The following is a 55,403-nucleotide window of genomic DNA, read 5'->3' as shown; positions in this document are numbered from 1 at the left end:
TATGTTGACGTCGGTATGACTTACTACTTCAACAAAAATATGTCCACCTACGTTGATTATAAAATCAACCTGCTGGACGAAGATGATGACTTCTACGCAAACAACGGTATTGCAACCGATGATATCGTAGGTGTTGGTCTGGTCTACCAGTTCTAAGACGCTTTATGTTATTCAAGCCCGTGCTTAGCGCGGGCTTGTTATTATAGGGCAAGAATTAAATAACGGATAACGGCGCAAAGACAGGTGACCTGGCTTCATCGGATAGATGAAGACAACGTCGCTTTTTTCAGGCGCTGTCTGCAAGAGAAATAACACCTTTGGGGAAAGGTAAATGCCACTATAGATGATGGATGTCAGCGTCTATAGATGATAATCATCGGGCATAAAAAAGCTCCGGTACGGAGCTAATATGAATTATTTTCTAAAATCTGGCGGAACCTGTCCTGAGCGAATGTATAATCCAACATTATCAAAAGTGATCATGGTTGACTTACAAAAAATACATTTCGCGCCAAACGGGTTTTGCTCAGTAACATCGAATGTCGATGTTCTGTATTGTGAACCATGGCAACATGGACACCGGAAGTGAATTTTATTAGTAATATCAGTTGCCTTAAAGCGCCACAACGTTAACCGCTGATGGACCTTTTGGTCCCTGCTCTACTGAAAACTCCACTTCCTGATTTTCATTCAGAGTGCGGAATTCATTACTTTGAATGGCGGAAAAATGCACAAACACATCTTTGCTGCCATCTTTAGGCGTAATGAAACCAAAGCCCTTTTCAGGGTTAAACCATTTTACTAAACCAGTGATTTTCGTCGTCATAATATTGTTACCTTTTGAATGAGCCCTTGGGCAAAATGGCCTGAAGAAAATTATCAGAGAGAAAAAAACCTAAAGGAGATCTCAAGAGGAACAAATGATGAGAAATATTACAATCACTACTTCAGATAAGTTTGTATCAAACCGCACAACCATTAACGCATGGTTAACTGCACATAGCAAGCTTTAGTTTTGTTAAAAAAATATTAATTGTTTTTTAGCATTATCACGCTGATTGTCATACTCTTTTTATCCATGCCCATCGCTACGGCTGAAACCTGGCGTAAATAAGTGACGTCTCACAACGCCTACCTGGCAATAAACGCGCCACATTTACTTATGTCGTAAACCAGGATACATGCGCCTCATCGTGAGAGGTTCCTGTGATCTTGTGCGACCAAAAGAACGGGGATGATTTGGCAACCATCTCAGGCATTGATCCCACAAGTTACTTAACACGCAGTAGATCAGAGTATCTTGTGGTGTACCGAGGCGAAAGCATTTCTCGCTTCATAGCCCACTGTTGCGACATCCCCTGCCCGGCGAAGTACAGCGTCCCCTTCCCGTCTTTTGCGTTAAGATGGTCCAGTACTTCCATCAACTTCGCACTACCGGCGCGCGGCGCGTTATCGTCGAAAAGGTTGAGTTGCGCTACGCCCTGACTGAAGAAGTCACCCAGCATCACCCCCGCTTTCTGGTAGCGATGGCCGTCGCGCCAGATTTTATCCAGACATTTCACAGCCGCATTGATAATGTCGCGTGAATCCTGCGTGGGGGTGAGAAGCGTCACCGCGGCGCTGTTACCGTAGTAGGGCTCGTTCAGGGCAAAGGGGGATGTTTTGACGAATGTTGAGATGAAACGGCAGTACTGGTGCTCGCCGCGGAGTTTTTCTGCCGCGCGCGCAGCGTAGCTGTAAATAGCCTGGCGCATTTCCTCATAGTCTGTGACCCGCTCGCCGAAAGAGCGGCTACAAACGATTTCCTGCTTTGCCGGCGCAAACTCTTCAAGCTCCAGACATGGCTCTCCGCGAAGCTCTCTCACGGTACGCTCCAGCACGACATTGAAGTGTTTCCTGATGATCCAGGTACTTTGTTCAGAGAGATCGAGAGCAGTCTTGATGCCCAGGGCATTGAGCTTCTTACTGATGCGCCTGCCGACACCCCAGACATCCTCTACGGGTATCAGGGCCAGCAGCCGACGCTGGCGATCGATGTTCGATAGGTCAACCACCCCGCCGGTCTGGCGCTGCCACTTTTTCGCAGCATGATTAGCCAGCTTGGCAAGGGTTTTCGTCTGGGCAATGCCTACACCGACAGTCAGGTGCGTGCGCTTCAGGACCGTCGCTCTTATCTCGCGCCCGAAATCTGTCAGATCCCGGCAGTTTCGTACCCCCATCAGATCACAAAAAGCCTCATCAATGCTGTAAATTTCTACCCGCGGCACCATCTCCTCGAGTGTGGTCATTACCCGGTTCGACATATCAGCGTAAAGCTCGTAATTACTGCTGAAGCAAACAACACCGGATCGCCGGAAGCGTTCTTTCTGTTTGAAGTATGGCTCACCTGGTGCGATACCGAGCTGTTTCGCCTCGGCGCTACACGCGATAACGCAGCCATCATTGTTTGATAACACCACCACCGGTCGGCCACATAAATCAGGACGAAAGACCGTTTCGCAGGAGGCGTAAAAGCTATTAACATCGCAGAGCGCGAACATAATCAACTGACCGCTTTAATGATAAAGGTCACCACCCCGAATATGTCGAGCGTGTCTTCACTGCCGACAGGTATAGGTCGATAGGCGCCGTTCATGGGGATTAACTGCACTGTCGGGCGCAACTGCAACCGTTTTACGGTGAACTCTCCTTCAATTGCCGCAATTACAATGTCACCGTGGTCAGCGTTCCGTGAGCTATCCACCACCAGCAGGTCGCCGTCGCTGATGCCTGCTTCAATCATTGAATCACCCGTGGCTTTGACAAAATATGTTGAGCTGGGATGAGAAACGAGCAACTCATTAAGATCGATACGCTGCTCAATGTAGTCCGCCGCGGGGCTGGGGAATCCACACGGCACTAAGTAACTGAAAAATGGGAGAGGAATAATTTCGCGCAACTCTGTAGGTCTGAAAAATTCCATAATCCATACCTCGAATACTGTTTTTATATACAGTAGTATTATTTGAACATGCGCGCAAGATACCGGAGTCGCTACGGCTGTTTAAATCTTCGTCGCTTCGTTTGTAAGTTTCTCTCTCAGTTCAAATTATGGGTTTTGTAAATTTTCCGGTTGTATTGTCATGTGCGCATATTTAAGCCAGCCTGGAGGCCACCTTTTCTGTACAGCGTTGACAGCCCCGCAGCGTAAGTTATCGCCACGCGCCAACGCGTTTCCCTGACAGCAATTAATCTTCTGCCCGGCGCCCATGTCTACAGGGGAACATTTCGGGCAACAGGCCGGGTGCGATGATTACCGAGGACGACGGCGTTAAGTCGCCGCGAGTGACATCACTGTGAATCCCGATGGAGTACAGCGAGCTTCATGAATTTACTAAAAATATAACAGACACAAAAAATAGTTTTATTTTTCATTATGATTAATATCAGTTTGCATATTGGAAATAAGGATAACTGACCAGAACACCATGATAAACACTGACAACAAATTAAAAGCGTAGTTTTTTTGATTTGCGGCAACAAAATTAATAAGAGTCATGGTAGCTAAAAAACTCTTTTTCTTTTCCTGTACAAATAAGATAAAAATCGCTTCATCCACCACCACAAGAATATGTATATATTCTGTTATTACTATTTCGATAACACAATATCAAATTAAATATATCTCTATTACCTATCCATTAGTGTAATTTTCTTAAACTGAAAATTTATCATTTACAGCCCAAACTCTTACGCATTTTTTCTTTTAATGGCTCGGCTACTTCTGGACGTAATTTTGAATATAAATTTTGTACATTTTCACAGCCAGTAGGTTGGCCTGATGATAAAGGCTCTATTTTTGTCAGGATATTCCACAAAATATAAATTGCAAATGCGATTAGCATTATACTTAAAAAACAAATACGGATACCCCGAGCATTAAACAACGCTGGGACATTTGATGCTTCTTGTTTAACGGATGGCACATAATTTACGACTGGAGCAGTAACCTCAGGAATAACAAGTTGTTTTCCATACGGAACGAAGTATGCAGAAATATGCTCTGGACTATAATGCTGTTCAACACGTTTCCACTCATCTGACGGAATGAGTAAGAACGATAATGTATCACTAAAAGTGCTGTTCTGATATACCCGCAAACTATATCCACTATTAGCCAATATATGCTCAATGCGCACCAGCTCTGTATCAAAACCATCACTTCCCATTGGGTAGTGATGAAACACATACTGCGCATCAACCAAATTTATCGTTGCTGTTTCAATCTCACTGTCATAATCGAATTTGACCGTGACAGGCTTCTCTTTCTGATTATCTGAAAGTGCCTCAAGCAGGCTAAAAGTTCCCTCTTTCCAGTCAATAATAATTCCGTAGATACTCATAAACAGCGCCTGGTAGTCCTCTAATGCAGACTCAGACAGCCACGGTTCTTTATGTTTCTCCAAAAAAAACTTACGCCTTAAAGAGGCTTGTTCATCATCATTGGCAGCAAAAAAATCAAAAAACTCATCCTGTTCTGGTAATTGCATTATGGTTCCATCCAGTATTTTATTAATCAAAAATCGATCCCAGCAGCTAATTTCCCCTGCTGTCTATGATAGAATAGAATATGTGATCTCAAAGCGTCAAGATGACAAGACCAAACGAGCACGCATCCATTCAATAAATGAATAAACCCTGTTAATACAAATAGTTTTAAAAATGATTTATCTGGACAACTGAAATTATCTTTATACTGATAGCAGTACAGCCATTTCTGTAAGTTTAAATGACAGATAAAAAACACGGACAAATCGTTTTACGTTATTTCCAATATTTTTCAATGTCTGCCCTCTGTTTTTTACGTAATCTCTATGTTGTCGCGACGGGAACAATAATAGCGAATTCGCGTATGACGTTTTAGGGGCATTCATAAAAGGTTTTTTTGAAAAACATGAAGGGAGATGAACGGAAAAAGGTTCGTTAAGGCTGGATGCGATCACGTTCGCTTACGGCGAACGTAACCCTTTTTACCTGGCTGCATTTTTCTTCTTCTTTTCGTCCTCAACATGCTTATCAACAGGTGAGTCTTTTAAGCGATTGTTTTGCATGATGTCATCTTCAAGCGATTTTAGATAGCTTGCATCAGTCAGCAAGGCTATTGCCAGCGTTTTCGCATAAAATTGCGCGTGGCTTCGTGTCGTAGGATTTACCGCGTAGGTTCTGGCAAGCTCATGTCCAGGGGAGGCGGTATCACCACTGAAAAAGATTTCGCCTCTTTTCCTCCATCCTCCAGCAATCCATTTCCTTTAAGATACCCTTACAAGATCCGTGTGAAGCAACGGCAGTTAAACTGTTTTGTCACCAGAGATGTGAGATGGGCGTTGCAAAAGAGTGTGAGCTTGTGAGCTAAAGAAGATAAAAGTGGATGCCCGACGCGCAGCAAAATGGTAAAAAACAGCATCAGTAGTAAGAAAAATCGAGCGAGTGAAAGAAATTTTAATGCAGGGATTTATGTATGACGAAATCAAAAACGCTTTGTCAGTGATTGATTTTGTTGAATGATTGGCGGAGAGAGGGGGATTTGAACCCCCGGTAGAGTTGCCCCTACTCCGGTTTTCGAGACCGGTCCGTTCAGCCGCTCCGGCATCTCTCCGTATATTGCAATGATGCCAGGTAATTTGGCATTTTAACAGACCCTATTCGGGTAATTTTGTTCAAGTGACGAGTTTACGAGCAAAACGATGATTAAGTGGCCCTGGAAAGCACAAGAAATAACCCAGAACGAAGACTGGCCGTGGGATGATGCGCTAGCTATACCTCTTCTGGTAAACCTCACCGCGCAAGAACAGGCTCGGCTTATTGCGCTAGCCGAACGTTTTTTGCAGCAGAAAAGACTGGTAGCGCTACAGGGATTTGAGCTCGACTCGTTAAAAAGTGCACGTATTGCGTTAATTTTTTGCTTACCGATCCTGGAGCTCGGTATTGAGTGGCTTGATGGTTTTCATGAAGTGCTCATTTATCCCGCGCCCTTTGTGGTAGATGATGAATGGGAAGATGACATAGGTCTGGTGCACAGCCAGCGTGTCGTACAGTCGGGGCAAAGCTGGCAACAAGGGCCCATCATTCTGAACTGGCTGGATATCCAGGACTCGTTCGATGCTTCGGGTTTCAACCTCATTATTCATGAAGTCGCGCACAAACTGGATATGCGTAATGGCGATCGCGCCAGCGGCATCCCTTTCATCCCGTTGCGCGATGTGGCTGGCTGGGAACACGATCTCCACGCGGCAATGAATAATATTCAGGATGAAATCGATCTTGTTGGCGAAAGCGCTGCCAGTATAGATGCCTATGCCGCCACCGACCCTGCAGAATGTTTTGCCGTGTTGTCAGAGTATTTTTTCAGCGCGCCAGAACTGTTTGCTCCACGTTTCCCGGCGCTATGGCAGCGTTTTTGCCAGTTCTATCGCCAGGATCCTTCTCAGCGCTTACGGGTAAGCGCTGCCGAAGGCGACTACGGCGAGGAATCCGAACATTAATTCCTCACTTTGTGGGTTAATTAACCAATTGAATTGGCGCGTTAATTTTACTGTTGACACGTTATAGCCGGCCCAGTATTATGCGCCTCGTTGAAACAATTCCTCTGTAGTTCAGTCGGTAGAACGGCGGACTGTTAATCCGTATGTCACTGGTTCGAGTCCAGTCAGAGGAGCCAAATTTAGGAAAGCAGACGTTCACTGACGTCTGCTTTATGCATTTATATCAACTGGTTATCCCCTTCTTCAGGTTCACTCTCGTTTACTAAAAACCACTCGAAGCCATACCCTTTTGCTGGTAAAGCTGGTTCGATTTGCGTTTTACCAGCACGCGGAGGGAACCGTCATGTCACTGACTGATACTAAAGTAAAAAATGCCAGACCAGCGGAAAAGGCCGTCAAGCTCGCTGACGGGTTTGGCCTCTATCGATTCAAAATACTGGCAGTCAGGCTATCGCTTCAATGACAAACAGAAGGTGTTTTCTATTGGGGGTTACCTTGCTGTATCGCTTGCTGATGCCAGACAACGCCGTGACGAGGCTAAAAGGCTGCTGGCTCAGGGGATTGATCCGAACGCAAAAAACAGGCTGATGAAAAAATCCTTCAGGAAAAGCGCGATAAAACCCGCTCGTCCCGTGTCGTCGCCAAAAGCTGATGCGCCATAATTCTGCCTATGATATTGACGGAAATCTTTTCGCCTGCACCAGAAATTTATCTGCCATTTCCGCTACCGGCGTCAGACTGCCTGTATCAACCATTTTCACAAAATATCTCACGTCTAAAGTTCATTCTGCCCCCTGCCCTTAATCTCTACGGCGTTATGTCTCAGAAGTATTTGCCAAGTGCCTGCCAGTTTTTCACGTTTCATCAGACGCTGGTACATAGCCATTGCGGTAAGGTCACAGCATTTGACTTGTGCAATTACAGACAAAGTTGCGCCATGCCGGGGCAAAGTAGGAATTAGATCAAAACTTCAACGTTTTGTTGTTTTTGTCAGCAAACAAACGCGCAACCTTATTTCCCCCTTTGACAAGCCGATCGCACATCGTTACTATGCGCCCCGTTCACACGATTCCTCTGTAGTTCAGTCGGTAGAACGGCGGACTGTTAATCCGTATGTCACTGGTTCGAGTCCAGTCAGAGGAGCCAGATTTTAGTTTCGGGACATCCTGGTGAGTCCGGAGACGTTTAAAAAAAACAAGAACTTATCTTTACCCGGTTGACCTGATAAGGTTTGCCGGGTTTTTTGACATCCATAGTTTTTGGGGCTTAATCGGGGCCTCACGGTTCGTTGAGTAAATAGAGCCCCCTCCTATGGCATTAACCGATACCGCTGGCGGCACGCAGACCGATCCGGGTACAGGAAAACCGTCAGAAAATCCACCCGCCGATCCACCGTCAGATGGTCCCGCTTCTGAAAAACCACACGACCCACCCGCCGATCCCAATAAGCCCACTCCACCGAAAGAAGAAACGCCGCCCGGCGCGCCGGAGAAATACGCGTTCACCGCCCCTGAAGGTCAGGAACTCGATACCAGCGCGCTGGCGCAGTTCGAACCAGTGGCGCGTGAACTGAACCTGACGCAAGAGCAGGCGCAGAAGCTGGTGGACGTCTATCCGAAAGTGCTGGCGGGAGTGCAACAACAGCAAGCGGAGTCATGGCAGAAGCAAACAGAAGACTGGGCTGCGGCAGTTAAAGCCGATAAAGACATTGGCGGTGACAAGCTGGCGTCTAATCTCGGCGCAGCTCAGCGGGCTATCGACACGTTTGGTACCAAAGAACTGAAAAAGTATCTCGATGGTACCTGCGCCAGATCTCTGGTCAATGCAGCACCGTGACGGAAGCGATTCCACCCGGCACCCGTTACCACATCAACGCCTTTTACTTTACGGTCTGCGACCTGCAAAGACGCCCGGCTTTGCTGCCGCGTGACCGTAAAACAACACCAGAGTCTGCGATCTTTCACGCACTGCACCCGACCAGTGCGTCACTTTCGTCGCGCAGAGCGACAAAGTGACGCACAACCACCACACCGCGCCATCCCCCTGTTTTCGGGGTTCTTGCTCTTATTCCCAAATCTGACACGCCTTTTTGGGGCCGCTGTCAGCAAGAAAGAGGAGAAAAAGATCGATACCGAGGGGGGCATGATGCCCCGGAGAATCCCCTGCTCACGCAGGCAGCCTGTACCGCGTACAGTCTGAAACTCCCTATACCTCAACAAGCTGCCACTCCGGCGTGAAGGTATCGTTCTGGCGCAGCCAAAAAGCATACGTCGGAGACTGTTTGTGTTTTCAAATTATGGGGAAGTGTATGGGCAAGTTAGGCAATGAAATGAAGGCGCTGGCAAAGCACTGTGGAGGTAGCCATAAAACGGTGAACGATCGTATCCATATTGTGCAGCGTTTCGACCATCATTTACGGGTGCTGAACGTTCAGATCCAGCGGGTAGCCCAGATTAAGGTTCGCCATATTGAAAGTTACATTCATGAAAGACTGGCGCAGGGGATCGGTAAACGCACGCTACAGAATGAAATGGCTTCGCTGCGTGCCGTACTGCAACAGGCCGGGCGTAAGCAGGTGGCAGAGCATGAACGGCTGACTAATAAATCGCTGGGTTTGTCCGGTGCATCGCGCAATGGTACGCGACAGGCTATTACGCCAGATCATTACCGTCATGTACTGGAAACAGCCCGTGTAAAAGATCCGGGATTGGCTGCGGCGCTGGAACTGGCGCGACTGATGGGCTTACGTTCACAGGAAGCGGTACAAAGCGTGCAGTCGCTGAAAACGTGGAAACAGGCTATTGAACGCGGCGACACGCGCTTAACCGTGGTTTTCGGCACCAAAGGCGGACTGCCCCGCGAAACGGTGATTCTGGATTCTGGCGCAGTCAAAAAGGCACTGGATAATGCGTTAGCTGTCGCAGAAAGCCGTAATAACCGGCTGATTGATAAACCCGATCTAAAAAGCGCAATGGACTACTGGCACAACCAGGCGGCGCGTATTGGTCTGACTGGCGCATATTCTCCGCATTCCCTGCGTTATGCGTGGGCGCAGGATGCCATTAGTCACTATCTGGCGCAGGGGTTCAACAGGAAAGAAGCGCTGGCAATTGTGGCGATGGATCTGGGGCATGGGGACGGGCGTGGGCGGTATGTGGCGCAGGTGTATGGGCAAATTTGACAGTTGGCTAAGAGCGAGCAGCGGATGGAGCAGGTTACCACAGTTCACAGTTAGTGAAAGACTGGGCGGAGGTGGTAAATATCAGGCTGCATTACCTTCCCCCTTACAGTCCAAACCTGAATCCGATAGAACGAATGTGGAAATTAATGAACGAACATGCCCGGAATAATCGCTACTTCAGCAGTACGCGAGAGTTCAGGGACGCAATATCTGTCTTTTTTAACCAGACGCTGCCGGATATAGCGGACTCACTGACATCCCGAATTAAAGATCACTTTCAGGTGCTCACTCCCGCATCTTGAGGTTTATTGGGTATATAATCGTTAATAATCATCAGCGCGTTATTATCAAATTAAAAACAACGCGCTCGTAATACTTAAATTATTCTTACTGGTAACTGAAGCAAACTCTCTCCTGCCAGAATATGCTCCTCGCATCCTTTACATTAACTCTTTGTTTCTATAGCATGAAATAAGTTTCAGGGAGTTATTATTCATACAAGGAGAACATCTTGAAGAAAATATTCATAACAATTATAGTTTCATTATATTGCGCGAATATATGTGCAAAACAATCCCCCAGTACAGAATCCAAACCCGTTAATTTCATCTCCAAAATTGTAAATATCGATTTTAATAAAACCGCCATTAGCAGTGACCTGAAACTTTTACTCGCCGACCGTTATTATTTTAAAGATAAAACACCCTGTAATACTAATACCCTTTCTGCGCGCGCAGAATCAATGGGACTGACGACAGAAGAATATATTAATAAAATACGCAGTTTAAGACCGGCTATTCTCGATGACCGTTATTTTTACCTGACGGTCGATCAGTGCGATGCTGGCGGCACGCCCATGCTGACTGGAATCGAGCTATGTACCGAAGCGCTGTGCGGTGCCGAATACATGAAAAGATCGTCTGACTTGTGGCTGGATGATGAACTGCAACCGACGGTTAAACGTCAGGCAACAACAGTAGTCCATATGCCCCTCCCCTATGATAAAGAGAAAAAATTATGGAAAGTCACCGGCTGGTATCTGGAATCCTCAGAAGAAACAGGGGAGGTGATGCAGAGTAAACAGATAGCCTTTGAAGGCTATACCAACGAAGAAAACTTCGCTAACCGACAACGTGTTTCTGTATTTAAATCTTTCTATGAAAGCGGCAATCTCAAAAGTATTTATCATTATAATGCACAAAATAAGCGTGACGGAAAAGCTGAAACTTACTTTGATGAAAAAGACAAAATAGCGGAAACGCTGACGTTTAAAGATGGTCAACCCGAAGGGGAATACATCGTATACCATGAAAACGGAGCCGTTGAAAGTAAACGTTACTTTGCCCAAGGTAAAATTAAAGATGGCGAATGCCCACATTTTTATGATAACGGCGTTTTAAAACAAAAACACAGCTATTTAAATCAGAAACTGGAAGGCCCGGCATTTGAATATTTCCCTGATGGGAAAATAAAGGGGAAATATTCATACAGTAAAGGCACCATTGTCGACACCAGTACGGAATATTATTCTACCGGTAAAATTCGTGGTGTTTACCACAGAAATAACCAAGGTGAAAACGACGGAACGTTCGAACAATACAGTGAAGAGGGCAAACTCCTTTCTAAAGCGACCTATAAAAATGGCAAACAGCTTTCTGCTCAGAGCTGGTATGGAAATGGGCATCCCAAAGAAGAATCCTCTTTTGATAGTGAAGGCCGTAAACATGGTGCGGTCAAAGAATGGTTCAGCAACGGAAAGCCTGCCTCATCCAAAATGTATAAACATGATGTGTTAGACGGGGATTCCGAAAAGTGGTACGAAAATGGTCACCGCGAATCAGTCTATCCCTATAAAAACGGTATGCTAAATGGGGACGCTAAGCACTGGAATGAACAGGGCAAACTCACCTATACCACCGAATATAAAGACGATAAAAAGCAGGGAGCCGATCGCCGCTGGAGCGAACGTACCGGTAAACTTGTTGAAGAGGTTATGTTTGCTAATGATGAAAGAAACGGCCTGAAAAGAGAGTTTAACGATCGTACGGGTAAGGTCTTAAGTGCGCTGCCCTATGTCGATGGCGACAAGGAAGGTACAGAAGAAGCCTATGATGAAGACGGCATAAAATACATCCGTTGTTACCACAACGATAAAGAGCTTTCAGAGCTATATGCGCCGACTGACGTCACCAATAAGGCAAAGCAGGGTGACAGCACTGCGCAATATCATTTAGGTAAGTATGAGTTTGAATGCACAAACTACGATGCGGCGATGAAATGGTTAACTCAGTCCGCAGAGCAAAATCATCCCGGCGCGCTTCTCTTTTTGGCCTATGCGTACAACGACGGTGATGGCGTAGCGCAAGACAGCAAAAAATATCTCTCCTATTTATTCAAAGCGGCAGAGCTTGGCGAAAGTTATGCGCAGTTAGAAGTGGGATATTTAAATCTTATCGGCGAAGGAATGCCGAAAAACCTGCCGGAAGCCTATAAGTGGATTAAAAAATCCGCTGACCAGGGAAATGCTCAGGCGCACTATAACCTTGGACTCATGTACAGGAATGGTGATGGCGTTGAGAAAGACCTCAACAAAGCCAAACTTCATCTTACAGCGGCGGTAAAAGCCGGCGTCAAACCTGCACTGGCAGCCTTAAAGGAATTAACGCCTCAAACTAAGTAAATATGACTTTGCTGTAAAGAGGCTATTCAAACGGAACTGAAAGGATACACGTTGCTATGAAATTTAAATTCGCCACATTACTCACAGCCGCCACGGTTTTTTACTCTTATCAGAGCGTTGCACAAAGTCAGCAATCGCCTGATGTCTGGTCAGTTGTCGAACAGAAACTGCAAAATGCCGTCCCTTTAAATGAAAACACCACTTTTAAATCGCAGGCAGCCTGGTTTGAATTACACAGGGAACTGTTTATGTACGGCCCGATGAGCCGTGCGGATGCATTACTGAAAAAGCTGGACACACAATCGAATTATGCGAAGTTTTCGCTAAACCATGAGGCCTCGTGGATCGCTGAAAATAATAGCCCGGATGCCGCGATGGTTTTCCTGTCCAAAATTGGTCTCGATAAACCGTCGAGCATTACCGCCTACGAGAGCTACGTTGATGGCTGGGTTAATCGCAAACAGCCTGAAAAAGCCTTAGCCCTTCTTAGCAAAAATGCCGACGCGAGGAATTTTTATTTAGCCACGGTTTTAGAATTCTGGCACTCAGAGCCTGATAAAACCGCCGCTATTTATAATGAAAATTACGCTGATAAAATTGTTATTCCTTATACTCAGCTAAAAATGCTGCTTATTATTGCGAAGCAGTACCATGCCAAGGGCGACACCGCAAAGGCGTTGGTTTACGCAGATAGCGCGCTGAAAATGTTTGATACGGCTATTGCTCAACAACCGAGTGCTGAAGCCTACCGTTATCAGGAGTATCTCGACCTGATGGAGATCTATTACGCCACGGGTAATAAAGAGAAGGCGATGGCGTTGTCTGCGAGATTGCGCAAAGCAACCGGCAATAAAGGAAGCTATTTCCAGTATTCATTACCGGGATTGCTCTCTTTTTATAAGAAAAACGAGCTGACACAGAATTATCAGGAGACGCTTTCAACCTATGTGACGCAGGTCGATAAAATATTCAATTTTGCCCCTTCGCCGCGCATTGAAATGGAGCTGATTGATTTATTAAGCAAGCTTGATGATGTTGCGCTGATGAATAAGCGTATCGATTTGCTGATGAGCGCGCCGGAATATACCTGCTACGACGACAGGTATTGCTACGAGTACAAAATCAAAGCGCTGAAGAATCTCTTTCAGCATAAGCAGAATGCTGTGGCGGAAAAGCATATCGCAACCCTCTCCGCCGAGGCGCAAACCCTGACGTTCGCCGAATGGGAAGATGCAACAAATGAAATGGGTGAAGTACTCAAAGAAATTGGTCATCCTGAGGCAGCGCAAAAATTAGCCGTCAGCGCCGAGGCGATTTACCTCAGCCAGGCAAAAGCCTGGCCTGATGAAGATATGTCGCGTTCCTTTCAAAGACTTGCGGAGCTTTACGGCTATGGCAACGACACGGTGAATGCCAAACGGGTGTTACACCAGCACGTTCCCTCTCTCGAAGAGGAGGCGATGATCGACCACTACATGAATGCAAAACAGTGGAGTCAGGCAAGGGAATTGATGATTAACGCAGATAGGGTCGATAATAAAAACCTGATGCTGTTACGCCAGATTTGTGCTGAAAACACGCCCGAGTGTCAGGAACATATTACCTTTACGCTGAAAAAATTAACCACGCAGGCGTCGATTACCCGCCAGGACGACACCGGTAATCAGCAGCTTTATCAGATTGGGAATATTTTTCACAGATTGGGTATCATACCGGGAGCGGAACAGCAGGCGCTGATTCAGGCGTTGTATAACAAGGCCGCAGAGCCTAAAAAAGCCACGCCTTAATCGATTTACCCGCCCTGCCACCTTTCTCACATGCGGGAAGGCGGCGGGCGGGAAAAATCAATCGCGGAAGTTTTTGAACTGGAACGGCTGGCCCAGATTGCCGCCGCGCACCAGCGCCATCGCTGCCTGCAGATCGTCGCGGGATTTACCGGTCACACGCACTAACGTAAATTCGAATCCAAACCCACAGAGATTACCGCAAGATATTAATGTTGACCCAACACCGCCTGCCGGAAGACCCGCGCTGGAACGCCCTGCACGAGGAGTTCAGCTTTGACGACGACGACAACCTGCTGGGCATGAACATGCCGCCCGAAGGTGGCGAGCATCAGGCGAAAGTCAAAGGCGACCGCCTGCTGCTACAGGGCAGACCACCACTATGAGTACGGCGAGTTCGGCAATCCCATCGCTGACCGCTGGGGCAAGGCGCAGTGCCGGGAGCACCGATTTGAATGGAACGGCGAGCACCGGCTGGTGCGCTTTACCGACGTGCGCCAGCTTTGCGCGCCACTCGTGGCGCTATGAGTTCGATAATGACGTGACCACCCTATATCCCTGTCCAACGCGAAAATCCTCAGTATCAAGCCTTCTGACCCCCCTTTAAGCTGACCGCTTCTCACGGTCGGTATCTGCTTGTTAATCCGGGCTTGTGGGTCAGGCGCTCAAGGAGCGTGAAGTGCGACGCAATGTTTTCGCCTTCCGGCGCGTTTCCTGGCGTAGACGCGATTATCGGCGACAGGTATCCGGCGATGGTGATGAAGCTCGCGGCACAATAAGGCCTTGGCGGGATGCAAAATCGCCTCCCGCTAAGGCTTCATTCAGCCGCTTTTCATATCACATAAATACGCCTCTTCCACTCCTGTCCAACAGCAGGCGACAGCTCATTTCGTTAGCGAAACGGTGGCTCATTAAACGTGCGTAATTTACGTGAGTGCAAACGATCACCTTCTGCGCGTAGTAAATCAATAGCACGAATACCAATTTGCAAATGTTCTGAAATAGCCCCCTCATAAAACCGGTTTGCCTGCCCGGGCAGTTTAATTTCACCGTGTAAAGGTTTGTCAGAAACACAAAGCAGCGTGCCGTAAGGCACGCGGAAGCGATAGCCCTGGGCTGCAATCGTCGCGCTCTCCATATCAATCGCGACCGCGCGGCTAAGGTTGAATCGCAGCGCCGATGCGGAATAACGAAGCTCCCAGTTACGGTCATCCGTGGTGACGACCGTTCCCGTGCGCAGTCGCTGTTTCACCTCTTCGCCGGGCATTCCGCTAACCGCTTTGGTAGCGTCGTACAGCGCACGCTGTACTTCCGCAATGCTTGGAATCGGAATATCAGGCGGCAGAACGGCATCCAGCACATGATCATCGCGTAAGTAGGCATGGGCCAGCACATAATCGCCAATCGCCTGACTTTCTCGTAACCCTCCACAGTGCCCAATCATAAGCCAGACGTCAGGCCGCAACACGGCCAAATGGTCGCAAATCGTTTTAGCATTTGAAGGGCCAACACCGATATTTACCAGCGTAATCCCCTGCCCATCTGCCGTTACCAGGTGCCAGGCGGGCATCTGATGTTTCTTCCAGGCCAGATCGGAAATAGCCTCTTCCGGCGCTTCCGTTTCTGCCGTGATCCAAATTCCACCGGCACAGGAAAGCGCGATATAGGGGCTGTCAGGATCAAGAATTTGGCTGCATCCCCAGCGCACAAACTCATCGACATAGCGGGTGTAGTTGGTAAACAAAACGAAGGGCTGAAAATGTTCAACCGGCGTACCGGTATAGTGCCGTAACCGGGCCAACGAGAAGTCAACACGACGCGCGTCGAAGTGCGATAACGGATAGAATTCGCCGGGGTGGAACAGACCGTCTGCTGTCTCATCGCCAATCTGTGCCAGTTCTGTGGTAGGAAAATGGCGCGTTAGCCCAGCGCTCATAGAACGATCCAGCGTCAGAGCCGAGCCGTCGATCACGTAAGGATACGGGATCTCATGGTGCGAGGCCTCTACCGCAATATACGCGCCATAATCATGGTAAACGAGGTTAAGCTGTTCCAGAAGATAAGCGCGAAATAGCGCAGGCCGCGTAACGGTAGTGGTGTAACAGCCAGGATGAGTAAAGCGTCCAAAAGCGCGTGTTTTAGGCGGGTTCGGTGTCGCGCCATCCCAGCTTACAGACAGCGAAGGATAAACAAACAGTCCGTTAAGCCTGGCGTGGGGATCGGGCAGCGTACCGTTATCAACATAGTCAGCGATGGCTTCACGGAGCGCGTTAACCGACTGCTCGTACAGCTCCTCCAGGCGCTCCAGCGCCTGCTCGGGCGTCAGGTTTGTGCCTTTATTTTCCATATTATTCTCCTTAGCGTTCACAGGTGAGGCACGTCATTCGATAGTATGACAGCAAAGGAGGAAACTAAAGGGGTTAGCGTAAGGGTGGCGGCAGTAAACATGAACCCTTTAAAAAGAAAAGAGAACTATCTTAGCGCCACCATCATCGCTCAAAAAGAAGGGTACTGGTACAGCCATTTGTTAAGTTCATTACAATTAGTCATATAACCATTTCCCGGCTTTTGCTGACTCGATCAGCATGCTGATAGTGAAATCTGGGACGGGTACAGGCTCCGTTTTCTTGAACGGATGCCATGAAAAAGGGTGATTAGGAAAATAGGTTTCTATTCTGAAGTTACCTCGCTCGACATTGAGTTTCTCGAAGAATTTATTCATGAGATCTTCGGCTTCAAGTTCATCAATGCTCAGATCAGTATCAAGGTCAATCTCTGGTGTTAATTCCACTTGCTTAATGTTGAAAAGATATGTGCCAGCATAAGGCCGTACAAGCTCGTAAACTTGCTGTTCAATATTGTCTACCATAACTTATCATTGCCCCGAGCAATGGTATTGTAGTCGCGTATAGTGCGATATGTTATTTGTGACACATCTGCGGCAAGGATAATTTCCCCGATCAAAGGAATGGAACGTCCAACAAACGGCGCAATGTTACGAACCATAACACGTCTGGCTGTCCATGGGGTGTAACCGCCTAACCATGTCGGAAGGGATATTCCAAAGGGAAATTTTGACTTTTTAAACACTGCACGTGCAGTCCTGGACGCGTATGATGTGCCTTTAGTCGCTCCAGCGGGTTTCGCCCTTGTCCAGAGATTATTACGACCTGATAGCAGAGCAACAACGGCCCCGAAATCTGCAACACCAATCCCAAACTGGCTTGCGGTATTCTCACAAAAAATCATAAACAGAAGTTCGGCAGCAGTCAGATTGGATTTTCCTGCATAGAAGTATGTTCCATTTAGTTCTTCTACTGTATCCATTAGAAACTCTATAGTTGCTATTTTGGTTTACTTATTGTACAGCCTTGTTTCGAATGAAAGAAATCAATCTTTTTGGGAAAGAACGGATCAAGATCACGGGAAATATCTGAAATCAGATGAAAGAGACAGTCGCGATTCCCACCAGGGGCATCACCTGGCAAGCTTGTGTGATCGCTCCGTTTGAACCGAACGCATCTATATGTCAGCATACTGATACGGGTTTGATCTTGCGGATAGCGGTATCGGTTAATGCCATACGTGGGGGCTCCATTTTTCCAACGAACCGTGAGGCCCCCGATTAAGCCCCCAAAAACCATGGATGTCAAAAAACCCGGTAAACCTTCTCAGGTCAACCGGGTAAAGATAAGTTCTTGTTTTTTTTAAACGTCTCCGGACTCACCAGGATATCCCGAAACTAAAATCTGGCTCCTCTGACTGGACTCGAACCAGTGACATACGGATTAACAGTCCGCCGTTCTACCGACTGAACTACAGAGGAATCGTGTGAACGGGGCGAATATTAACGAGGTGCCCCTGGCTTGTCAAAGCCTGTTTTCACAAAAAAAGTTCGTTTGCTGCTTTATTCCACACTTCGGTTAAAATTCACCGTTTCCTGATGATTTTCACAGCAAAAAGCGCTTACTCCCTCTTTACGCGCGGGTATCTCCACAGCCAGCGCCCGCTTACCAGACGCCAGTAAAACAGCGCGCCGCGCACGGCCCAGTCAAGAAACATCCCCAGCCAAACCCCTACAACCCCCATACCCAGCACAATACCAAGCGTATACCCTGCCACAACGCGACAGCCCCACATCCCCAGCATCGATACCCACATCGCAAATCGCACATCGCGCGCGCCTTTAAAACCCGACGGCAGCACCCACGCGGCCGCCCAAATTGGCATAAAGGCAGCATTAAGCCAGAGCAGAACTTTCACTACCTCTTTTACGTCCTGCTCCTGGGTATAAAATGAGGCAAACAGACCCGCGAACGGCGCCGTCCCCCAGGCAATTGCCGTAAGTACGATAGTCGACATCCAGAATACATGGCGCAATTGACGCTCTGCCTGACCAATTTGTCCGGTACCAAGACGCTTACCGGTGATAATAGTCGACGCCGAACCAAGGGCGTTACCCGGCAGGTTGATAAGCGCCGCCACGGAAAAGGCAATAAAGTTACCCGCGATAACGTTAGTGCCCATTCCGGCGACAAACATTTGCGTCAGTAGTTTGCCACCGTTGAACAGCACTGATTCAATGCTCGCCGGAATACCGATACCCATCACTTCCCAGATAATGCCGAAATTCAGCGGCTTCAGATAGCTTTTCAGCGGAATGCGCAGCGCCGGATTAAAACCAATCATCAGCACCCAAATAATCGCTACCGCGCCGATGTAGCGCGAAATGGTTAATCCCAGCCCCGCGCCGGCAAAACCCAGCCCTTGCCAGGAGAAAGCCCCGTAAATCAGGATGCTGCTGATGATAATATTGAGAATGTTCATCCCGCCGTTAATCATCAACGGGATTTTCGTATTCCCTGCCCCACGCAGCGCGCCGCTACCGATTAGCGCAATTGCCGCAGCCGGATAACTCAGCACCGTCAGTTCAAGGTACGTTAACGCCAGCCCCTTTACTTCTGGCGTCGCCTCGCCTGCGACAATATTAATAATTTCACTGCCGAAATAATGAATGACCACTGCCAGCACAACGGCAAATAGCGTCATAATCACCAGCGACTGGCGCGCCGCCGCCCTTGCCCGTCGCCTGTCGCGCTTGCCCAGGCTAAAGGCAACCACCACCGTAGTACCAAGATCGATAGCCGCAAAAAAAGCCATAATTACCATATTAAAACTGTCGGCAAGCCCCACGCCCGCCATTGCTTCCTTGCCCAGCCAACTGACGAGAAAAGTACTGAGCACGCCCATTAGCAAAACACAGGTATTTTCCAGAAAAATGGGGATAGCAAGTGGGGTGATTTCACGCCAGAACAACACTTTGTAGCTCTTGCGTTTGGCATACCAGGGCGTACGGACGACAGCCTGGCGTAAGGCAGTGGAGACGTTCAAAATGGACCTTAAAGAAGAGAGTTGAAACCACATTTCAATAATGAGCGAGAAATCGTAAGGCTGCAAAGCTTTTTGCAGAAAAAATGTCTGCAAATGCAACAAAGTGATGAGATAACCCGCAATCGAATCTGTAAGAGGTTAAATGGGGTTTGACAAAAATTTTTCCGCCGCTAATATACGACCCCACACGATTCCTCTGTAGTTCAGTCGGTAGAACGGCGGACTGTTAATCCGTATGTCACTGGTTCGAGTCCAGTCAGAGGAGCCAGATTTTAGTTTCGGGACATCCTGGTGAGTCCGGAGACGTTGAAAAAAACAAGAACTTATCTTTACCCGGTTAACCTGATAAGGTTTGCCGGGTTTTTTGACACCCATAGTTTTTGGGGACTTAATCGGGGGCCTCACGGTTCGTTGAGAAATGGAGCCCCCGCCGATGGCATTAACCGATACCGCTATCCGCAAGATCAAACCCACCGAGAAATCCTTCAAAATTACCGATAGTTCAGGATTCTACCTGCTGATCAAACCCAACGGCTCGAAACTCTGGTACATGAAGTACCGCATTGACGGGAAAGAGAAGAAGCTGGCTTTTGGCCCCTATGCGGTGAAAAAACAGTTAATCAGGTCGAACCCTGCGCAAAATCTGGATGGTGAGTTCACGCCGCCTGAAACACAGCATTACCCGGCCCTGCCCCTTGAGAAACTGCCTGAATGTTTGTCGCGAACGGATAATTAGAGAGGGATAATATCTCCGCTAAGCTCTCTCATACCACCCTTTCGAACGATTCACCACCCGCACAACCAGCAGCATCACCGGCACCTCAATGAGCACCCCAACCACGGTCGCCAGCGCCGCACCGGAATGAAAACCAAACAGGCTGATTGCCGCTGCGACAGCCAGTTCAAAGAAGTTCGATGCGCCGATCAGGCTGGATGGACAGGCAATATTGTGCTTTTCGCCCACCAGTCGATTCAACCCATAGGCCAGTGCCGAGTTAAACAGCACCTGAATCAGAATCGGCACCGCCAGCAGGGCAATGACCAGCGGCTGTTGCAGAATGGCTTCGCCCTGAAACGCAAACAGTAACACCAGCGTTGCCAGTAATGCCGCCATTGACCACGGGCCGATTTTCGTCAGCGCATTATCGAATGCCGCTTGCCCCTTGCGTAGCAGGGCCTTACGCCAGAGCTGAGCCAGAATAACCGGCACAATGATGTACAGTACCACGGAGGTTAACAGGGTGGCCCACGGTACGATGATTGAGGACAAACCGAGCAGCAGCCCAACAATCGGCGCAAAGGCGAATATCATGATGGCATCGTTCAGCGCCACCTGCGACAGCGTGAAATAAGGGTCGCCGTTGGTGAGTCGGCTCCAGACAAACACCATTGCCGTACAGGGCGCGGCGGCCAGCAGAATAAGCCCGGCGATGTAGCTGTCAAGCTGATCGGCTGGCAGCCACGGCGCGAATAAATAACGGATAAACAGCCAGCCGAGCAGCGCCATTGAGAATGGTTTAACCAGCCAGTTGATAAACAACGTTACGCCGATCCCGCGCCAGTGCGCTTTGACCTGACCCAGCGCCCCGAAATCAATGCGCAGCAGCATAGGAATAATCATTACCCAGATAAGTAAACCGACCGGCAAATTAACGCGGGCGATCTCCAGACCGCCGATAACGCGAAAGACGCCCGGCATTACCTGCCCGAGCAGAATACCGATGGCGATGCAGAGCGCAACCCAGACGCTCAGGTAACGTTCAAACAGGTTCATGGCCGGAGCGGCCTGGGTTTGTGCGGACATGTCAGGCTCCTTTGGGTTTATTTTCCCGTTGTGCTCAGTTGTAGTAAACGCTCAACGCCGACAGGCTCTTCCGCCTGTAGCGGCACCAGCGCACAGCGTCGGGCATGGTGGGTACAGACGGCATCAATCTGCGACCGTTCGCGTTCGGCACGCTGGCGCAGCAGCGGCGATGTAGTCGGCGTATTGATCAGGCTGTTATTAATGACCCAGCCCCACGGTTCAATCCCCGCGCGACGCAGGTCGTCCTGCAAATGAGCGGCTTCCAGCACCGGGGTGGTTTCCGCCAGCGTGGCGATGAGAACTTTCGTCTGCTCGCTGTCCTGCAGGCGCATCATGGGCGTCAGTACGGGCTGACCGTGTTCCCCGGCCAGTCGGGCAATCTCACGGTGGTAAGCGCCGGTGGCGTCAAGCAGTAGCAATGTATGGCCGGTTGGCGCTGTATCCATAACGACAAACTGCTTACCCGCTTCCTGAATGATGCGTGAAAAAGCCTGAAACACGGCAATTTCTTCCGTACAGGGAGAACGCAGATCTTCTTCAAGAACGGCACGCCCCTGTTCGTCGAGGTTTTTACCCTGCTCAGCCATCACCTGCTGCCGGTAACGCTCGGTTTCAGCCTGCGGGTCGATACGGCTGACGCTCAGACCGTCGAATGAGCCGTCCAGCGTGTCAGTCAGGTGCGCCGCCGGATCGGATGTGGACAGGTGAACAGGATAGCCGCGACGAGCCAGTTCAACGGCAATCGCCGCTGCCAGCGTAGTTTTCCCCACGCCGCCTTTGCCCATCAGCATGATCAGGCCATGTCCCTGCGACGCGAATCCGTCGATCAGTGATGACAACGAAGGAAGATCTACGGGGGAGATATCTCCGACTTCCGCCGGGGTGCCAGTTGAACTGTCGTCCAGCAGACCCCGTAATGCCGCCAGCCCCACCATATTGAACGGTTTTAACGGCAGGCGATCGCAGGGCAATGCGCGCAGGTTATCAGGTAAATGTTGCAGCGCCTGTTGTTCACGCTGATACAGTGCCTGCGCCAGCTTATCGCGAGCGGTTTCCTGCTCAGGCAACAGGCCGTTAATGACCAGATACTGCTGCGTCAGACCAATGGCGGCCAGTTCGTCATAGGTACGCGATACTTCTTTCAGCGTTGCGGTTTGCGCTCTGGCGACCAGCACCATCCGCGTCAGTTCCGCATTCGCCAGTGCGTCTACGGCGGCGCGATACTGGCTGCGCTGTTTTTCCAGCCCGGCCAGCGGTCCGAGACAGGACGCACCGTGCTGGCTGTTGTCGAGATAACCGCTCCACGCGCCGGGCAGTTGCAGCATTCGTAGCGTATGCCCGGTTGGCGCGGTGTCGAACACAATATGATCGTACTCATCGCGCAGTTGCTGATTAGTCAGCAGCGCGGTGAATTCGTCAAAGGCGGCAATCTCGGTGGTACAGGCACCGGAGAGCTGTTCCTCAATACCCGCCACGATATCGTCTGGCAGGATCCCCCGTACCGGCCCGACAATGCGTTCACGGTATGCCGCTGCGGCAGCAGATGGATCGACTTCCAGCGCGGACAGTCTGTTAACCGCTACAACCGAGGTTATCTGATGGCCGATGGTCTGTTCAAACACCTGCGCGACATTGGAAGCCGGATCGGTGCTGACCAACAGTACACGTTTGCCAGAGGCGGTCAGATGAATCGCGGTAGCGCAGGCCAGCGATGTTTTACCCACACCGCCTTTACCGGTAAAAAACAAAAAGGGGGGCACCTGCCGAAGCATCAGCATAAAAAAGACTCCTTTAAATTAAATAAAGCGGGAAATCAGTCCATCAGCAGCACTTATCGCCGCCGCAACAGGAGGAAGTCGCTGGCGTAAAACTCGAATAGACGGTAAGCCCCATCCAGCGCGCCAGTTCCTCTCTGCGAGGGTAACGACCAGCCAGTGCGACTTCACCATCCACCAGAATCAGCGGTAGCGCCTCTTTGCCGGAACGGGCCAGAAAGCCTTTAACGATTTCGTTCTGTGCGAAGAGCAATGGTTGCTGCGCCAGATTGAAACGCTCAATATTGACGCCCTGCGTTCTGGCCCACTCAAAATCAGCGGCAAACGCGACCAGCGCCGGATCGGTTTCCGGGCCACAGACGCCGGAAGAACAGCATAAAGCGGGATCGAAAATCTGAATCGTCTTCATTTGACTCTCCATCAATTATTGAAATACAGGTCGTTAAAAAATTTCGCCAATACGATCCAGTTCGACTTTCAGACGAGCGCGATCGTGCAGCAATTCATTCAGCGGCAGCGCCAGAAAAGCTTCAATACGCGCACGTAATGTCTGGTAAGCAGTGACAAAAGCCGCATCGATTTCGGCATCGCTACCGGTAGCATGAGCCGGATCGTCAACGCCCCAATGGGTACGCATCACGTTACCGAGCCAGGCCGGACAGGTTTCTCCGGCAGCGTTTGAACAGACTGTCACGACAGTATCCGGCGTCTGCGGCAGATCGTTCCACGATTTGCTGAAATAGCCTTCTGTTGAAATGCCTTCCCGCGCCAACAACGCCAGTGCTCGGGGATGTACGTAACCCGCCGGGTGACTGCCTGCGCTCATGGCGCGCCATCCGGCTGGAGCCAGATGGTTAAACGTGGCTTCGGCCAGCACGGAACGGCAGGAGTTGCCGGTACAGAGAAAAAGTACGTTCATGATTTACTCTTTTTCGTGGTGTTGAGTGGTGGTAAAACGGCTTCTGAGCAGGAAGAAGCCGAACGAAAACCTGCGCATTGTTCCGGGTGGCCTGAACAACACTCCTCGGTCAGCCAGCCGATTAAATCCAGCATCAGTGGGATGTTGGCACGATAACGCTGGTAACGACCTTCCTGTTCTACCGTCAGCATCCCGGCCTGCGTCAACGCCTTTAAATGAAACGATAAGTTAGTCGGCGGGATATCCAGCGTTGAAGCGATCTCCCCGGCAACCATGCCCTCGGTACCCATTTTGATCAGTAGGCGATATACATCCAGACGCACGCCGGAGGAGAGGGATTCAAAGATGGTTGTGGCAGTTTGTTTGTTCATAATGTGGGGCGGCCCTCTATGATTCAATATTTCAATCATTATTGAATAATCGAATTAATTCAAGTATCCGTTAATAATATCTAGTGGAAATGGCAAGATAGGGGGAAATAATCCCACTTTTAAAATGTGATAAAAATCACATTCTTAGTGCATCATTACGATCGGGGCTTTTATAAGGGCCTTATTTTGAATTTAGAAAATAAATATTTTATTATTCAATGAGATAAAAAACGCACCCAGTCAGAGGAGCCAAATTCCTGTTTTCAGGCATCTCAGCATGTCTCAATAGTATTTTGATTCAGAGAGTTAGCGTAGAAAACTGTCTCAGTGCATATTGATTTATCTCTCCGCATCGGGACAAATTGGTGGTCTGCTTTGGGGTCATTTCAGTTAGATAAAGGAGTGATTACCATATGCCCCTTACTGACAGTAAAATCCGCGCTACTAAACCTTCACCAACTCCCTTTAAACTGACCGCTTCTCACAGTCTGTTTCTGCTTATCAATCCGGGCGGTTCATGCCTCTGGTATCTCAAATATCATTTCGACCGAAAAGAATACTCGGCGCGGTGGATAAGAGAGCCTTGCAGACGCATATGAAAAACCTCCGGCGATGCCGGAGAAAAGATTTATGACTTTGAGCTTAATCGGAGGGCTCGCGGTTCGTTGAGAAAATGAAGCCCCTGCCATGACACTCACTACTAATACAGATGTTCCAGCCCATGAAAACCAGCAATGTGGCAGGATATTTAAAGGCCAGACCTGCCCGCGCTAATGTTGACCGGCATTCCGGAACGGCGCTCCAGCACCTCATTAACCCGCGAAGTATCAACGTCGTCCCCTTTGATAAACGTGCGCAGCACTGGCGTAACGGGCAATGGAACTTTTTTGTCTGACTCAAATTCAGCACGGTTACGAGAAAGCGGTTCGTGTACCTCCAGCCAACGACTTCCATCCGGCTCTACCGAAAATTTAACGGGCCTGTCGATAATCTGAACGCGGGTTCCTACAGGAACATGGTCGAATAAATATTTAATATCGTCATTGCGTAAACGGATACAGCCCTGACTGACGCGAAGGCCAATGCCAAAGTTAGCATTAGTGCCATGGATGGCATATAACCTGCCGATATATATTGCGTATAGCCCCATAGGGTTATCCGGCCCCGCAGGCACCATCGCGGGCAGCGTTTTTCCCTCTTTAGCATATTCCCGACGCGTATTAGCCGTTGGCACCCAAACCGGGCCATCTTGTTTGCGTTCAACCGCAGTTACCCAGTTGCGCGGCGTTTCACGGCCAGCCTGACCAATACCAATGGGTAGCACCTCAACCGTATTCGTGCCTGCGGGATAATAATAAAGGCGCATCTCGGCGACGTTTACCACAATACCTTCACGAACGGTGTCAGGCAGAATCAACTGCTGCGGCACTACCAGTGTGGAACCAGACTGAGGTAAAAACACATCCACGCCGGGATTCGCTTCAAGCATATTACTCAGCCCCTGACCGTAGCGGGCGGCAAATGACTCTAAGGGCTGAGTATTGTTCTGTGGTACAGCGATTGTGACAGGCTGTCCTACCAGACGACTGCCTTCGGGCGGCAACGGATAGCTTATAGCCAGCGAGAAATGGCTTACCAACAAGACGAAAAACGGAAAAAAAGGTGTGATACGACGCATTATATCCCTTCCTTTGTCGCGGCAGGTGTGCGTTAAGTATAGCTTTTTTCTCACATGGCTGGTGTTGTGCGCCCGGGTTATGTTGCGTTTGCGTTCCCCTCCGGCAGGACAATATTACTGGCCGCTAACTCCCCCATATTGTGGAACATGGCGCACGCGGCTTCCACGATCGGCATCGCCAGCGCCGCGCCGCTTCCTTCACCTAACCGCATCGCCATATGCAAATAGGGTTCCATAGACAAATGCGCGAGCGCGATGCGGGCACCCTTTTCCGCCGAAAAGTGCGACGGGATCAGATAAGGTCTCACCGCAGGCGCAATCTGACAGGCCGCCAGCGCTGCCGAGTAGGAAAGAAAGCCATCCAGCAATACGGGTAAGCCACACCTTGCCGCGCCAAGCATCACGCCGGTCATCCCGACCAGATCGAAACCACCCACCTTCGACAACACATCAATGCCATCGCGCGGATTGGGCTGATTAATCGCAATCGCCCGCCGCACGACGTCCACTTTATTATCGATGCGGGAAGGCGGAAGATTCGCGCCAATCCCCACCACCTCTTTTGCATCACTTCCTGTAAAAACGCTGACCATCGCGGCGGCTGGCGTAGTGTTCGCCATTCCCAGCTCCCCTACGCCAAATAAGGTCACGCCGCGTTGCGCCAGGTCGCAGGTGTAGCGGGAAACCTCCAGCAAAAGCGCCTCAGCCTGCGAGCGACTCATCGCCGGGCCAACGGCAATATTTCCGCAGCCGCGCGCGACGCGCATATTAACTACGCCAGGAATAGGTTCAGCATCAATACCAACATCAATGACATGCACCTTCGCACCGGCCTGAGCGGCAAGCACGCATACGCCGGTTGTTCCCCGCGTCATATTCGCCGCCTGAATCGCCGTCACGATTTTGGGCGAAACCGCTACGCCTTCATCCCAGACGCCATGGTCGGCGCACATCACCAGCACCGCCTTTTCACCTACCTGCGGCGTACCGTTAAGACCCGGCATTCCCGCGAGCTGAACGGCTAAGGTTTCCAGTCTGCCCAGGCTGCCCGGCGGTTTGAGCAGGCCGTCAATATGTTGCTGCGCACGCGCCATCGCCTCGGCGTCCGGCGCAGGAATGTCACGGAGTAAAGCGTGTAGTGTCTGCATAAGATGTCTCGTCCGTAATAATCGGCTCATAACAGAGCCAGCAGAAAGATCAATTCGCCAAGTTCGATCGCCGCGCCCAGCGTATCGCCGGTTTGACCGCCAAGCGTACGTTTAAGCAACTGGCCAAGGATGAAAATCGCCGCGCATGTGACCACCATTGCGGCCAGTCCTTGCATACCAGGCAGTAATACCGTGGCGACGATTACCGCCAATCCCAGAGTAATGCAGGTTTGCCGTCCGCTGACTTTACCGATAAATACATTGCCAAGCCCCTCTTCACGGGCGTAGCGATGACGGTACATCAATAAAACGGCGCTGCCGCGCCCAGCCGCACAGGCCGCTGCCAGCGCCGCCAACATTGGCGTTCCACGTAACGCCAGTTCGCTGACCACCAGAATTTTTGCCAGTAGCACAAAAATAAGCGCCAGCCCGCCATGGGTTCCCAGACGACTATCGCGCATAATCTCCAGCATTCGCTCACGGCGGCGCGCGGAAAAAATACCATCGCAGGTATCGGCCAACCCATCCAGGTGAAAACCACCGGTCAGCAGCGCCAGCGCCAGAATACAGAACAACGCCGCTAGCGGAATACCGCACCAGGATTGCAGGAGGATGAAAATCAGGCCGCTTACGCCCCCCAGAATCAACCCGATAAAGGGAAACATCACGATCCCACGCGAATACTGCTCGAAATCCAGTCCCTGCGACCAGCGTGACGGCACGGGCAAGCGGCTAATAAAAGCGAGCATGGCCCAAAACAGCTTACTCATTTAATTTTGACTCCAATACCTGAGACTACCAGCCAGACCTCATCCGCCGCTGCCGCCAGTCGTTGGTTGACCCGACCGGCAATATCACGAAAATGGCGCGCCAGACGGTTTTCCGGGACGATCCCCATTCCCACCTCATTTGTCACCAGTACCACTTTCGCCGGGCAGCGCTGGCAGGCTGCAATTAAAATCTGAATTTCATCGTCAATGGCGCGCTCCATCGCCGCATAATCCCACTGTTCGGGATCGTTTTCGCCTCCCAGCGCAAACAGCAGATTCGTCACCATGGTGGTAATACATTCCAGCAAAATCGCGTCGTCAGGGGCAAGATCCGCGGTAATCAACGTATCAAGATGCCGCCAGCATTCTGCGGTCCGCCAGTGTGCCGGCCTGCCATCTTTATGATGCTGAATTCTCGCCGCCATCTCGTCATCAAGAATCTGCGAGGTGGCGATATACAGTACCTGCGGCGCATCGCCAATTAAGGTTTCAGCATGACGGCTTTTACCACTACGCGCCCCGCCCGTCACCAGAATCATCATACCGGCTCCTGATGTTGTTGCATGATGCTATAAATTTTATCAATATCAATATGTTGCCGCATCGCTTCCGCCAGCAGATCAAATTGCCGCGCTTTATGATCCGCATAACAAAAAGTCGTTTCCCACGGCGCAAACCCTTTTCGCGCCCGTAACCCATTGACCACCGCACGGGTAAACGCATCGCTGTCAAACAGGCCATGAAGGTAAGTGCCAAACGCCAGTCCGTCGGCGGTGACCGCGCCATCCGCCACAGAGCATCCATTTTTCTGTAACGTCATGGCCGTACAGCATCCTTCCTGCAGCACCGTTTCCCCCATGTGAATTTCATAACCGCGAACCGGTAGCCCCGCCGCGGCAGCCAGCCAGCCGGGCAACTCGCCTGACATTGTCGCGTTAACCTGCGTCGTGGTTTTATCCTGTGCAAAGCGAGTGATCGTATTAAGCAGCCCCAGACCCGGCTGCGTACCCAGCCCCGACTCCACCTCATCCACAATGGTGTCGCCCAGCATCTGGTAGCCGCCGCAAATTCCCATCACCGGCACGCCCTGCCGATGTGTCTGCAATACCGCATCCGCCATCCCGCTTTCGCGCAGCCAGGCGAGGTCGCTCAGCGTATTCTTACTGCCCGGCAGGATCACCAGATCAGCGTCAGTCAACACTTCCGGGCGGCGAATATAGCGTATGCGCACATCCGGCTGCGCCGCCAGAGCGTTAAAATCCGTAAAGTTAGAAATATGTGGCAGTTGCACAATGGCAATAGTGATATCACGGGGGGCGTTACCGCGATATTTATCGTTTTGCAGCGCGACGCCATCTTCATCTTCCAGATCCACATCCAGCCATGGCATCACTCCCAGGATCGGGACGCCAGTAAGCGATTCGATTTGTTCGATACCGGAATAGAGTAGCGCCACGTCGCCGCGGAATTTGTTGATAATGACGCCCTTTACTCTGTCACGCTCCTGTTTATGCAGCAGCGCCAGCGTGCCATAAATAGCGGCGAATACGCCGCCCCGGTCGATATCCGCCACCAGAATAACCGGACACTGGGCCATTTCCGCCATTCCCATATTGACGATATCGCGATCGCGCAGATTGATTTCCGCCGGGCTTCCGGCGCCTTCCAGCACAATAACGTCATATTCCTGCGCCAGGCTGTTATAGACCGCAAGGATTTGCTCACGCAAACGCGGTTTATAGTCATGGTAACTCACCGCATCCATATTGGTCGCCACTTTCCCCATCAGCACGACCTGCGCCTGGCGATCGCTGGTCGGTTTGAGCAGCACCGGGTTCATACGCACATCTGGCGTGATCCCCGCGGCTTCCGCCTGAAAAATCTGCGCCCGCCCCATCTCTTTACCATCCGGCGTAATACCAGAATTAAGCGCCATATTTTGCGATTTAAACGGCGCGGTACGCAGACCATCCTGATAAAAAATGCGGCATAAACCCGCCGCCAGCACACTTTTGCCGACGTCGGATGCCGTCCCCTGCAACATAACTGCCTGCGTCATGACGCCTCCCTGAATGCGCACTTTCGCATTCGATGAAAAAACTCCGTTTCTGTTTTACACAGCGGCAGTCCCAGTTGAGTATGAAGTTTGACCAGCCAGGGCTGGGTTAGCCCCGCTTGTTCCATCGCTTCCGTACACGCGAAAACCTCGCCAGGCGCGCCATGCGTCAGGATCTGGCCCTGGCGTAACACGTATACGGCATCGCTAATTTCATAAATAAGATCGATATCATGGCTGGAGATAATGACATGATTTCCCTGCGCCACAATCCGCCTGATGATAGCAAGCATCTGAGTGCGCCCTGCGGGATCGAGACCAGCAGTGGGTTCATCCAGCAATAGATAGCGCGCCTGTAGCACCAGCGCTCCGGCGATAGCCACACGTTTTTTTTGCCCATGACTCAAACACTGAATGGGCTGATGGCGAAAATGTTGGGCGTCAACCAGCGTTAGCGCCTCGTCGACGCGGCGCGTGATTTCCGCCTCCGGCACCCCCAAATTACGTAAACTAAACGCAATGTCGCTATCGATATCAGTATAAAAAATCTGCTGTTCAGGGTCCTGAAAAACCGTCGCAACTTGCTGGCGCAGCGCCAGTAGTCCGCGCTTGCTGTAATCCAGCGGTTTTCCCTGCCACAACACGGCTCCTTTTTGCGGACGCAACAGGCCGCTCAGGTTCATAAAAAGCGTAGACTTCCCACAGCCGTTCGCGCCCACCAAACCGGTAACAGGCGAGAGCGAAAAATCCAGATTTAACCCTTTAAGTACCGGCTCATCCTGATATCGGAACCACAGGTCTGAAGTGGCAAGCATAATAGTCCTTACAGGTGAAAATCACCCTGATACAGTTTGATATCCAGCGTGGTGGTCATTTGCTGATAACGCATTAACACCCGCGTAAACAGGAGTCCAGTCAGCATTGCCAGAGATCGATAGCCGTTCGGCAGGCTGCAATAACCAAAACGCAGCGTTTGCGCGCGACGAATTGCCGCCGCCTCATCCAGAAGAATAAAGAGAAAGCGCCACGTTAACAGGATTTGCTCGGTAAGCAGGCGTGGAATATGCGCGCGCTTAAGCAAGCTAATTAACTGCGGAAACGGTAGGTTCATCACCAGCCACAACGTCGCGGACAGCGCCGTCAGGCTACGCCAGAACGTGTCATTCGCCGTGACCACGCCCGCACGGGTAATCCCGATCCAGTACGGCCCGACAGATATGCCAGCCAGCAGCATTTGCGGCTCGCGGCTGATGCTGAAGATAATCGTTATCACGCCGACCAACAAAAATCCAAAAGGTATCGCCATCCATCGACACCAGCGCCAGAGGGATATGCGCAATAGCCAACAGCTCAATCCGGCAATGATCAGCAGCTCAATGCCCTGCCCTACAGGCGGCAGAGCAAACGCCAGTATCATCATCGCCAGCCACAGCAAAAACTTGCGCTGCGGCGCAACGTGTGCCCAGCGGCTTTGATAGCTGAGTCGATCAAGCCCGGTCATCACGGCGTTGTTTACCTTTGCAATACCCCAGGATATAAAAAATCACCGCCGCGCCAAGAGAGCCCTGAAGGGTAAACAGCAGGCTTTCAATTTCACCGCTGGCAGGTTCATATAACGGCTGAAACCAGGGTTTATACTGCGGCGCAATAGCCTGAATCTGGCTTTCCGCTTCGCCGTCTGAACCGCCATATTCACCGCCATGGTTAATAAAAAACGGCAGAATCACCAGCGCCACCACCATCGCTAACAACATCAACGTTTTTTTCATTTTAATGTCCTTGTACGGTAATCACTTGCCGTTTGGTTAACTGGTCATAAATCATGACGGTTAATAAACCTTCGGCAATGGCGACAGGAATCTGCGTGAGGCAGAAAATCCCCATAAACTTCACAACAGACCCTGTCGCTCCGGCATGGGGATCGGGAAACGCAACGCCAAGCTGGACTGAAGTCACAAAATAGGTCGCCAAATCCGCCAGCATCGCGCACAGAAAAACGGCGACATCACGGCGCAGTCCGGCACGGCAGGCCATTTTCCACACCAGATAACCGACAACCGGGCCAATCACCGCCATCGACATTCCGTTTGCGCCAAGCGTCGTCAGGCCGCCGTGCGCCAGCAATAGCGCCTGAAACAACAGCACAACCGCACCGAGAATCGCCACCACCCCGGGCCCGAACAAGATAACCGCCAGACCAACGCCGGTCGGATGTGAACAACTCCCCGTTACCGACGGAATTTTGAGCGCGGACAGGACAAAAATAAACGCGCCGCACAGCGCCAGCAGTACCTTCTGATGATTATCCTCCTGCACAATACGCCGTAAGCGCACCAGTCCATACCACAAGCAGGGTAAAAACAGTAACCACCAGGCCAGCGCCCACACTGGCGGTAAAAAGCCCTCCATGATATGCATCGCAAACGCCTGTTGCGGGACAACCATCAGCAATAGCGCTGCAGCCAGTCCACTGAAAGACAACTGTCGAAGCTGCTGTTCAAGTTTCATTCTGCATACTCCCACTGTTTATTGACCAGAATGGTCGAAAAATAGGGCAACGGTCGATCATCGTTGACCTCGTGGAGATGGCGCCAGCACTGCTCGCCGGGCAGTGTGGCCTCGGACATCATTAAGGCGCATTCCAGCAGGCCAGCCTGCGCCAGCAAAGCTTTAATACGGGCGAACCGGCCATACACTTTCATCAACACCAGGCTATCATGCTGTTGTAGCGCCTGGGCTATTTCCGCTTCCGGCGCGGTACAAGAAATAACCGCCAGCGATTGCCGTTCTATGGCGAGCGGCATTTTCGCGCGGGCGGCTATCGCGGCGAAGGACGTGACGCCGGGGACAATCTCCAGCCACTCCGGACAGCCGATTCGCTGGAGTAAAAAAATCCAGGTACTGAATAGCATCGCATCGCCCAGGGTAATAAAACCGACCTGTTTACCCGCTTCCACCTCTGCGGTAAGCGCGGCGGCAACCTCGTTCCAGACCGCTTCTTTCTCGGCGCCGTCAGCGCTCATAGGGAAATGGCAACAACGTACTTCCGTCTGCTCGCCGAGATAGTCGCGCACAATCGACAGCGCCAGACTATCGCCCCCCCTACGACCGGCGGGCGCATACAGAATGTCCAGCGAGCCAAGAATCCGCGCTGCGCGGACGGTTATCAGGTCGGGCGCGCCTGGCCCGGTACTTAATGCGTATAATTTACCGTTCATGCCGCCTCCTCTACCGCCATGTTCAGCGCCTGGTGCAAATGCGCGACAAACATCGCCCGGATAGCCGGGTTTTCTCCCAGCCCGCTCAGCCACGGCGTCGCCGGAATGCCCGCCGCGTTAAAGCGCATTTTCCATGAGTCGCCGTCGTCTGAAGCCATATCATTAATGGCGTGATCGCCCGCCACCAGCATTAATGGCATCAAATGTACGCCGGTGACGCCTTCGTCACGCAGGCTGTCGATCAGGATGTCGACCTCCGGGTAGCTTTCTACGGCGCCGACGCGCGCCGGAAAGCGCTGCGCGGTCATCATATGATCGAGACAGGCATAAGCTGCGAATGCGTGATGGCTGGCGCCGTGGCCCATAAAAACGACTTTCTCCGTTTGTCTGAGCGATGGCATCTGTTGTCGCAACGCCTGCATTAGCTGCACATAATCGTTATGGCTGCTCAGCAGCGGCACGCCCAGCGTCAGGCGAGTGAATAACGGACGCAAGAGTTGTACCTCACGGACAATTTTTTCATATTCGTCGCCGTTAATAATGTGCAACGACTGAATCGCCACGTCCTGATATCCCTGTGCGGCAAGCTTTTGCAAAGCCTGTAATGGCGTATCGATGTCGATACCGTCACGCTGGCGAAGCTTGCGAATGATCATTCCGGAAGTGAAGGCGCGAAACAGGTCGCGATCGGGACAGGACGCCGCCAGATCACGTTCGCACGCCACAATGTTTTTTTCACAGGTGTCGTGATAGCTGGTGCCAAAACTGACCACCAGAAGCGCTTTTTTCATTTTTACTCCTTAGCTGCGGCCAGCCAGCGCGATAAACGCTGCGCAAAGGCGGCCTGGCTTTCCAGTAACTCATCACCCGTCACAAGCGGCGTCGGGCGCGCAATAACGATGCAGGGAATGCCCGCATCCAGACAGGGCTGAACTTTTTCCTGATATCCCCCCTCCGCGCCGGACGCTTTGGTAATGACTACGTCGGCCCGGCACTGGTGGTAAAACGCGGCGTTAAAATCAGCGCTGAACGGCCCACACAGTGCGAAAATTTCTCCAACGCCGAACCCCAGTTCGCTGCAGCGTTGAATCACCTCCGCCACGGGCAGTACGCGCGCCAGCAACGTTTTTTCCGCCAGCCCGGCACGCCAGACGGCCAGATCTTTACTGCCGGTCGTCAGTAACACGCGCGGACCAAAACGCCTCGCTATCTCGCAGGCATCGGCAATACTGCGCGCCGTATAGAGAAGCGGATGCGTCAGATTGCTAAGCTGATCCGGACGCTGATAACGACTTAACAACACGCCTGCCGTTTCACAGGCGCGAAGGAGGTTATGGCTGACCATTTCTGCATAAGGATGCGATGCATCTATTACCCAGCGAGTACGGTTTTCTTTTAGCCAGGCGACCATCTGCCCGTACTCCAGACGACCACAGCGCACCTGCCCTTTAATGTCGCCAGCCAGCGCTTTTCCGGCTGGCGTCGCCACGGATAAGGTGTACGCGACGTTCGCCGCATCCAGTTGTCGGCATAACGCGCGCGCATCGCTGGTGCCGCCCACCACCAGCACCTCCCCCTCACTCACAGCGTGTAACCTCGCGGCGTTATCATCAGCCCATCCTGAACATAGGTCGTTTTATTACCGACGATGACCAGACTGGTCATATCTACCGGTTCAAAATCCATATCGCTGAGCGTAGTCAGCCATTTTTCCTCTTTCTTACGTCCGGCGGATTTCACCACGCCAACCGGCGTTTGCGCGCTTTTACTGGCGGCAAGCAGGTCAAACGCGCGCGCCAGATGCCCTTCGCGCCCGCGGCTGCGCGGGTTGTAAAAACAGATAACAAAGTCTGCCTCTCCGGCGGCAACAATGCGTTTTTCAATAACCGGCCACGGGGTCAGCAGGTCGCTGAGACTGATATGACAGAAGTCGTGCATCAGCGGCGCACCCAGCAGCGAGGCGGCTGCGATACTGGCGGTCATCCCCGGAATAAGACGAACCTCTACATCCAGCTTCTGCTTGCTCACCAGCTCCAGCACCAGACCCGCCATGCCGTAAATACCGGCGTCGCCGCTGCTGATGAGCGCTACGTTATGACCGGCCTGCGCCAGTTCAATAGCCGCCTGGCAGCGTTCAATTTCCTTACACATGCCGGTCTTGATCACCTGTTTGTCGCCGGTGAATGCTTTAACCAGATGGGTATAGGTTTTGTAGCCCACGACGATTTCCGCCGCCTGAAGCGCCTCAATCGCCTCCATCGTCATCATTGCCTGCGAACCGGGGCCAATACCAATTACGCTCAACATCAGTGTGCAACTCCTAAAGTAATAGTGACGCCCTGCTCTCGCAGGGTCTCGCCTAACAATTGTCCCTGGCTTAATAACCACGCAGCCGGGCCGGATACGCTGCCAACGCCCACCGTTTTTCTGACGAAGCCAGAACCGGGAAAATGGTGTTCGAATTCGCGCAACGCTTCGGCGGTAAAGGTTTTAAAAGGCACGCGGCAGCAGGAGGCGAGCTGAATAAGCCCCGGCTCCCCTTTTTTGAGCGTGACGCTGCCAATCGCTTTTAACGCCAGCGGATCGAGTTTCTGCGCTTCAAGCTGGCGCGCCAGTAATGTCGCTAACAGGGGAAATGGCGTATCGCGGCGACAGCCAATTCCCGCCACCACACGCTGGGGCACCAGTTTCCAGTGCGGTACGGGAAGCTCAGGGAGGTCATTACGCAAAGAGACGCAGATAAGCGCATCCAGTTCAGGCAGCCGCTGCAAATCATCAACAGGGATAAAACCGCGAATATCACACTGGCCGATCTCTTCCGTTAGTTCGGCATCCCACCATAACCCCACACGTTGATGACTGACCAACATCTGGTTAACGGTTTTTACCGCCGTTCGAAGATCGGTCATGCGGGCGTTAAGCTGGAAAGCTAAGGTGTCCAACGCGGACATCTCATTGACATCCGTTGCCGTGGTAATCACCGGATCGGCGCCTAACATTCCTGCCAGGTAGCGCGTCAAGGCATTGGCCCCGCCCGCATGACCGGAAAGCAGGCTAATGACATGCTGACCACGTTCATCAATGACGACCACCGCAGGATCGCTGAACTTGTCGTTCACTAACGGCGCCAGGACACGAACGGCAATGCCGGTCGCGCCGATAAAAATAAGCGCGGTATAAGTGGTAAAAGCCTGCCGCGCGGTATTAGCGAATCCGCCATCGAAGGGAATAAATCCCTCTTCCCGCAGTTTTTCACTGGTAAAGCAGGTTAACGGCAGCATCGCGGCGAGTCTCTTTGCCAGCGCCACGCCGCCGGGCGTCAGGCAAAACAACGCAATGGATTCAGGCTTTACGGTATTCATGGCTAAAGTCCGCTGCATAAAGTCTTGAGTAGTGATACTCCTTACCCAGAAAATTCCCGACCAGGATTAGCGCCGTCTTACGGATGCCTGCATCACGTACTTTGTCGCTAATATCCGCTAACGTGCCGCGAACGGTCTGACTTTCCGGCCAGGTAGCCTTATAGATGACCGCGACAGGCGTAGTTGCCGGATAACCGCCGGCAATGAGACGTTCCGCCACTCGGTGAATACGCTGAACGGAGAGATAAATCGCCATCGACGTCTGGTGACTGGCGAACGCCTCCAGTTGTTCGCGCGCCGGTACTGGCGTACGCCCTTCCAGACGGGTAATAATGAGACTCTGCGATACCTCCGGTACGGTATATTCCACACCCAGCTCCGCCGCAGCGCCGAGAAACGCGCTGACGCCAGGCACTACCTGCCAGTCGATACCACGGCGGGTTAACTCTTCGCCTTGCTCACGTACGGAGCCGTACAGCGAGACATCGCCCGTTTGCAACCGCACCACCGTTTTTCCCGCTTTCACGCCCGCAGCCATCAGCTCGATAATCTGCTCAAGATGCAGTTCGGCGCTGTCGTAGCGTTCTGCCTGCGCGGGGCAGTAATCCAGCAGTTCGGTATTGATCAGCGAACCGGCATAGATAACTACCTGCGCCTGTTGCAGCAGGCGGTAGCCTTTAAGCGTGATCAGCTCGCGATCGCCCGGCCCGGCGCCGACGAACCATACACAGCGTGGATCAAATGTCTCTGACATGGTTTTCTTCCTTCTGACAGGCGATAACAAAAACAGGGTTGTTCGGTTTGAAATAGTGTCCCGCCCCCAGCGGCGTTAACGATGAAAGCTGAAGCTGTACACAGTCCATTCGGCATGCGCCGATGTGCGCAAGATGCGCCAGCGCGCTATGAAGGTTTTCCTGCAAGATAAAGGTCATCACCAGACGGCCACCGGGATGCAGATGGCCCATCGCCCAGTCAATCAGCGCCGTCAGATGCCCGCCGCTGCCGCCCATAAACACCGCATCGGCTTTCCCGGTTATGGTCATTGGCGCTTCGCCGGGGAGAATATCGATATTGCCGCAGGCAAAGCGCTGACGATTCTCATCAAGCAGCCGTAGCGCGGCAGGATTACGCTCGATAGCCGTCACCTGCAACGAAGGAAATTGCAGCGCCGCTTCAATTGAGACGCTTCCCGTTCCCGCCCCGACGTCAATCAGGTGACTGGCGCGGTGGAGCTCAAGTTTCGACAGCACCAGCGCCCGTACCGCCTCTTTGGTCATTGGCACGTTCTCGCCGCGCAGAAAAAGCTCATCTTTCATCCAGGATCACCACTGCATTCATTTCATAGTCGGCGTTGACCGCACTGACGGGTAGCCAGTGGATCCGCTCATTTTCCATCGCCAGATTTTCACCAATCACCATTAAGCGATGCCCTTTACCCCGCGCGACCAGTTCCCGCGCGATTTCTCGCGGCCCGCAGCGGGCATCCGTGACCATCGCCACTTTGCGATGGCTCGCCAACTGATCGAAGCTGACGCAACGACCGTGGCTACTGGTCAACCACATGTCATTCATATCAATTCCAGCCTGTGCGCACAGATACTGTACGGCGCTGATGCCAGGGATAATGCGAACCTGTTCGATACCAAAATGCGCCACCAGGCGTGTACCGATGCCATAAAACAGCGGATCGCCGGAGGCCAGCACCACGATCCTTTTATCCCAGCGGGCGGCAATCCAGGACAACAACGCGCCAATATCCGCGCCCAGCGTAAATCGTTCGCCGCCAAACGCCGGAAACTGCGCCAAATGCCGTTTACCGCCTGCCAGCGCATCGGCGTGGTCTATCGCTTCCAGCGCCGCAGGGGTCATCAAATGCCGTCCGGCGGGCCCCATTCCCACGACCGTTAGCATTGCAGCTCCTTAGCAATCTCGTCGACGGGACGATTACTGCCGAGAATATGGTTATCAAAAGAAAACAGGATGGCGTCGCAGACAGGCGGCGTTTTGGTAAAACGCAGCATCTGCATGACTCGCAAACAAATGCGCCTGGCAAGATGGTTATAGATATGCCCGAAGCCATATGCTTCAATGTGCTCCATTGCCGCTTCGGTGGTATCGCAATCGCTGACCAGGGTGAGTAACTCCAGCGGCGCGCCCAGTAAAGCTAAATGCGCGACCAGCGTTTCCATGCGCGCATCGGCAATATGGCTATGGGTATGAAAGATCCCGGCGGCGATTTTGATCAATTTTCCAGGATGACCCACCAGCACTATCTGGCAAAATCCCAGCCGTACCGCCTCTTCAATCATGTAGCCGACAAAATTGCTCATGGTGACGACTGCCTGTGTGTCGACGCCCATTTGTTCGCGAACAAACCGTTCGCCGTGGTTGCCCGGCACGAGTATCACCCGCGTTAATCCTGACGCCCGTTTGATCTCCAGTTCCAGCGATAGCGAGCGTTTCCAGCTTTCTTCCGACATCGGCGTCACAATGCCGGTAGTGCCAATAATGGAAATGCCGCCAAGAATGCCAAGCCGCGAGTTATACGTTTTTTGCGCCCGCACTTCGCCTTCCGGGGCAAAAATCTCCACATCGGCCCCACGCGCCGGGCCTATCGCTTCGCGCACCGCAGATTCAATGGTATGGCGCGGCGTACGATTGATGGCGGCGCTCCCGAGCGGTAGTCCAACCCCTTTACGCGTTACCGTACCAATACCTTCGCCGCCAGTGAGCGTAATCTCACCGCTGTCGTTGAGCGTAACGCGGGCAAAAATCAGCATTCCGTGCGTGGCATCCACGTCATCGCCGCCATCTTTACGAATTGCGGCTATCGCCTGCTGGCCTTCAATGTGCGGCGACTCCACGTTCAGGCATAGCGTGACGCCCGACGGCGTGACGATGGAGACCTGATGAATCAGATGTTGACGTAATACCATCAGCGCGGCGACTTTTGCCGCCGCCGTCGCGCAGGAACCGGTGGTATATCCTTTACGTAACGCTTTACCGTGGCGCCAGACCGGCGCGTCAAAAGAAAGCTCGCTCATCAGGCCTCCCGGAGGTGATAGAGCAACGCATTGACGATAGCGGCAGCCACGTTACTGCCGCCTTTACGCCCTAACGCGGCAACCGCGGGGAAATGGCTATGGGTGAGCGCCTCTTTGGACTCCGCCGCGCCGACAAAGCCTACCGGTACGCCCACCACGCCGCTCACCGTCACGTTATGTTCAAGCAAACGGAACAGGGCCGTCGGCGCATTACCGAAAACAAAGAGCTTGTTTTTCTCCTCCTCGGCGATAGCGATATCGACGGCGGCCATTGAACGGGTAATCCCCTGCGTTTGTGCGGCGCGCACCACGCGCGGATCGCTGATATAACAGCGACACTCGCCGCCAAACGTCGCCAGTAATCTTTTATTAATGCCGGACAGCGCCATCGTGGTATCGGTATAAATAATGCACGGATGGCGTAACGCATCACAAAGCTGCTCCAGCGCATCGGCAGAGAACCACAAAATGTCCAGCCAGTCGAAATCGGCGGTGGTATGAATAACCCGCTTGATAATGGCCTCATGGAGCGGACTGGCGAAACGGTAATCAGGACGCGTTTCGCGAATAATGTCGCTAATAATGGTGAAACTGTTGGCCTCAATGGTTTGGGGCTGCTGGATATAATGCATACTGTCGTCCTCAGGCCACGCCAGATAACCCGCACCGCGCCGCAATAAACAGCGCCAGCGCCAGGGTTGAAGCGACCCACATCAATCGAATCGTTCGGGAAATATCGTCCACGGAAATATCGCGCTGCGCGTCGCCTATCCAGGGCTTGTCCACACGCTCGCCAAAGTAGTTATTTGGGCCACCGAGCTGGATTCCTAAGGCGCCGGCCACACACGCTTCCGACCAGGCGCAATTTGGGCTACTGTGGTTATAACGGTCACGCCAGCCAATACGCAGCGCCCGCCAACCACTCAGGCGACACAGTCCTGCCGCAATGCCCAGCAACAGCCAGCTCAGTCGGGCAGGAAGATAGTTCGCTACGTCGTCCATACGGGCGCTGACCATACCAATCGCCCGGTATTTTTCATGTTTGTAGCCCACCATTGAATCCAGGGTATTGACGGCTTTGTAGGCCATCGCCAGCGGCGCGCCGCCGAGAAAGAGGAAAAAGAGCGGCGCGATAATGCCGTCAACGGTGTTTTCTGCAACCGTTTCCACCACGGCGCGATTGATCTGCGCTGGCTGAAGTTGCGACGTATCGCGCCCGACGATCCAGGAGAGTTTTATTCGGCTTTCCGCAAGGTCGTTCTTCCGTAACGGTCGTTCAACCTCCTGCGCGGCGTGGGCCAGAGAGCGTCCGGCCAGCGTGGTAAAGATCATCCAGACTTCGACGCTCCAGCCAAACCAGGGGTGAATCCGCTGCGCCAGCGCCAGTACGCCCCATGCCACGCCCCAGGTCGCCCCGACAACCACAACCCACATTACGCCGCCGCCAATCCGCAGCGCTTTATCGCCGGGACAATAGCGTCGAACAATACGCTGCACAAACGTAATTAATCGGCCTATCCAGCGTACCGGATGGGGCCAGTGTTGAGGGTCGCCGATGATAAAATCCAGCACCCAGGCGATACACCAGGCAAGGATCGTCATAATACGCGCCTCGCCGCCGCCAGCCAGTGCTGCAACATTTCCAGACGCTGGGCGAAATGGACGTGCAGATAGCTGGCAAACGTGTTGCCTGTCTGCCAGCCGCCAGTCCATTCCTGTAACACGCGGCCATCGCGAACCTTACGACAGGCCATAACGGCGGGTGTTTCGGGGATAAAATCTGAGTAGTGAAATTCATGGCCGCGCACTATCTCGCCAGGCGCCGCCAATAGCGTTGGCTGCATAGCCTGCGCCTCACAATAACCAAAGCGGGTGAGTCGCTTACCCATTTTGCTGTGACCGGGGATAATATTCGCCATCTGATGAATTTCCCCGCCGCTATCCTCCAGAGTGCTCCCCAGATACATCAGACCGCCACACTCCGCGTAAATCGCCACGCCGCGCTGATGCGCCGCCCGCAAATGTTTTAACATCACCGTATTTGCCGCCAGATCCGCGGCGTATAATTCAGGATATCCACCGCCCAGCCAGATCATCTGACAATCAGGCAATGCGCGGTCATGCAGTGGGCTAAAACGCACAATGTTAACGCCGGCACGCTCCAGCAAATCGATGTTATCGGGGTAATAAAAGTTAAAGGCCTCATCATCCGCCAGAGCAAGCGTCAGCCCTGCCCCCGCTGTGTTATCGGGGCGTTCAGGCCACATTCCCGCCGGAAGCGCTGATAACACGCTCAGCGAGAGTAGCGCATCCACATCCACTGTTTGTTCCAGCGAGGCGGCAAAATCATGCCATGATTGCTGATTGACGAGGGATTCTCTGGCGGTAATCAACCCCAGGTGGCGTTCAGGTAATGCGACGCCGTCGCAAGGAGGGACATACCCCAGTACCGGCAGTGAGCAATAATGTTCAATGGCATTTTTGAGGAGCTGATAGTGGGCGTCGCTAGTGACGCGATTCACAATCACGCCCGCGAGGTTGAGGGTCGGGTCGAAGTGCTGAAATCCCATAACGGTAGCCGCAAGCGACGTTGAAACAGCCTTGCCGTCCACCAGTAGGATGACCGGGCAACCAAGCTGTTTGGCCATCGCGGCTGTGCTGCAGTAATTGGGGTCGACGCCATAGCCGTCATACAGCCCCATGACCCCTTCAATGACAGCGATATCCGCCTGCCGCATTTGTTCGCAAAATAAGGCGTTGAGAACAGGAGGAGGAAGCATGAAACTGTCAAGATTACGGGACGCCACGCCACAGATAGCGGTATGCCAGCCGGTATCAAGGTAATCTGGCCCAACTTTAAACGGCTGTACGCGCAGCGCGCGTTTTTGCAGCAGCCTCAACAAACCAAGCGTCACCGTGGTTTTGCCGCAACCGCTTCCTGTGCCTGCAAGAATAAATGCGTGATGCCTTGCCGCCATTACCCTGATCCTGTTCAGGGTGGTAGGGGTATACAGGTACGCGCATGTTCAGTCTTTCGACTGTACGCGTCTTCGCAACCCACTTCCCACCGAAGTTGTTGGTTATCACCGACAGGCAGGTCTTCTGGCTTAGCGTCCTCCTCGCCCGTCCTTCCCAATCTTGCGATCAGTGGTCTTTACGGGGTCGTCAGCATCACAGCAGCGGGGGCTGCGGGGGATTTTCACCCCCTTCCCTACCACAAATGTGGCAAACCTGTTGGTTTACGTTATGGCTGTACGGCACACCCATAACGACAATTAATAATGTGCTACGTTTTACATTTCTGTGAGCAATAGCCTGAGCGGTTGCTCATCTGACGTTAATCTACTCATCCTTACCGGTATATTGACGATAAAACGTATCGACAAAGCGTAATAAAACTTATCTTTCCTGACACTGTACTTCATCACAAAAATAAAAACTGGTGCAGTTTATGCCCTAAATTTTATTATTTTGTTGCGCTATGACAATTTATTGTTACACCAGATAAATTTTCTTTCTGAAATGATTAAGATACAAAAGACTATCAAAAATCGGCAATAGCAAAATATTGCCATTCATAACGATGGAGGATGAGAATTCTCATTTATCTGCTGGCGATAAGCCTGCGGCGTAACCTGATAGGTCTGGCGGAAGACTTTGCAAAAATAGCTGGTTTGCGAAAAGCCTAAATTACGCGCAATACTGGCAATACTCCAGTCACTATGGCAAAGCAATTCTCTGGCGCTAACCATTCTCTGGCGGTTTACCCACGCATTAAATCCGATTCCCTGATATTTCTTGAATAGCTTACTGAAGTAATAGGGGCTGAGATAGACATGTGAGGCGACATCCTCAAGACGAAGATCGTCGGACAAATGCGCATCAATATAGCGAAGCGCTTTTTTCATTTTACTGTCATGCGGAGTGGGACCACGAGTGGTTTTATTTGCCTCCGATTGCTGCGGATTGTCTTTGATAACCACGAAATTGAGCTGTTTTTTCAGGCAATTCTCAACAATCAGTTTAAGAAGATCGGCGGAAGCGATAACGCGTGAATAGTCCATCTCTGGCACATTCCGAAATTCATTCAAGAGCTCAGGGTCAGCCTGCCAGCGATCGTCAACATTAAGAATGTTTACCAGCTCCACGTCATTACTTAAACGAACCTGCCCGCATAAAACAAAGCCAACTAAATGCCCTGCGATTACCAGCGGAATAGAAAAATCCGTTAGACCGGCATGACAACGATAAATACAGGGTTGATCGGACTTCGATGCCTCCAGTCCCCCGCAGCGATCGCTCATACGACAACGTGTACTATGCTGGGGATGCTGCCGCATCAACTGACAAAACGGCGTGAAATTGAATAGCTCAGATATTTCATCACCATGAATATTGACAACCACAACCGCCAGACCGGTGGCTTGTGCAAAATCCTGTGCGATTTTATTAATGAGTTCTGAGTTCAGAGCGCTCGCAGAAATCATGATAAAACCCCTCAGTTAATTTATTGTTATAAACAAAACACATTATTTACATTCACTTTTTATTAGCATTATCCTGGCCCTGATAAAAAGTACAATGACAATATCAAAAGTCTCCCATTGCTGGGAGACGTTTTGATCAGTTCGTGAAAGCAGATCACGAAATTATCTCACCTGTTTTTACGATACATCATTGCTGTGAATCTGGTTCGCATTTTCTTACAGTTCACAGCGGTTACAAGGTAAATTCTTACCAATAAAATAGCGATATATGGCTGCTCCGGCACAGGCGCCGATAACAGGCGCGACAATCGGCACGATAAAATAAGGGATCTCTCGCCCACCGCTCATCGCCATGTTCCCCCACCCCGCTAACCATGTGAACAGTTTGGGACCGAAATCACGCGCCGGGTTCATTGCAAAACCGGTAAGGGGTCCAGTAGACGCGCCGATAACGGCAACCAATATCCCAATAAGCAAAGGCGCAAGCGGCCCTTTAGGAATGCCATTGCCATCATCCGTCAATGCCATGATCATGCCCATCAGAATCGACGTAATGACCACTTCCACCAACGCAGCCTGCCATACATTTAGCGCTGCGGCCGGATAGGTACTGAAAATGCTGGCTAATTGCAAACTTTCGACGCTACCGCGCACCATATGATGCGCAGTCTCAAATTCAGTAAAAAGGCTACTATAAAGCACATACGCCAGCAGAGCGCCGCCAAAAGCGCCGGCAAACTGGGCAATAATATAAGGCAATACTTTCTGTTTGGGGAAGCAGGCAAAGAGCCACAGCGCAATCGTCACCGCAGGGTTAAGATGTCCGCCGGAGATCCCGGCCGTAAGGTAAACGGCCAGTGAAATTCCAAGCCCCCAAATAATGCAAATCTCCCATAATCCGAGGCTGGCGCCTGCGACTTTGAGCGCGCTCAAACAACCGATACCAAAAAACAAAAAGAGTCCGGTGCCTAAAAATTCCGCACCACATTGCGCCTTTAGAGAATCATTCATGTGACACCTTCTGAGCAAAGTTCGTGTCCTGGCCAGCGCAAGTTTCGGCTGGCGGTAGAGTACAGCTAACCTCACTATAAAAAGTGCCGCCTGTAAATTGTTGGCAACCTGCGGGCCTGCCTCCCGGAAAAATCGTGTTGCGATAGCAAAATTTTGCTTTTCCGATATTTTTATCAGCCCATCACACGGGAAATTTGAGCTATAAAATACGCCTGTGAAAATAATAAAATATTGCACAAGCCAACTTATCAATTTCGAATAAGCATCACATTTTGCGTCTTTCGCCATATCAAATAAAAATACTCTCGTCACTAACAAAAATGTAAAAATGAAATAATAAAAACAAAATAATCATATGGACAACAATAAATTAAATGTTAATTATCAGTTAGTTATAAAAACAAAAGGCAATTTAATCATATTGCTTTCCCATTATTTTCTGATGCTCAACAGCAAGTCAGCCATTCTTTTTCCTCGCATCTTCTTATAGTCCCAACTATCGGAACACTCCATGCGAGGTCTTTATGCAACAAGAAGCACTAGGAATGGTAGAAACCAAAGGCTTAACCGCAGCCATAGAGGCCGCTGATGCAATGGTTAAGTCAGCCAATGTGATGTTAGTGGGCTATGAAAAGATTGGCTCCGGGCTGGTAACCGTCATCGTGCGCGGCGATGTTGGCGCGGTCAAAGCGGCCACCGATGCAGGTGCCGCAGCCGCACGCAACGTGGGTGAAGTGAAAGCCGTACACGTCATCCCACGCCCTCACACCGATGTAGAAAAAATCTTACCGAAGGGAATTAGCCAATGAGCAGCAATGAGCTGGTGGAACAGATCATGGCGCAGGTGATTGCCCGTGTGGCAACGCCGGAACAACAGGCCATCCCTGGTCAACCCCAACCTATACGAGAGACGGCTATGGCAGAAAAAAGCTGCAGTTTAACGGAATTTGTCGGGACCGCCATTGGCGATACCCTGGGCCTGGTTATCGCCAACGTCGATACCGCCCTGCTGGACGCGATGAAGCTTGAGAAGCGCTATCGTTCCATCGGTATTCTCGGCGCCCGCACCGGCGCAGGCCCGCACATTATGGCGGCGGACGAAGCGGTGAAAGCCACCAACACCGAAGTGGTCAGCATTGAGCTGCCGCGCGATACCAAAGGCGGCGCGGGCCACGGTTCGCTGATTATTTTAGGCGGTAACGACGTGTCCGACGTCAAGCGCGGTATCGAAGTCGCGCTGAAAGAGCTGGACCGCACCTTCGGCGATGTTTACGGCAACGAAGCCGGGCATATCGAGCTGCAGTACACCGCTCGCGCCAGCTACGCCCTGGAAAAAGCGTTCGGCGCGCCGATTGGCCGTGCCTGCGGCGTCATCGTCGGCGCTCCGGCTTCCGTCGGCGTACTGATGGCCGATACCGCCCTGAAGTCAGCCAACGTTGAAGTCGTGGCGTACAGCTCGCCGGCGCACGGCACCAGCTTTAGTAACGAAGCCATTCTGGTGATTTCCGGCGACTCCGGCGCGGTCCGTCAGGCGGTGACCTCCGCCCGCGAAATCGGCAAAACCGTCCTTGCGACCCTCGGTTCTGAACCGAAAAACGATCGCCCGTCCTACATCTGATACCCACGAGGCTGATTCATGAGATCGAAAAGATTTGAAGCACTGGCGAAACGCCCTGTGAATCAGGACGGCTTTGTTAAGGAGTGGATCGAAGAAGGCTTTATCGCGATGGAAAGCCCGAACGACCCAAAACCGTCGATTAAAATCGTTAACGGCGCGGTGACCGAGCTGGACGGAAAACCGGTTAGCGAATTCGACCTGATCGACCACTTTATCGCCCGCTACGGCATCAACCTGAACCGCGCCGAAGAAGTGATGGCGATGGATTCGGTCAAGCTGGCTAACATGCTCTGCGATCCGAACGTCAAGCGCAGCGAAATCGTCCCGCTAACCACCGCGATGACCCCGGCGAAAATTGTTGAAGTGGTTTCGCATATGAACGTGGTTGAGATGATGATGGCAATGCAGAAAATGCGCGCCCGCCGCACGCCATCTCAGCAGGCGCACGTCACCAACGTTAAAGACAACCCGGTGCAAATTGCCGCCGATGCCGCCGAAGGCGCATGGCGCGGGTTTGACGAACAAGAAACCACGGTTGCGGTAGCGCGCTACGCGCCGTTCAACGCCATCGCGCTGCTGGTTGGTTCTCAGGTAGGTCGTCCGGGTGTACTGACTCAGTGCTCGCTGGAAGAAGCCACCGAGCTGAAGCTCGGCATGCTGGGCCACACCTGCTACGCCGAAACCATCTCCGTTTACGGCACCGAGCCGGTCTTCACCGACGGTGACGATACACCATGGTCGAAGGGCTTCTTAGCCTCTTCCTACGCCTCTCGCGGCCTGAAAATGCGCTTCACCTCCGGTTCTGGCTCCGAAGTGCAGATGGGCTACGCCGAAGGCAAATCCATGCTGTATCTGGAAGCGCGCTGCATCTATATCACCAAAGCCGCGGGCGTTCAGGGGCTGCAAAACGGCTCCGTAAGCTGTATCGGCGTACCGTCTGCCGTGCCGTCAGGCATTCGTGCCGTGCTGGCGGAAAACCTGATCTGCTCTTCGCTGGATCTGGAATGCGCTTCCAGTAACGACCAGACCTTCACCCACTCCGATATGCGTCGTACCGCGCGCCTGTTGATGCAGTTCCTGCCGGGTACCGACTTTATCTCCTCTGGTTATTCCGCGGTGCCGAACTACGACAACATGTTCGCCGGTTCCAACGAAGATGCGGAAGACTTTGACGACTACAACGTTATCCAGCGTGACCTGAAAGTGGACGGCGGTCTGCGCCCGGTTCGCGAAGAGGACGTTATCGCCATCCGTAACAAAGCCGCCCGCGCGCTGCAGGCCGTGTTTGCCGGAATGGGACTGCCGCCGATTACCGATGAAGAAGTTGAAGCCGCGACCTATGCCCACGGTTCGAAAGATATGCCGGAGCGCAACATCGTCGAAGACATCAAGTTCGCCCAGGAAATCATCAATAAAAACCGCAACGGTCTGGAAGTCGTTAAAGCGCTGGCGCAGGGCGGGTTTACCGACGTGGCCCAGGACATGCTCAACATCCAGAAAGCCAAGCTAACCGGCGACTATTTGCACACCTCCGCCATTATCGTCGGCGACGGGCAAGTGCTCTCTGCGGTTAATGACGTCAATGACTATGCCGGTCCGGCAACAGGTTATCGCCTGCAGGGAGAACGCTGGGAAGAGATTAAAAACATCCCTGGCGCTCTTGATCCCAACGAGATTGATTAAGGGGTGAGAAATGGAAATTAATGAAAAATTGCTGCGCCAGATAATTGAAGACGTGCTCCGCGATATGAAGGGCAGCGATAAACCCGTCTCGTTTAATGCGCCTGCGGCATCCACAACACCACAGACCGCTGCGCCTGCGGGCGACGGCTTTTTGACCGAAGTGGGCGAAGCGCGCCAGGGCACTCAGCAGGACGAAGTCATTATCGCCGTCGGCCCGGCATTTGGCCTGGCACAGACTGTTAATATCGTCGGCTTACCGCATAAGAGCATTCTGCGCGAAGTCATTGCCGGTATTGAAGAAGAAGGCATCAAGGCGCGCGTGATTCGCTGCTTTAAATCTTCCGACGTGGCGTTCGTCGCCGTTGAAGGTAACCGCCTGAGCGGCTCCGGCATCTCCATCGGCATCCAGTCGAAAGGTACTACAGTTATCCACCAGCAGGGGCTACCGCCGCTCTCCAACCTGGAGCTGTTCCCGCAGGCACCGCTGCTGACGCTGGAAACCTACCGTCAGATTGGTAAAAACGCCGCCCGCTATGCGAAACGCGAATCACCGCAGCCGGTCCCTACGCTCAATGACCAGATGGCACGCCCGAAGTACCAGGCAAAGTCAGCCATTTTGCACATTAAAGAGACCAAGTACGTCGTGACGGGCAAAAACCCGCAGGAACTGCGCGTGGCGCTTTGATAAAGGATAACTCCATGAATACCGACGCAATTGAATCGATGGTCCGGGACGTATTGAGCCGCATGAACAGCCTGCAGGGCGATGCGCCAGCAGCGGCTCCTGCGGCAGGCGGCACGTCCCGCAGCGCAAAGGTCAGCGACTACCCGCTGGCGAACAAACACCCGGAATGGGTGAAAACCGCCACCAATAAAACGCTGGACGACTTTACGCTGGAAAACGTGCTGAGCAATAAAGTCACCGCTCAGGATATGCGCATTACCCCGGAAACCCTGCGCTTACAGGCGTCTATCGCCAAGGACGCGGGCCGCGACCGGCTGGCGATGAACTTCGAACGCGCCGCCGAACTGACCGCGGTACCGGACGATCGCATTCTTGAAATCTACAACGCCCTTCGTCCGTATCGTTCAACGAAAGAAGAGCTGCTCGCTATCGCCGACGATCTCGAAAACCGTTATCAGGCAAAGATTTGCGCAGCTTTCGTTCGTGAAGCGGCAGGGCTGTACGTTGAGCGTAAAAAACTCAAAGGCGACGATTAATTACAGGGGTATGTGATGCGATATATAGCTGGCATTGATATCGGCAACTCATCGACGGAAGTCGCACTGGCGCGGCAAGATGAGGCTGGCGCGCTGACAATCACCCACAGCGCGCTGGCGGAAACGACCGGGATCAAAGGCACGTTGCGTAACGTGTTCGGCATTCAGGAAGCGCTCGCCCTCGTCGCAAAGCGCGCGGGGATCAATGTCAGCGATATTTCGCTCATCCGCATTAACGAAGCCACGCCGGTGATTGGCGATGTGGCGATGGAAACCATTACCGAAACCATCATCACCGAATCGACAATGATCGGCCATAACCCAAAAACGCCGGGCGGAGCAGGCCTTGGTGTGGGTATCACGATTACGCCGGAGGAGCTGTTAACCCGCCCGGCGGACTCGTCCTATATTCTGGTGGTGTCATCGGCATTCGATTTTGCCGACATCGCCAATGTTATCAACGCCTCAATGCGTGCCGGATACCAGATTACCGGCGTCATTTTGCAGCGCGACGATGGCGTACTAGTCAGCAACCGGCTGGAAAAATCGCTGCCGATCGTTGACGAGGTTCTGTACATCGACCGCATTCCTCTGGGGATGCTGGCGGCGATTGAAGTCGCCGTGCCGGGGAAGGTTATCGAGACCCTCTCCAACCCTTACGGCATCGCCACCGTATTCAACCTCAACGCCGATGAGACGAAAAACATCGTCCCGATGGCGCGCGCGCTGATTGGCAACCGTTCCGCCGTAGTGGTTAAAACGCCATCCGGCGACGTCAAAGCGCGCGCAATACCCGCCGGTAACCTGGAGCTGCAGGCGCAGGGTCGTACCGTGCGCGTGGATGTTGCCGCCGGTGCCGAAGCTATCATGAAAGCGGTGGACGGCTGCGGCAAGCTCGACAACGTCACCGGCGAGGCCGGGACCAATATCGGCGGCATGCTGGAGCACGTACGCCAGACCATGGCCGAGCTAACCAATAAGCCCAGCAGCGAGATTTTCATTCAGGATCTTCTGGCCGTTGACACCTCGGTTCCGGTGAGCGTCACCGGCGGTCTGGCCGGGGAGTTCTCGCTGGAGCAGGCCGTCGGCATCGCCTCGATGGTGAAATCAGACCGTCTGCAGATGGCGATGATTGCCCGTGAAATTGAGCAGAAGCTTAATATCGACGTGCAGATCGGCGGCGCTGAGGCTGAAGCCGCCATTCTGGGCGCGCTGACCACGCCGGGTACCACCCGACCGCTGGCGATCCTCGACCTCGGCGCGGGCTCCACCGATGCCTCCATCATCAACCCTAAAGGCGAAATCATCGCCACCCATCTCGCCGGGGCAGGCGACATGGTGACGATGATTATTGCCCGCGAGCTGGGGCTGGAAGACCGCTATCTGGCGGAAGAGATCAAAAAATACCCGCTGGCGAAGGTCGAAAGCCTGTTCCATTTGCGCCACGAGGACGGCAGCGTGCAGTTCTTCCCGACGCCGCTGCCTCCCGCCGTGTTCGCCCGCGTCTGCGTGGTGAAACCGGACGAACTGGTGCCGCTTCCCGGCGACTTAGCGCTGGAAAAAGTGCGCGCCATTCGCCGCAGCGCTAAAGAACGCGTCTTTGTCACCAACGCCCTGCGCGCGCTGCGTCAGGTCAGTCCAACCGGCAACATTCGCGATATTCCGTTCGTGGTGCTGGTCGGCGGCTCGTCGCTGGATTTCGAAGTTCCGCAGCTGGTCACCGATGCGCTGGCGCACTACCGCCTGGTCGCCGGGCGAGGAAATATTCGCGGCAGCGAAGGCCCAAGAAACGCGGTGGCCACCGGCCTGATTCTCTCCTGGCACAAGGAATTTGCATATGGACAGTAATCACAGCGCCCCGGCCATCGTCATTACCGTTATCAACGACTGCGCCAGCCTCTGGCACGAAGTGCTGCTGGGTATCGAAGAGGAAGGCATCCCTTTCCTGCTTCAGCATCACCCGGCTGGAGATGTCGTTGACAGCGCCTGGCAGGCGGCGCGCAGCTCGCCGCTGCTGGTCGGCATCGCCTGCGATCGCCATACGCTGGTCGTACATTACAAGAATTTACCCGCATCGGCACCGCTTTTTACGCTGATGCATCATCAGGACAGTCAGGCCCAACGCAACACCGGTAATAACGCGGCACGGCTGGTCAAAGGGATCCCTTTTCGGGATCTCCATGCTTAATCACAGGAGAACGGCAGTATGAATAACGCACTGGGACTGGTTGAAACAAAAGGGCTGGTCGGCGCCATTGAAGCCGCCGATGCAATGGTTAAATCCGCCAACGTACAGCTGGTGGGCTACGAAAAAATTGGTTCTGGCCTGGTTACCGTCATGGTTCGCGGCGATGTCGGCGCGGTTAAAGCAGCCGTAGATGCCGGCAGCGCGGCGGCAAGCGTCGTGGGTGAAGTGAAATCCTGCCACGTTATCCCGCGTCCGCACAGTGATGTTGAGGCCATTTTACCGAAATCAGCCTAATCGATGGCGAATAAGGAGCACCGCGTGAAGCAATCACTGGGATTACTTGAAGTTTGTGGTCTGGCACTGGCTATCAGCTGCGCCGATATCATGGCGAAATCCGCTTCTATCACGCTGCTCGCCCTCGAAAAGACCAATGGTTCAGGCTGGATGGTGATTAAAATTACCGGTGATGTGGCCTCCGTGCAGGCGGCCATCACCACCGGTGCGCATTTCGCCGAACAGCGGAATGGCCTGGTGGCCCACAAGGTTATCGCCAGGCCCGGAGAAGGGATCCTGCTCGCAGAGGCTCCCTCCCCCTCCGTCATAGAACCTGAGCCTGAAGCGTCAGAGATGGCCGATGTCGTTTCTGAAGCGCCAGCCGAAGATGCCCCGCAGGAATCAGAACTGGTCAGCTGCAATCTGTGTCTGGATCCAAAATGTCCGCGCCAGAAGGGCGAACCTCGTACGCTTTGCATTCATTCCGGCAAGCGAGGTGAAGCGTAATGGATAAAGAGCTTCTGCAATCAACGGTCAGTAAAGTTCTCGACGAGATGCGCCAGCGGCCTATTCCGCTGGGCGTCTCAAACCGTCATATCCACCTGTCCGCACAGGATTATGAGCGGCTGTTTCCCGGCCATCCCATCAGCGAGAAAAAAGCGCTGCTGCAGCCGGGACAATACGCCGCGGAGCAAACCGTCACTCTGGTGGGACCGAAAGGGCAGCTCAAAAATGTGCGCCTGCTCGGCCCGCTGCGCTCGGTAAGCCAGGTGGAAATTTCGCGTACCGACGCCAGAACGCTGGGGATTGCCGCGCCGCTGAGAATGTCCGGCAACCTGAAGGGGACGCCGGGCATCCGCCTGGTCAGCCCCTTTGCCGAACTGGAGCTGCCTTCCGGGGTTATCGTCGCGCAGCGGCATATCCATATGTCGCCGCTTGATGCGCTGATCCTGCGGGTTTCCCACGGCGATACGGTCTCCGTGGCGATTGAAGGCGACGATCGCGGGCTGATTTTCAACAACGTGGCGATTCGCGTTTCACCGGACATGCGCCTCGAAATGCACATTGATACCGATGAAGCCAACGCCGCTGGTGCCGATAACCCGCAGGCCTTTGCCCGGCTGGTAGGCCCGCGATGAACGGCGAAACCCTGCAGCGCATTGTCGAGGAGATTGTCTCCCGGCTGCATCGCCGTGCCCAGAGCACGGCGACGCTGAGCGTTACGCAACTTCGCGATGCCGACTGTCCAGCACTGTTCTGTCAGCACGCGTCGCTGCGCATCCTGCTCGTCGACCTGCCGCTGCTGGGTCAGCTTGCGGATGCAGAAACCGACGATACCGCCGCCCGGAAAATTCACGACGCGCTGGCGTTTGGCATCCGCGTACAGCTCAGCCTGCACAGCCAGTTGCTGCCGGTTATCCCGGTCAAAAAACTGGCTCGTCTGCCGCTGGTATTCACCGACGAGCACGGACTGCCGCTGGTTCTGCATGCGGGTTCGGTGCTGAGCTATCGCGATGTCGCGCTGCTAAGCCGGGGGCGTCTGGTTGTCCACCGCAAATGCATCGTGACCGCCATGGCGCGTGACGCGGCCAATGCGCGGAATATTCAATTAATTAAGCAGGAGTAAATCATGCATCTGGCACGAGTCACGGGCGCGGTTGTCTCCACGCAAAAATCACCTTCTTTGATTGGGAAAAAGCTGCTGCTGGTGCGTCGGGTCAGCGCCGATGGCGAACTCCCCGCCTCGCCCACCTCTGGCGATGAAGTGGCCGTGGACTCCGTCGGCGCGGGCGTCGGCGAACTGGTTTTGCTCAGCGGCGGCTCCAGCGCCAGGCACGTTTTTTCCGGGCCAAATGAGGCCATCGACCTCGCCGTTGTCGGCATTGTAGATACGCTTTCGCGTTAAGGGGCGGTTATGGCGATTTATACCCGAACAGGTGACGCTGGCACCACATCACTGTTTACCGGCCAGCGGGTGAGCAAAACCCACCCGCGGGTTGAAGCCTACGGCACGCTGGATGAGCTGAACGCCGCGCTGAGCCTGTGCGCCTGCGCCGCTGCGGATGAAAATCACCGCACCTTACTCGAGGCCATCCAGCAGCAACTTTTTTGGTTTAGCGCAGAGCTGGCCAGCGACAGCGAGCAGCCGTCGCCCAAACAGCGCTACATCAGCAGCGAAGAGATTTCGGCTCTGGAAGCCGCTATCGATCGGGCAATGGCCCGCGTCGAACCGCTGCACAGCTTTATTTTACCCGGACGCTGCGAAGCCGCGAGCCGCTTACATTTTGCCCGCACGCTGGCGCGCCGCGCCGAACGCCGTCTGGTTGAACTGGCAACTGAAGTCAACGTACGCCAGGTGCTGATGCGCTACATCAACCGCTTATCGGACTGCCTGTACGCCCTGGCCCGCGCGGAAGATAGCGATGCGCACCAGGCCAACATCATCCGTGAAGTTAGCAAGCGCTATCTGGCTGCCAGCCAGCCGACCCGCAGCAAGGAGACAACGCCCGTGGCCCTCTCATTCCACGATCTGCACCAGCTCACCCGCGCCGCCGTTGAACGTGCGCAGCAACTGCAGGTTCCGGTAGTCGTCAGCATCGTTGACGCGCACGGTACGGAAACTGTGACCTGGCGGATGCCGGACGCCCTGCTGGTCAGCAGCGAACTGGCGCCGAAAAAGGCATGGACCGCAGTGGCAATGAAAACGGCGACCCATGAGCTGAGCGATGTTGTTCAGCCAGGCGCGGCGCTTTATGGCCTGGAAAGTCATTTACAGGGAAAAGTGGTCACCTTTGGCGGCGGTTACGCCCTGTGGCGCGACGGCATATTAATTGGGGGTCTTGGCATCAGCGGCGGCAGCGTTGAGCAGGACATGGACATAGCACAGACCGCCATCGCGGCTATTAACGTGGGAACTCATCAATGAATACTTCTGAACTCGAAACCCTGATTCGCACCATTCTTAGCGAGCAATTAACCACGCCGGCGCAAACGCCGGCCCAGCCTCAGGGCAAAGGGATTTTCCAGTCCGTGAGCGAGGCCATCGATGCCGCGCATCAGGCGTTCTTACGTTATCAGCAGTGTCCGCTGAAAACCCGCAGCGCTATCATCAGCGCGATGCGTCAGGAGCTGACGCCGCTGCTGGCTGCTCTGGCAGAGGAGAGCGCCAATGAAACGGGAATGGGCAACAAAGAAGATAAATTCCTCAAAAACAAGGCTG

At 52.7% G+C, this 55,403-nt stretch carries 60 protein-coding genes, 5 tRNA genes, 4 pseudogenes and 1 riboswitch (2 of these 70 running past the window's edge); of the genes and pseudogenes, 28 read left to right on the top strand and 41 right to left on the bottom strand.

The genetic code is table 11. The annotated features are described in order from the left end of the window. Positions 1–156, top strand: the final stretch of a protein-coding gene (gene ompC, locus ACLJPQ_RS06175; protein WP_001080673.1) for a porin OmpC. Its footprint begins 1,056 nt before the window's first position; only the last 156 of its 1,212 coding nucleotides appear in the window; its start codon lies beyond the left edge, outside the window; it ends in the stop codon at positions 154–156. A gap of 258 nt (positions 157–414) precedes the next feature. Here ompC and ACLJPQ_RS06170 read toward each other — a convergent pair whose 3' ends face one another. From ACLJPQ_RS06170 to ACLJPQ_RS06140, 7 genes and pseudogenes are all read right to left on the bottom strand, one after another. Further along, positions 415–603, bottom strand: coding sequence for a hypothetical protein (locus ACLJPQ_RS06170; RefSeq protein WP_024131109.1), 189 nt, complete (start codon positions 601–603; stop codon positions 415–417). Positions 604–613: 10 nt separating this feature from the next. Then, positions 614–826, bottom strand: coding sequence for a cold shock domain-containing protein (locus ACLJPQ_RS06165; RefSeq protein WP_000208509.1), 213 nt, complete (start codon positions 824–826; stop codon positions 614–616). Positions 827–1,271: 445 nt separating this feature from the next. Next, on the bottom strand, positions 1,272–2,540 hold the full coding sequence (locus ACLJPQ_RS06160; protein WP_064013310.1) for a Y-family DNA polymerase: 1,269 nt from the start codon (positions 2,538–2,540) through the stop codon (positions 1,272–1,274). 2 nt (positions 2,541–2,542) lie between these two features. Then, on the bottom strand, positions 2,543–2,962 hold the full coding sequence (locus ACLJPQ_RS06155) for a translesion error-prone DNA polymerase V autoproteolytic subunit (protein WP_000394197.1): 420 nt from the start codon (positions 2,960–2,962) through the stop codon (positions 2,543–2,545). A 748-nt stretch (positions 2,963–3,710) separates the two neighbouring features. Beyond that, positions 3,711–4,529, bottom strand: coding sequence for a hypothetical protein (locus tag ACLJPQ_RS06150; protein WP_080184630.1), 819 nt, complete (start codon positions 4,527–4,529; stop codon positions 3,711–3,713). A 480-nt stretch (positions 4,530–5,009) separates the two neighbouring features. Continuing rightward, a pseudogene (locus ACLJPQ_RS06145) lies at positions 5,010–5,255 on the bottom strand (hypothetical protein); the annotation flags it as partial. Positions 5,256–5,545: 290 nt separating this feature from the next. Further along, a tRNA-Ser gene (locus ACLJPQ_RS06140) sits at positions 5,546–5,635 on the bottom strand. A gap of 88 nt (positions 5,636–5,723) precedes the next feature. Here ACLJPQ_RS06140 and mtfA point away from each other — a divergent pair. The 9 genes and pseudogenes from mtfA (at position 5,724) to ACLJPQ_RS06095 (ending at position 14,169) form a co-directional block, all read left to right on the top strand. Continuing rightward, on the top strand, positions 5,724–6,521 hold the full coding sequence (gene mtfA / locus ACLJPQ_RS06135; RefSeq protein WP_000598920.1) for a DgsA anti-repressor MtfA: 798 nt from the start codon (positions 5,724–5,726) through the stop codon (positions 6,519–6,521). A gap of 100 nt (positions 6,522–6,621) precedes the next feature. Continuing rightward, positions 6,622–6,697: transfer RNA gene (locus ACLJPQ_RS06130), tRNA-Asn, on the top strand. Between the two features lie 167 nt (positions 6,698–6,864). After that, a pseudogene (locus ACLJPQ_RS06125) lies at positions 6,865–7,170 on the top strand (Arm DNA-binding domain-containing protein); the annotation flags it as partial. Between the two features lie 421 nt (positions 7,171–7,591). After that, positions 7,592–7,667 (top strand) — tRNA-Asn (locus ACLJPQ_RS06120). A 165-nt stretch (positions 7,668–7,832) separates the two neighbouring features. Then, complete coding sequence (locus tag ACLJPQ_RS06115; RefSeq protein ID WP_023254000.1) at positions 7,833–8,357, top strand: hypothetical protein; 525 nt, start codon at positions 7,833–7,835, stop codon at positions 8,355–8,357. 472 nt (positions 8,358–8,829) lie between these two features. Further along, the gene (locus ACLJPQ_RS06110) at positions 8,830–9,702 is read left to right on the top strand and encodes an integrase domain-containing protein (RefSeq protein WP_023253914.1); all 873 of its coding nucleotides are present in this window, start codon (positions 8,830–8,832) and stop codon (positions 9,700–9,702) included. A 23-nt stretch (positions 9,703–9,725) separates the two neighbouring features. Further along, positions 9,726–10,004, top strand: a pseudogene (locus ACLJPQ_RS06105) (transposase); the annotation flags it as partial. Between the two features lie 683 nt (positions 10,005–10,687). Next, the gene (locus tag ACLJPQ_RS06100) at positions 10,688–12,382 is read left to right on the top strand and encodes an SEL1-like repeat protein (protein ID WP_080184682.1); all 1,695 of its coding nucleotides are present in this window, start codon (positions 10,688–10,690) and stop codon (positions 12,380–12,382) included. A 56-nt stretch (positions 12,383–12,438) separates the two neighbouring features. Next, positions 12,439–14,169 (top strand): hypothetical protein, encoded by a 1,731-nt coding sequence (locus ACLJPQ_RS06095; protein ID WP_080184631.1) that lies wholly within the window; start codon positions 12,439–12,441, stop codon positions 14,167–14,169. Positions 14,170–14,226: 57 nt separating this feature from the next. On the opposite strand, the pseudogene ACLJPQ_RS06090 reads toward ACLJPQ_RS06095, so the two are convergent. Next, positions 14,227–14,331 (bottom strand): annotated as a pseudogene (locus tag ACLJPQ_RS06090) (DUF520 family protein); the annotation flags it as partial. 47 nt (positions 14,332–14,378) lie between these two features. Between ACLJPQ_RS06090 and ACLJPQ_RS06085 the strand changes: the two are divergent. After that, complete coding sequence (locus ACLJPQ_RS06085) at positions 14,379–14,552, top strand: hypothetical protein (protein ID WP_000957535.1); 174 nt, start codon at positions 14,379–14,381, stop codon at positions 14,550–14,552. A 506-nt stretch (positions 14,553–15,058) separates the two neighbouring features. Here ACLJPQ_RS06085 and ACLJPQ_RS06080 read toward each other — a convergent pair. Next, complete coding sequence (locus ACLJPQ_RS06080) at positions 15,059–16,513, bottom strand: AMP nucleosidase (RefSeq protein ID WP_023195376.1); 1,455 nt, start codon at positions 16,511–16,513, stop codon at positions 15,059–15,061. A gap of 45 nt (positions 16,514–16,558) precedes the next feature. Here ACLJPQ_RS06080 and ACLJPQ_RS06075 point away from each other — a divergent pair, with 45 nt between their 5' ends. Continuing rightward, the gene (locus tag ACLJPQ_RS06075; RefSeq protein WP_023888257.1) at positions 16,559–16,720 is read left to right on the top strand and encodes a hypothetical protein; all 162 of its coding nucleotides are present in this window, start codon (positions 16,559–16,561) and stop codon (positions 16,718–16,720) included. Here ACLJPQ_RS06075 and ACLJPQ_RS06070 read toward each other — a convergent pair. The 4 genes from ACLJPQ_RS06070 to ACLJPQ_RS06055 all read right to left on the bottom strand — a co-directional run bounded on the left by ACLJPQ_RS06070 (position 16,709) and on the right by ACLJPQ_RS06055 (position 19,590). Then, positions 16,709–17,035 carry a DUF1493 family protein gene (locus ACLJPQ_RS06070; protein WP_000228159.1) on the bottom strand — a complete coding sequence of 109 codons (327 nt, stop codon included), beginning with the start codon at positions 17,033–17,035 and terminating at the stop codon, positions 16,709–16,711. The genes ACLJPQ_RS06075 and ACLJPQ_RS06070 overlap by 12 nt on opposite strands. Then, the gene (locus tag ACLJPQ_RS06065; RefSeq protein WP_000381834.1) at positions 17,029–17,493 is read right to left on the bottom strand and encodes an STM2901 family protein; all 465 of its coding nucleotides are present in this window, start codon (positions 17,491–17,493) and stop codon (positions 17,029–17,031) included. Before ACLJPQ_RS06065 ends, ACLJPQ_RS06070 begins: the two co-directional genes overlap by 7 nt. Positions 17,494–17,916: 423 nt before the next feature. Then, positions 17,917–17,992, bottom strand: a tRNA-Asn gene (locus tag ACLJPQ_RS06060). Positions 17,993–18,132: 140 nt separating this feature from the next. Then, positions 18,133–19,590: an EmmdR/YeeO family multidrug/toxin efflux MATE transporter gene (locus ACLJPQ_RS06055; RefSeq protein ID WP_001538409.1), complete on the bottom strand. Its 1,458-nt coding sequence runs from the start codon at positions 19,588–19,590 to the stop codon at positions 18,133–18,135. 159 nt (positions 19,591–19,749) lie between these two features. Between ACLJPQ_RS06055 and ACLJPQ_RS06050 the strand changes: the two genes are divergently transcribed. Further along, positions 19,750–19,825, top strand: a tRNA-Asn gene (locus tag ACLJPQ_RS06050). 165 nt (positions 19,826–19,990) lie between these two features. Continuing rightward, positions 19,991–20,293 (top strand): Arm DNA-binding domain-containing protein, encoded by a 303-nt coding sequence (locus tag ACLJPQ_RS06045; RefSeq protein WP_080184632.1) that lies wholly within the window; start codon positions 19,991–19,993, stop codon positions 20,291–20,293. A gap of 18 nt (positions 20,294–20,311) precedes the next feature. On the opposite strand, the gene arsB is transcribed toward ACLJPQ_RS06045, so the two are convergent. The 28 genes from arsB to pduF form a co-directional block, all read right to left on the bottom strand. Continuing rightward, positions 20,312–21,361 (bottom strand): ACR3 family arsenite efflux transporter, encoded by a 1,050-nt coding sequence (arsB, locus tag ACLJPQ_RS06040; protein ID WP_076932914.1) that lies wholly within the window; start codon positions 21,359–21,361, stop codon positions 20,312–20,314. A 17-nt stretch (positions 21,362–21,378) separates the two neighbouring features. After that, positions 21,379–23,139, bottom strand: coding sequence for an arsenical pump-driving ATPase (gene arsA / locus ACLJPQ_RS06035; protein ID WP_080184633.1), 1,761 nt, complete (start codon positions 23,137–23,139; stop codon positions 21,379–21,381). 43 nt (positions 23,140–23,182) lie between these two features. Further along, positions 23,183–23,545, bottom strand: a complete 363-nt coding sequence (gene arsD, locus ACLJPQ_RS06030; protein ID WP_000849418.1) for an arsenite efflux transporter metallochaperone ArsD — start codon at positions 23,543–23,545, stop codon at positions 23,183–23,185. Between the two features lie 33 nt (positions 23,546–23,578). Continuing rightward, on the bottom strand, positions 23,579–24,055 hold the full coding sequence (locus tag ACLJPQ_RS06025) for an arsenate reductase ArsC (protein WP_001101541.1): 477 nt from the start codon (positions 24,053–24,055) through the stop codon (positions 23,579–23,581). Next, positions 24,052–24,426, bottom strand: coding sequence for an ArsR/SmtB family transcription factor (locus ACLJPQ_RS06020; protein ID WP_001041817.1), 375 nt, complete (start codon positions 24,424–24,426; stop codon positions 24,052–24,054). The genes ACLJPQ_RS06025 and ACLJPQ_RS06020 overlap by 4 nt, the downstream gene beginning before the upstream one ends. Before the next feature lie 748 nt (positions 24,427–25,174). Continuing rightward, positions 25,175–26,104: a L,D-transpeptidase gene (gene ldtA / locus ACLJPQ_RS06015; protein WP_001252817.1), complete on the bottom strand. Its 930-nt coding sequence runs from the start codon at positions 26,102–26,104 to the stop codon at positions 25,175–25,177. Between the two features lie 77 nt (positions 26,105–26,181). Continuing rightward, positions 26,182–27,252: a nicotinate-nucleotide--dimethylbenzimidazole phosphoribosyltransferase gene (gene cobT / locus ACLJPQ_RS06010; RefSeq protein WP_001649922.1), complete on the bottom strand. Its 1,071-nt coding sequence runs from the start codon at positions 27,250–27,252 to the stop codon at positions 26,182–26,184. 26 nt (positions 27,253–27,278) lie between these two features. Next, entirely contained in the window at positions 27,279–28,022 is a 744-nt protein-coding gene (gene cobS / locus ACLJPQ_RS06005; RefSeq protein ID WP_023224568.1) for an adenosylcobinamide-GDP ribazoletransferase, read from the bottom strand. Further along, positions 28,019–28,564, bottom strand: coding sequence for a bifunctional adenosylcobinamide kinase/adenosylcobinamide-phosphate guanylyltransferase (gene cobU / locus ACLJPQ_RS06000; RefSeq protein ID WP_000973193.1), 546 nt, complete (start codon positions 28,562–28,564; stop codon positions 28,019–28,021). Before cobU ends, cobS begins: the two co-directional genes overlap by 4 nt. Next, positions 28,561–30,081 carry a cobyric acid synthase gene (locus ACLJPQ_RS05995; protein WP_080184634.1) on the bottom strand — a complete coding sequence of 507 codons (1,521 nt, stop codon included), beginning with the start codon at positions 30,079–30,081 and terminating at the stop codon, positions 28,561–28,563. The genes cobU and ACLJPQ_RS05995 overlap by 4 nt, the downstream gene beginning before the upstream one ends. Beyond that, positions 30,078–30,893, bottom strand: a complete 816-nt coding sequence (locus ACLJPQ_RS05990) for an energy-coupling factor ABC transporter ATP-binding protein (RefSeq protein WP_023216057.1) — start codon at positions 30,891–30,893, stop codon at positions 30,078–30,080. Before ACLJPQ_RS05990 ends, ACLJPQ_RS05995 begins: the two co-directional genes overlap by 4 nt. Positions 30,894–30,901: 8 nt before the next feature. Then, complete coding sequence (locus ACLJPQ_RS05985) at positions 30,902–31,579, bottom strand: energy-coupling factor ABC transporter transmembrane protein (protein ID WP_000147125.1); 678 nt, start codon at positions 31,577–31,579, stop codon at positions 30,902–30,904. Then, the gene (locus tag ACLJPQ_RS05980) at positions 31,566–31,847 is read right to left on the bottom strand and encodes an energy-coupling factor ABC transporter substrate-binding protein (RefSeq protein WP_000753212.1); all 282 of its coding nucleotides are present in this window, start codon (positions 31,845–31,847) and stop codon (positions 31,566–31,568) included. Before ACLJPQ_RS05980 ends, ACLJPQ_RS05985 begins: the two co-directional genes overlap by 14 nt. 1 nt (position 31,848) lies before the next feature. Then, positions 31,849–32,586 carry a cobalt ECF transporter S component CbiM gene (cbiM, locus tag ACLJPQ_RS05975; protein WP_000764336.1) on the bottom strand — a complete coding sequence of 246 codons (738 nt, stop codon included), beginning with the start codon at positions 32,584–32,586 and terminating at the stop codon, positions 31,849–31,851. Next, the gene (locus tag ACLJPQ_RS05970) at positions 32,583–33,296 is read right to left on the bottom strand and encodes a cobalt-factor II C(20)-methyltransferase (RefSeq protein WP_064034883.1); all 714 of its coding nucleotides are present in this window, start codon (positions 33,294–33,296) and stop codon (positions 32,583–32,585) included. The genes cbiM and ACLJPQ_RS05970 overlap by 4 nt, the downstream gene beginning before the upstream one ends. Beyond that, positions 33,293–34,087 carry a sirohydrochlorin cobaltochelatase gene (gene cbiK, locus ACLJPQ_RS05965; RefSeq protein WP_000709784.1) on the bottom strand — a complete coding sequence of 265 codons (795 nt, stop codon included), beginning with the start codon at positions 34,085–34,087 and terminating at the stop codon, positions 33,293–33,295. The genes ACLJPQ_RS05970 and cbiK overlap by 4 nt, the downstream gene beginning before the upstream one ends. A 2-nt stretch (positions 34,088–34,089) precedes the next feature. Beyond that, the gene (locus tag ACLJPQ_RS05960; protein WP_080184635.1) at positions 34,090–34,881 is read right to left on the bottom strand and encodes a cobalt-precorrin-6A reductase; all 792 of its coding nucleotides are present in this window, start codon (positions 34,879–34,881) and stop codon (positions 34,090–34,092) included. Further along, complete coding sequence (locus tag ACLJPQ_RS05955) at positions 34,878–35,603, bottom strand: precorrin-3B C(17)-methyltransferase (protein ID WP_080184636.1); 726 nt, start codon at positions 35,601–35,603, stop codon at positions 34,878–34,880. Before ACLJPQ_RS05955 ends, ACLJPQ_RS05960 begins: the two co-directional genes overlap by 4 nt. Continuing rightward, positions 35,603–36,658 carry a cobalt-precorrin 5A hydrolase gene (cbiG, locus tag ACLJPQ_RS05950; protein WP_001098923.1) on the bottom strand — a complete coding sequence of 352 codons (1,056 nt, stop codon included), beginning with the start codon at positions 36,656–36,658 and terminating at the stop codon, positions 35,603–35,605. Before cbiG ends, ACLJPQ_RS05955 begins: the two co-directional genes overlap by 1 nt. After that, a complete protein-coding gene (locus ACLJPQ_RS05945) occupies positions 36,639–37,412 on the bottom strand; it encodes a cobalt-precorrin-4 methyltransferase (protein ID WP_000004870.1) in 774 nt (257 codons plus the stop codon). The genes cbiG and ACLJPQ_RS05945 overlap by 20 nt, the downstream gene beginning before the upstream one ends. Next, the gene (locus tag ACLJPQ_RS05940; RefSeq protein WP_023204216.1) at positions 37,396–37,974 is read right to left on the bottom strand and encodes a decarboxylating cobalt-precorrin-6B (C(15))-methyltransferase; all 579 of its coding nucleotides are present in this window, start codon (positions 37,972–37,974) and stop codon (positions 37,396–37,398) included. Before ACLJPQ_RS05940 ends, ACLJPQ_RS05945 begins: the two co-directional genes overlap by 17 nt. After that, positions 37,964–38,569: a cobalt-precorrin-7 (C(5))-methyltransferase gene (locus ACLJPQ_RS05935; protein WP_076737160.1), complete on the bottom strand. Its 606-nt coding sequence runs from the start codon at positions 38,567–38,569 to the stop codon at positions 37,964–37,966. Before ACLJPQ_RS05935 ends, ACLJPQ_RS05940 begins: the two co-directional genes overlap by 11 nt. Continuing rightward, positions 38,563–39,702, bottom strand: a complete 1,140-nt coding sequence (gene cbiD, locus ACLJPQ_RS05930; protein WP_023206672.1) for a cobalt-precorrin-5B (C(1))-methyltransferase CbiD — start codon at positions 39,700–39,702, stop codon at positions 38,563–38,565. The genes ACLJPQ_RS05935 and cbiD overlap by 7 nt, the downstream gene beginning before the upstream one ends. Beyond that, entirely contained in the window at positions 39,702–40,334 is a 633-nt protein-coding gene (locus ACLJPQ_RS05925) for a cobalt-precorrin-8 methylmutase (protein WP_000558988.1), read from the bottom strand. Before ACLJPQ_RS05925 ends, cbiD begins: the two co-directional genes overlap by 1 nt. 10 nt (positions 40,335–40,344) lie before the next feature. Next, positions 40,345–41,304, bottom strand: a complete 960-nt coding sequence (gene cbiB / locus ACLJPQ_RS05920; RefSeq protein ID WP_000153647.1) for an adenosylcobinamide-phosphate synthase CbiB — start codon at positions 41,302–41,304, stop codon at positions 40,345–40,347. Then, positions 41,301–42,680, bottom strand: a complete 1,380-nt coding sequence (locus ACLJPQ_RS05915) for a cobyrinate a,c-diamide synthase (protein WP_000741250.1) — start codon at positions 42,678–42,680, stop codon at positions 41,301–41,303. The genes cbiB and ACLJPQ_RS05915 overlap by 4 nt, the downstream gene beginning before the upstream one ends. 96 nt (positions 42,681–42,776) lie before the next feature. Next, positions 42,777–42,952: riboswitch (cobalamin riboswitch) on the bottom strand. Positions 42,953–43,277: 325 nt separating this feature from the next. Further along, positions 43,278–44,189, bottom strand: coding sequence for a transcriptional regulator PocR (gene pocR / locus ACLJPQ_RS05910; protein WP_000622326.1), 912 nt, complete (start codon positions 44,187–44,189; stop codon positions 43,278–43,280). Between the two features lie 216 nt (positions 44,190–44,405). Beyond that, complete coding sequence (pduF, locus tag ACLJPQ_RS05905) at positions 44,406–45,200, bottom strand: propanediol diffusion facilitator PduF (protein ID WP_001000023.1); 795 nt, start codon at positions 45,198–45,200, stop codon at positions 44,406–44,408. 524 nt (positions 45,201–45,724) lie between these two features. Here pduF and pduA point away from each other — a divergent pair. The 14 genes in view from pduA to pduP are tightly spaced (at most 18 nt apart) and all read left to right on the top strand, a layout consistent with a single transcriptional unit that may run on beyond the window. Then, positions 45,725–46,009 (top strand): propanediol utilization microcompartment protein PduA, encoded by a 285-nt coding sequence (gene pduA, locus ACLJPQ_RS05900; RefSeq protein ID WP_001183618.1) that lies wholly within the window; start codon positions 45,725–45,727, stop codon positions 46,007–46,009. Next, positions 46,006–46,818 carry a propanediol utilization microcompartment protein PduB gene (gene pduB / locus ACLJPQ_RS05895; RefSeq protein ID WP_000097500.1) on the top strand — a complete coding sequence of 271 codons (813 nt, stop codon included), beginning with the start codon at positions 46,006–46,008 and terminating at the stop codon, positions 46,816–46,818. The genes pduA and pduB overlap by 4 nt, the downstream gene beginning before the upstream one ends. Before the next feature lie 18 nt (positions 46,819–46,836). Continuing rightward, complete coding sequence (gene pduC, locus ACLJPQ_RS05890) at positions 46,837–48,501, top strand: propanediol dehydratase large subunit PduC (protein WP_001256896.1); 1,665 nt, start codon at positions 46,837–46,839, stop codon at positions 48,499–48,501. 10 nt (positions 48,502–48,511) lie between these two features. Further along, a complete protein-coding gene (pduD, locus tag ACLJPQ_RS05885; RefSeq protein WP_000405051.1) occupies positions 48,512–49,186 on the top strand; it encodes a propanediol dehydratase medium subunit PduD in 675 nt (224 codons plus the stop codon). Between the two features lie 14 nt (positions 49,187–49,200). Further along, complete coding sequence (pduE, locus tag ACLJPQ_RS05880; protein ID WP_001090597.1) at positions 49,201–49,722, top strand: propanediol dehydratase small subunit PduE; 522 nt, start codon at positions 49,201–49,203, stop codon at positions 49,720–49,722. 15 nt (positions 49,723–49,737) lie between these two features. Beyond that, positions 49,738–51,570 carry a propanediol dehydratase reactivase alpha subunit PduG gene (gene pduG, locus ACLJPQ_RS05875; RefSeq protein ID WP_080184637.1) on the top strand — a complete coding sequence of 611 codons (1,833 nt, stop codon included), beginning with the start codon at positions 49,738–49,740 and terminating at the stop codon, positions 51,568–51,570. Further along, positions 51,560–51,910, top strand: a complete 351-nt coding sequence (pduH, locus tag ACLJPQ_RS05870) for a propanediol dehydratase reactivase beta subunit PduH (protein WP_000377974.1) — start codon at positions 51,560–51,562, stop codon at positions 51,908–51,910. Before pduG ends, pduH begins: the two co-directional genes overlap by 11 nt. An 18-nt stretch (positions 51,911–51,928) precedes the next feature. Next, entirely contained in the window at positions 51,929–52,204 is a 276-nt protein-coding gene (gene pduJ / locus ACLJPQ_RS05865) for a propanediol utilization microcompartment protein PduJ (protein ID WP_001057755.1), read from the top strand. A gap of 3 nt (positions 52,205–52,207) precedes the next feature. After that, a complete protein-coding gene (gene pduK, locus ACLJPQ_RS05860; RefSeq protein ID WP_001284379.1) occupies positions 52,208–52,690 on the top strand; it encodes a propanediol utilization microcompartment protein PduK in 483 nt (160 codons plus the stop codon). Beyond that, a complete protein-coding gene (locus ACLJPQ_RS05855) occupies positions 52,690–53,322 on the top strand; it encodes a phosphate propanoyltransferase (protein WP_080184638.1) in 633 nt (210 codons plus the stop codon). The genes pduK and ACLJPQ_RS05855 overlap by 1 nt, the downstream gene beginning before the upstream one ends. Further along, positions 53,319–53,810: a propanediol utilization microcompartment protein PduM gene (gene pduM / locus ACLJPQ_RS05850; protein WP_023216051.1), complete on the top strand. Its 492-nt coding sequence runs from the start codon at positions 53,319–53,321 to the stop codon at positions 53,808–53,810. The genes ACLJPQ_RS05855 and pduM overlap by 4 nt, the downstream gene beginning before the upstream one ends. Before the next feature lie 3 nt (positions 53,811–53,813). Beyond that, positions 53,814–54,089, top strand: coding sequence for a propanediol utilization microcompartment protein PduN (gene pduN, locus ACLJPQ_RS05845; protein ID WP_000549825.1), 276 nt, complete (start codon positions 53,814–53,816; stop codon positions 54,087–54,089). A 9-nt stretch (positions 54,090–54,098) separates the two neighbouring features. Next, complete coding sequence (pduO, locus tag ACLJPQ_RS05840) at positions 54,099–55,109, top strand: two-domain cob(I)yrinic acid a,c-diamide adenosyltransferase PduO (protein WP_001029486.1); 1,011 nt, start codon at positions 54,099–54,101, stop codon at positions 55,107–55,109. Continuing rightward, positions 55,106–55,403, top strand: partial view of a CoA-acylating propionaldehyde dehydrogenase PduP gene (gene pduP / locus ACLJPQ_RS05835; protein WP_080184639.1) — the beginning only. Its footprint extends 1,097 nt past the window's final position; only the first 298 of its 1,395 coding nucleotides appear in the window; its start codon is at positions 55,106–55,108; the stop codon falls past the right edge of the window. Before pduO ends, pduP begins: the two co-directional genes overlap by 4 nt.

The organism is Salmonella sp. SAL04213 (assembly GCF_046550535.1).
Taxonomy (GTDB): Bacteria; Pseudomonadota; Gammaproteobacteria; order Enterobacterales; family Enterobacteriaceae; genus Salmonella; species Salmonella enterica.
Note: the sequence above shows the minus strand (reverse complement) of the source record. Positions and strands in the feature narration are given on the sequence as shown.

Bases quoted from the DNA above. Each gene is read 5' to 3' on its own strand.
- ACLJPQ_RS05945 (WP_000004870.1), bottom strand. From the start codon at position 37,412: ATGTCAGAGACATTTGATCCACGCTGTGTATGGTTCGTCGGCGCCGGG.
- ACLJPQ_RS06115 (WP_023254000.1), top strand. From the start codon at position 7,833: ATGGCATTAACCGATACCGCTGGCGGCACGCAGACCGATCCGGGTACA.
- ACLJPQ_RS05940 (WP_023204216.1), bottom strand. From the start codon at position 37,974: ATGAAAGATGAGCTTTTTCTGCGCGGCGAGAACGTGCCAATGACCAAA.
- ACLJPQ_RS06055 (WP_001538409.1), bottom strand. From the start codon at position 19,590: ATGTGGTTTCAACTCTCTTCTTTAAGGTCCATTTTGAACGTCTCCACT.
- pduH (WP_000377974.1), top strand. From the start codon at position 51,560: ATGGACAGTAATCACAGCGCCCCGGCCATCGTCATTACCGTTATCAAC.
- cobU (WP_000973193.1), bottom strand. From the start codon at position 28,564: ATGATGATTCTGGTGACGGGCGGGGCGCGTAGTGGTAAAAGCCGTCAT.
- pduM (WP_023216051.1), top strand. From the start codon at position 53,319: ATGAACGGCGAAACCCTGCAGCGCATTGTCGAGGAGATTGTCTCCCGG.
- pduC (WP_001256896.1), top strand. From the start codon at position 46,837: ATGAGATCGAAAAGATTTGAAGCACTGGCGAAACGCCCTGTGAATCAG.
- arsB (WP_076932914.1), bottom strand. From the start codon at position 21,361: ATGTCCGCACAAACCCAGGCCGCTCCGGCCATGAACCTGTTTGAACGT.
- ldtA (WP_001252817.1), bottom strand. From the start codon at position 26,104: ATGCGTCGTATCACACCTTTTTTTCCGTTTTTCGTCTTGTTGGTAAGC.
- ACLJPQ_RS05985 (WP_000147125.1), bottom strand. From the start codon at position 31,579: ATGACCGGGCTTGATCGACTCAGCTATCAAAGCCGCTGGGCACACGTT.
- ACLJPQ_RS06155 (WP_000394197.1), bottom strand. From the start codon at position 2,962: ATGGAATTTTTCAGACCTACAGAGTTGCGCGAAATTATTCCTCTCCCA.
- pduG (WP_080184637.1), top strand. From the start codon at position 49,738: ATGCGATATATAGCTGGCATTGATATCGGCAACTCATCGACGGAAGTC.
- cbiB (WP_000153647.1), bottom strand. From the start codon at position 41,304: ATGACGATCCTTGCCTGGTGTATCGCCTGGGTGCTGGATTTTATCATC.
- ACLJPQ_RS06070 (WP_000228159.1), bottom strand. From the start codon at position 17,035: ATGGTAGACAATATTGAACAGCAAGTTTACGAGCTTGTACGGCCTTAT.
- ACLJPQ_RS06025 (WP_001101541.1), bottom strand. From the start codon at position 24,055: ATGAACGTACTTTTTCTCTGTACCGGCAACTCCTGCCGTTCCGTGCTG.
- ACLJPQ_RS05935 (WP_076737160.1), bottom strand. From the start codon at position 38,569: ATGCTAACGGTCGTGGGAATGGGGCCCGCCGGACGGCATTTGATGACC.
- ACLJPQ_RS05855 (WP_080184638.1), top strand. From the start codon at position 52,690: ATGGATAAAGAGCTTCTGCAATCAACGGTCAGTAAAGTTCTCGACGAG.
- cobS (WP_023224568.1), bottom strand. From the start codon at position 28,022: ATGAGTAAGCTGTTTTGGGCCATGCTCGCTTTTATTAGCCGCTTGCCC.
- pduO (WP_001029486.1), top strand. From the start codon at position 54,099: ATGGCGATTTATACCCGAACAGGTGACGCTGGCACCACATCACTGTTT.
- pduE (WP_001090597.1), top strand. From the start codon at position 49,201: ATGAATACCGACGCAATTGAATCGATGGTCCGGGACGTATTGAGCCGC.
- cbiG (WP_001098923.1), bottom strand. From the start codon at position 36,658: ATGAATACCGTAAAGCCTGAATCCATTGCGTTGTTTTGCCTGACGCCC.
- ACLJPQ_RS06150 (WP_080184630.1), bottom strand. From the start codon at position 4,529: ATGCAATTACCAGAACAGGATGAGTTTTTTGATTTTTTTGCTGCCAAT.
- ACLJPQ_RS06100 (WP_080184682.1), top strand. From the start codon at position 10,688: ATGCCCCTCCCCTATGATAAAGAGAAAAAATTATGGAAAGTCACCGGC.
- ACLJPQ_RS06095 (WP_080184631.1), top strand. From the start codon at position 12,439: ATGAAATTTAAATTCGCCACATTACTCACAGCCGCCACGGTTTTTTAC.
- arsA (WP_080184633.1), bottom strand. From the start codon at position 23,139: ATGCTGATGCTTCGGCAGGTGCCCCCCTTTTTGTTTTTTACCGGTAAA.
- ACLJPQ_RS05955 (WP_080184636.1), bottom strand. From the start codon at position 35,603: ATGTTGAGCGTAATTGGTATTGGCCCCGGTTCGCAGGCAATGATGACG.
- ACLJPQ_RS06020 (WP_001041817.1), bottom strand. From the start codon at position 24,426: ATGAACAAACAAACTGCCACAACCATCTTTGAATCCCTCTCCTCCGGC.
- pduJ (WP_001057755.1), top strand. From the start codon at position 51,929: ATGAATAACGCACTGGGACTGGTTGAAACAAAAGGGCTGGTCGGCGCC.
- cbiM (WP_000764336.1), bottom strand. From the start codon at position 32,586: ATGAAACTTGAACAGCAGCTTCGACAGTTGTCTTTCAGTGGACTGGCT.
- pocR (WP_000622326.1), bottom strand. From the start codon at position 44,189: ATGATTTCTGCGAGCGCTCTGAACTCAGAACTCATTAATAAAATCGCA.
- ACLJPQ_RS05970 (WP_064034883.1), bottom strand. From the start codon at position 33,296: ATGAACGGTAAATTATACGCATTAAGTACCGGGCCAGGCGCGCCCGAC.
- ACLJPQ_RS05925 (WP_000558988.1), bottom strand. From the start codon at position 40,334: ATGCATTATATCCAGCAGCCCCAAACCATTGAGGCCAACAGTTTCACC.
- pduA (WP_001183618.1), top strand. From the start codon at position 45,725: ATGCAACAAGAAGCACTAGGAATGGTAGAAACCAAAGGCTTAACCGCA.
- ACLJPQ_RS06160 (WP_064013310.1), bottom strand. From the start codon at position 2,540: ATGTTCGCGCTCTGCGATGTTAATAGCTTTTACGCCTCCTGCGAAACG.
- pduB (WP_000097500.1), top strand. From the start codon at position 46,006: ATGAGCAGCAATGAGCTGGTGGAACAGATCATGGCGCAGGTGATTGCC.
- ACLJPQ_RS06080 (WP_023195376.1), bottom strand. From the start codon at position 16,513: ATGGAAAATAAAGGCACAAACCTGACGCCCGAGCAGGCGCTGGAGCGC.
- cbiK (WP_000709784.1), bottom strand. From the start codon at position 34,087: ATGAAAAAAGCGCTTCTGGTGGTCAGTTTTGGCACCAGCTATCACGAC.
- cbiD (WP_023206672.1), bottom strand. From the start codon at position 39,702: ATGAGCGAGCTTTCTTTTGACGCGCCGGTCTGGCGCCACGGTAAAGCG.
- ACLJPQ_RS06110 (WP_023253914.1), top strand. From the start codon at position 8,830: ATGGGCAAGTTAGGCAATGAAATGAAGGCGCTGGCAAAGCACTGTGGA.
- pduN (WP_000549825.1), top strand. From the start codon at position 53,814: ATGCATCTGGCACGAGTCACGGGCGCGGTTGTCTCCACGCAAAAATCA.
- ACLJPQ_RS06045 (WP_080184632.1), top strand. From the start codon at position 19,991: ATGGCATTAACCGATACCGCTATCCGCAAGATCAAACCCACCGAGAAA.
- pduF (WP_001000023.1), bottom strand. From the start codon at position 45,200: ATGAATGATTCTCTAAAGGCGCAATGTGGTGCGGAATTTTTAGGCACC.
- ACLJPQ_RS06085 (WP_000957535.1), top strand. From the start codon at position 14,379: ATGTTGACCCAACACCGCCTGCCGGAAGACCCGCGCTGGAACGCCCTG.
- ACLJPQ_RS06165 (WP_000208509.1), bottom strand. From the start codon at position 826: ATGACGACGAAAATCACTGGTTTAGTAAAATGGTTTAACCCTGAAAAG.
- mtfA (WP_000598920.1), top strand. From the start codon at position 5,724: ATGATTAAGTGGCCCTGGAAAGCACAAGAAATAACCCAGAACGAAGAC.
- ACLJPQ_RS05915 (WP_000741250.1), bottom strand. From the start codon at position 42,680: ATGGCGGCAAGGCATCACGCATTTATTCTTGCAGGCACAGGAAGCGGT.
- ACLJPQ_RS06065 (WP_000381834.1), bottom strand. From the start codon at position 17,493: ATGGATACAGTAGAAGAACTAAATGGAACATACTTCTATGCAGGAAAA.
- pduK (WP_001284379.1), top strand. From the start codon at position 52,208: ATGGCGAATAAGGAGCACCGCGTGAAGCAATCACTGGGATTACTTGAA.
- ACLJPQ_RS06075 (WP_023888257.1), top strand. From the start codon at position 16,559: ATGACAGCAAAGGAGGAAACTAAAGGGGTTAGCGTAAGGGTGGCGGCA.
- arsD (WP_000849418.1), bottom strand. From the start codon at position 23,545: ATGAAGACGATTCAGATTTTCGATCCCGCTTTATGCTGTTCTTCCGGC.
- ACLJPQ_RS05990 (WP_023216057.1), bottom strand. From the start codon at position 30,893: ATGCTTGCCACTTCAGACCTGTGGTTCCGATATCAGGATGAGCCGGTA.
- ACLJPQ_RS05995 (WP_080184634.1), bottom strand. From the start codon at position 30,081: ATGACGCAGGCAGTTATGTTGCAGGGGACGGCATCCGACGTCGGCAAA.
- cobT (WP_001649922.1), bottom strand. From the start codon at position 27,252: ATGCAGACACTACACGCTTTACTCCGTGACATTCCTGCGCCGGACGCC.
- ACLJPQ_RS05980 (WP_000753212.1), bottom strand. From the start codon at position 31,847: ATGAAAAAAACGTTGATGTTGTTAGCGATGGTGGTGGCGCTGGTGATT.
- pduD (WP_000405051.1), top strand. From the start codon at position 48,512: ATGGAAATTAATGAAAAATTGCTGCGCCAGATAATTGAAGACGTGCTC.